General features: G+C 70.1%; 52 protein-coding genes (1 of these 52 running past the window's edge). 11 read left to right on the top strand and 41 right to left on the bottom strand.

Annotation, left to right across the window (positions count from 1 at the left end; genetic code table 11):
- Positions 1-113: 113 nt before the first annotated feature.
- Genes AB0C03_RS26445 through AB0C03_RS26500 form a run of 12 tightly spaced genes read right to left on the bottom strand, consistent with a single transcriptional unit; the run spans position 114 to position 11,126 of the window.
- Positions 114-1,355: a sulfate adenylyltransferase subunit 1 gene (locus AB0C03_RS26445; protein WP_030329308.1), complete on the bottom strand. Its 1,242-nt coding sequence runs from the start codon at positions 1,353-1,355 to the stop codon at positions 114-116.
- 2 nt (positions 1,356-1,357) lie between these two features.
- Complete coding sequence (gene cysD, locus AB0C03_RS26450; protein ID WP_030329310.1) at positions 1,358-2,248, bottom strand: sulfate adenylyltransferase subunit CysD; 891 nt, start codon at positions 2,246-2,248, stop codon at positions 1,358-1,360.
- On the bottom strand, positions 2,245-3,027 hold the full coding sequence (locus AB0C03_RS26455) for an SDR family oxidoreductase (protein ID WP_030329313.1): 783 nt from the start codon (positions 3,025-3,027) through the stop codon (positions 2,245-2,247). The genes cysD and AB0C03_RS26455 overlap by 4 nt, the downstream gene beginning before the upstream one ends.
- Entirely contained in the window at positions 3,027-3,929 is a 903-nt protein-coding gene (locus AB0C03_RS26460) for a sulfotransferase (RefSeq protein ID WP_036410870.1), read from the bottom strand. The genes AB0C03_RS26455 and AB0C03_RS26460 overlap by 1 nt, the downstream gene beginning before the upstream one ends.
- On the bottom strand, positions 3,926-4,807 hold the full coding sequence (locus tag AB0C03_RS26465; protein ID WP_030329317.1) for a family 3 encapsulin nanocompartment shell protein: 882 nt from the start codon (positions 4,805-4,807) through the stop codon (positions 3,926-3,928). The genes AB0C03_RS26460 and AB0C03_RS26465 overlap by 4 nt, the downstream gene beginning before the upstream one ends.
- Positions 4,807-5,712, bottom strand: coding sequence for a transketolase family protein (locus tag AB0C03_RS26470; protein WP_030329319.1), 906 nt, complete (start codon positions 5,710-5,712; stop codon positions 4,807-4,809). The genes AB0C03_RS26465 and AB0C03_RS26470 overlap by 1 nt, the downstream gene beginning before the upstream one ends.
- Positions 5,712-6,485, bottom strand: coding sequence for a thiamine pyrophosphate-binding protein (locus tag AB0C03_RS26475; protein WP_030329321.1), 774 nt, complete (start codon positions 6,483-6,485; stop codon positions 5,712-5,714). Before AB0C03_RS26475 ends, AB0C03_RS26470 begins: the two co-directional genes overlap by 1 nt.
- The gene (locus AB0C03_RS26480) at positions 6,485-8,332 is read right to left on the bottom strand and encodes a M20/M25/M40 family metallo-hydrolase (protein ID WP_357639553.1); all 1,848 of its coding nucleotides are present in this window, start codon (positions 8,330-8,332) and stop codon (positions 6,485-6,487) included. Before AB0C03_RS26480 ends, AB0C03_RS26475 begins: the two co-directional genes overlap by 1 nt.
- Positions 8,323-9,351 (bottom strand): N-acetyl-gamma-glutamyl-phosphate reductase, encoded by a 1,029-nt coding sequence (gene argC, locus AB0C03_RS26485; protein ID WP_210866518.1) that lies wholly within the window; start codon positions 9,349-9,351, stop codon positions 8,323-8,325. The genes AB0C03_RS26480 and argC overlap by 10 nt, the downstream gene beginning before the upstream one ends.
- Positions 9,348-10,226 (bottom strand): ATP-grasp domain-containing protein, encoded by an 879-nt coding sequence (locus tag AB0C03_RS26490; RefSeq protein WP_307857895.1) that lies wholly within the window; start codon positions 10,224-10,226, stop codon positions 9,348-9,350. Before AB0C03_RS26490 ends, argC begins: the two co-directional genes overlap by 4 nt.
- Positions 10,219-10,404, bottom strand: coding sequence for a hypothetical protein (locus AB0C03_RS26495; RefSeq protein WP_030329330.1), 186 nt, complete (start codon positions 10,402-10,404; stop codon positions 10,219-10,221). The genes AB0C03_RS26490 and AB0C03_RS26495 overlap by 8 nt, the downstream gene beginning before the upstream one ends.
- A gap of 17 nt (positions 10,405-10,421) precedes the next feature.
- Complete coding sequence (locus AB0C03_RS26500; protein ID WP_030329333.1) at positions 10,422-11,126, bottom strand: 2OG-Fe dioxygenase family protein; 705 nt, start codon at positions 11,124-11,126, stop codon at positions 10,422-10,424.
- A gap of 545 nt (positions 11,127-11,671) precedes the next feature.
- Here AB0C03_RS26500 and AB0C03_RS26505 point away from each other — a divergent pair.
- The 5 genes from AB0C03_RS26505 (at position 11,672) to AB0C03_RS26525 (ending at position 17,439) form a co-directional block, all read left to right on the top strand.
- Positions 11,672-12,892 (top strand): MFS transporter, encoded by a 1,221-nt coding sequence (locus tag AB0C03_RS26505; RefSeq protein ID WP_051708204.1) that lies wholly within the window; start codon positions 11,672-11,674, stop codon positions 12,890-12,892.
- On the top strand, positions 12,831-13,694 hold the full coding sequence (locus AB0C03_RS26510) for a glycosyltransferase (RefSeq protein ID WP_036410872.1): 864 nt from the start codon (positions 12,831-12,833) through the stop codon (positions 13,692-13,694). Before AB0C03_RS26505 ends, AB0C03_RS26510 begins: the two co-directional genes overlap by 62 nt.
- A gap of 678 nt (positions 13,695-14,372) precedes the next feature.
- The gene (locus AB0C03_RS26515) at positions 14,373-15,632 is read left to right on the top strand and encodes a nucleotide sugar dehydrogenase (RefSeq protein WP_036410874.1); all 1,260 of its coding nucleotides are present in this window, start codon (positions 14,373-14,375) and stop codon (positions 15,630-15,632) included.
- Between the two features lie 49 nt (positions 15,633-15,681).
- Positions 15,682-16,395, top strand: coding sequence for a PIG-L deacetylase family protein (locus AB0C03_RS26520; RefSeq protein ID WP_357639559.1), 714 nt, complete (start codon positions 15,682-15,684; stop codon positions 16,393-16,395).
- Positions 16,396-16,446: 51 nt separating this feature from the next.
- A complete protein-coding gene (locus tag AB0C03_RS26525; protein ID WP_030329343.1) occupies positions 16,447-17,439 on the top strand; it encodes an NAD-dependent epimerase/dehydratase family protein in 993 nt (330 codons plus the stop codon).
- Between the two features lie 86 nt (positions 17,440-17,525).
- Here AB0C03_RS26525 and AB0C03_RS26530 read toward each other — a convergent pair whose 3' ends face one another.
- A complete protein-coding gene (locus AB0C03_RS26530; protein WP_030329344.1) occupies positions 17,526-18,911 on the bottom strand; it encodes a glycoside hydrolase family 6 protein in 1,386 nt (461 codons plus the stop codon).
- Positions 18,912-19,118: 207 nt separating this feature from the next.
- On the bottom strand, positions 19,119-20,513 hold the full coding sequence (locus AB0C03_RS26535) for an aminotransferase-like domain-containing protein (RefSeq protein WP_357639562.1): 1,395 nt from the start codon (positions 20,511-20,513) through the stop codon (positions 19,119-19,121).
- Here AB0C03_RS26535 and AB0C03_RS26540 point away from each other — a divergent pair.
- On the top strand, positions 20,512-21,465 hold the full coding sequence (locus AB0C03_RS26540) for a DMT family transporter (protein ID WP_357639565.1): 954 nt from the start codon (positions 20,512-20,514) through the stop codon (positions 21,463-21,465). The genes AB0C03_RS26535 and AB0C03_RS26540 overlap by 2 nt on opposite strands.
- 58 nt (positions 21,466-21,523) lie before the next feature.
- Here the strand turns inward: AB0C03_RS26540 and AB0C03_RS26545 are convergent, their stop codons facing one another.
- The 17 genes from AB0C03_RS26545 to AB0C03_RS26625 all read right to left on the bottom strand — a co-directional run bounded on the left by AB0C03_RS26545 (position 21,524) and on the right by AB0C03_RS26625 (position 38,059).
- Positions 21,524-22,501, bottom strand: coding sequence for a carbohydrate kinase family protein (locus tag AB0C03_RS26545; RefSeq protein ID WP_030329347.1), 978 nt, complete (start codon positions 22,499-22,501; stop codon positions 21,524-21,526).
- A 14-nt stretch (positions 22,502-22,515) separates the two neighbouring features.
- Positions 22,516-23,961, bottom strand: coding sequence for an adenosylhomocysteinase (gene ahcY, locus AB0C03_RS26550; protein ID WP_210866521.1), 1,446 nt, complete (start codon positions 23,959-23,961; stop codon positions 22,516-22,518).
- A gap of 105 nt (positions 23,962-24,066) precedes the next feature.
- The gene (locus AB0C03_RS26555) at positions 24,067-25,602 is read right to left on the bottom strand and encodes a peroxidase family protein (protein ID WP_357639569.1); all 1,536 of its coding nucleotides are present in this window, start codon (positions 25,600-25,602) and stop codon (positions 24,067-24,069) included.
- Between the two features lie 82 nt (positions 25,603-25,684).
- On the bottom strand, positions 25,685-27,070 hold the full coding sequence (locus AB0C03_RS26560; RefSeq protein WP_357639572.1) for an acetyl-CoA carboxylase biotin carboxylase subunit: 1,386 nt from the start codon (positions 27,068-27,070) through the stop codon (positions 25,685-25,687).
- A gap of 2 nt (positions 27,071-27,072) precedes the next feature.
- Positions 27,073-27,510 (bottom strand): acetyl-CoA carboxylase biotin carboxyl carrier protein, encoded by a 438-nt coding sequence (locus AB0C03_RS26565; protein ID WP_030329351.1) that lies wholly within the window; start codon positions 27,508-27,510, stop codon positions 27,073-27,075.
- Positions 27,497-29,158 (bottom strand): acetyl-CoA carboxylase carboxyltransferase subunit alpha, encoded by a 1,662-nt coding sequence (locus tag AB0C03_RS26570; protein ID WP_210857531.1) that lies wholly within the window; start codon positions 29,156-29,158, stop codon positions 27,497-27,499. The genes AB0C03_RS26565 and AB0C03_RS26570 overlap by 14 nt, the downstream gene beginning before the upstream one ends.
- A complete protein-coding gene (locus AB0C03_RS26575; protein ID WP_357639576.1) occupies positions 29,155-29,625 on the bottom strand; it encodes an SRPBCC family protein in 471 nt (156 codons plus the stop codon). Before AB0C03_RS26575 ends, AB0C03_RS26570 begins: the two co-directional genes overlap by 4 nt.
- A gap of 4 nt (positions 29,626-29,629) precedes the next feature.
- Positions 29,630-29,887, bottom strand: coding sequence for an acyl carrier protein (locus tag AB0C03_RS26580; protein ID WP_030329356.1), 258 nt, complete (start codon positions 29,885-29,887; stop codon positions 29,630-29,632).
- Positions 29,884-30,345 (bottom strand): cupin domain-containing protein, encoded by a 462-nt coding sequence (locus AB0C03_RS26585; RefSeq protein ID WP_081883721.1) that lies wholly within the window; start codon positions 30,343-30,345, stop codon positions 29,884-29,886. The genes AB0C03_RS26580 and AB0C03_RS26585 overlap by 4 nt, the downstream gene beginning before the upstream one ends.
- A 2-nt stretch (positions 30,346-30,347) precedes the next feature.
- Positions 30,348-31,355, bottom strand: coding sequence for a class I SAM-dependent methyltransferase (locus AB0C03_RS26590; protein ID WP_357639579.1), 1,008 nt, complete (start codon positions 31,353-31,355; stop codon positions 30,348-30,350).
- The gene (locus AB0C03_RS26595; RefSeq protein ID WP_124861433.1) at positions 31,352-31,693 is read right to left on the bottom strand and encodes a TcmI family type II polyketide cyclase; all 342 of its coding nucleotides are present in this window, start codon (positions 31,691-31,693) and stop codon (positions 31,352-31,354) included. The genes AB0C03_RS26590 and AB0C03_RS26595 overlap by 4 nt, the downstream gene beginning before the upstream one ends.
- Before the next feature lie 4 nt (positions 31,694-31,697).
- Entirely contained in the window at positions 31,698-33,320 is a 1,623-nt protein-coding gene (locus tag AB0C03_RS26600) for an FAD-dependent oxidoreductase (protein ID WP_210857529.1), read from the bottom strand.
- On the bottom strand, positions 33,313-33,639 hold the full coding sequence (locus tag AB0C03_RS26605; RefSeq protein WP_357639583.1) for an antibiotic biosynthesis monooxygenase family protein: 327 nt from the start codon (positions 33,637-33,639) through the stop codon (positions 33,313-33,315). Before AB0C03_RS26605 ends, AB0C03_RS26600 begins: the two co-directional genes overlap by 8 nt.
- 15 nt (positions 33,640-33,654) lie before the next feature.
- Positions 33,655-34,713, bottom strand: a complete 1,059-nt coding sequence (locus tag AB0C03_RS26610; protein ID WP_357639586.1) for a methyltransferase — start codon at positions 34,711-34,713, stop codon at positions 33,655-33,657.
- Positions 34,710-35,930 carry a ketosynthase chain-length factor gene (locus tag AB0C03_RS26615; protein WP_357639589.1) on the bottom strand — a complete coding sequence of 407 codons (1,221 nt, stop codon included), beginning with the start codon at positions 35,928-35,930 and terminating at the stop codon, positions 34,710-34,712. The genes AB0C03_RS26610 and AB0C03_RS26615 overlap by 4 nt, the downstream gene beginning before the upstream one ends.
- Positions 35,927-37,189, bottom strand: a complete 1,263-nt coding sequence (locus tag AB0C03_RS26620; protein ID WP_210866528.1) for a beta-ketoacyl-[acyl-carrier-protein] synthase family protein — start codon at positions 37,187-37,189, stop codon at positions 35,927-35,929. The genes AB0C03_RS26615 and AB0C03_RS26620 overlap by 4 nt, the downstream gene beginning before the upstream one ends.
- Before the next feature lie 81 nt (positions 37,190-37,270).
- Complete coding sequence (locus AB0C03_RS26625) at positions 37,271-38,059, bottom strand: AfsR/SARP family transcriptional regulator (RefSeq protein WP_051708209.1); 789 nt, start codon at positions 38,057-38,059, stop codon at positions 37,271-37,273.
- A 233-nt stretch (positions 38,060-38,292) separates the two neighbouring features.
- Here AB0C03_RS26625 and metK point away from each other — a divergent pair, with 233 nt between their 5' ends.
- On the top strand, positions 38,293-39,480 hold the full coding sequence (gene metK / locus AB0C03_RS26630) for a methionine adenosyltransferase (protein ID WP_210862480.1): 1,188 nt from the start codon (positions 38,293-38,295) through the stop codon (positions 39,478-39,480).
- A gap of 16 nt (positions 39,481-39,496) precedes the next feature.
- Here metK and AB0C03_RS26635 read toward each other — a convergent pair whose 3' ends face one another.
- The 6 genes from AB0C03_RS26635 to AB0C03_RS26660 form a co-directional block, all read right to left on the bottom strand.
- Positions 39,497-40,195, bottom strand: a complete 699-nt coding sequence (locus AB0C03_RS26635) for a response regulator (protein ID WP_051708210.1) — start codon at positions 40,193-40,195, stop codon at positions 39,497-39,499.
- 130 nt (positions 40,196-40,325) lie between these two features.
- A complete protein-coding gene (locus AB0C03_RS26640; RefSeq protein ID WP_357639594.1) occupies positions 40,326-41,447 on the bottom strand; it encodes a ScyD/ScyE family protein in 1,122 nt (373 codons plus the stop codon).
- An 88-nt stretch (positions 41,448-41,535) separates the two neighbouring features.
- Positions 41,536-43,611: a multicopper oxidase family protein gene (locus AB0C03_RS26645; protein WP_357639597.1), complete on the bottom strand. Its 2,076-nt coding sequence runs from the start codon at positions 43,609-43,611 to the stop codon at positions 41,536-41,538.
- Between the two features lie 109 nt (positions 43,612-43,720).
- On the bottom strand, positions 43,721-44,380 hold the full coding sequence (locus AB0C03_RS26650; RefSeq protein WP_030329380.1) for a response regulator: 660 nt from the start codon (positions 44,378-44,380) through the stop codon (positions 43,721-43,723).
- Complete coding sequence (locus AB0C03_RS26655; protein ID WP_030329382.1) at positions 44,377-45,495, bottom strand: sensor histidine kinase; 1,119 nt, start codon at positions 45,493-45,495, stop codon at positions 44,377-44,379. The genes AB0C03_RS26650 and AB0C03_RS26655 overlap by 4 nt, the downstream gene beginning before the upstream one ends.
- Before the next feature lie 84 nt (positions 45,496-45,579).
- Positions 45,580-46,605 (bottom strand): methyltransferase, encoded by a 1,026-nt coding sequence (locus tag AB0C03_RS26660; RefSeq protein ID WP_030329384.1) that lies wholly within the window; start codon positions 46,603-46,605, stop codon positions 45,580-45,582.
- A gap of 127 nt (positions 46,606-46,732) precedes the next feature.
- Here AB0C03_RS26660 and AB0C03_RS26665 point away from each other — a divergent pair, with 127 nt between their 5' ends.
- Together AB0C03_RS26665 and AB0C03_RS26670 are read left to right on the top strand one after the other, a co-directional pair.
- Positions 46,733-48,271, top strand: coding sequence for an aminotransferase class III-fold pyridoxal phosphate-dependent enzyme (locus AB0C03_RS26665; protein ID WP_051708213.1), 1,539 nt, complete (start codon positions 46,733-46,735; stop codon positions 48,269-48,271).
- A gap of 163 nt (positions 48,272-48,434) precedes the next feature.
- Positions 48,435-50,132 carry an MFS transporter gene (locus tag AB0C03_RS26670; protein WP_051708214.1) on the top strand — a complete coding sequence of 566 codons (1,698 nt, stop codon included), beginning with the start codon at positions 48,435-48,437 and terminating at the stop codon, positions 50,130-50,132.
- A 52-nt stretch (positions 50,133-50,184) separates the two neighbouring features.
- Here the strand turns inward: AB0C03_RS26670 and AB0C03_RS26675 are convergent, their stop codons facing one another.
- The 3 genes from AB0C03_RS26675 to AB0C03_RS26685 form a co-directional block, all read right to left on the bottom strand.
- Entirely contained in the window at positions 50,185-50,751 is a 567-nt protein-coding gene (locus tag AB0C03_RS26675; RefSeq protein ID WP_210859445.1) for a PadR family transcriptional regulator, read from the bottom strand.
- A gap of 65 nt (positions 50,752-50,816) precedes the next feature.
- Positions 50,817-51,497 carry a response regulator gene (locus AB0C03_RS26680; protein ID WP_245233539.1) on the bottom strand — a complete coding sequence of 227 codons (681 nt, stop codon included), beginning with the start codon at positions 51,495-51,497 and terminating at the stop codon, positions 50,817-50,819.
- Positions 51,494-52,570 (bottom strand): sensor histidine kinase, encoded by a 1,077-nt coding sequence (locus AB0C03_RS26685; RefSeq protein WP_030329395.1) that lies wholly within the window; start codon positions 52,568-52,570, stop codon positions 51,494-51,496. Before AB0C03_RS26685 ends, AB0C03_RS26680 begins: the two co-directional genes overlap by 4 nt.
- Positions 52,571-52,906: 336 nt before the next feature.
- Between AB0C03_RS26685 and AB0C03_RS26690 the strand changes: the two genes are divergently transcribed.
- On the top strand, positions 52,907-54,370 hold the full coding sequence (locus AB0C03_RS26690; RefSeq protein WP_210859442.1) for a multicopper oxidase family protein: 1,464 nt from the start codon (positions 52,907-52,909) through the stop codon (positions 54,368-54,370).
- An 18-nt stretch (positions 54,371-54,388) separates the two neighbouring features.
- Positions 54,389-54,823: an SRPBCC family protein gene (locus AB0C03_RS26695; protein ID WP_030329399.1), complete on the top strand. Its 435-nt coding sequence runs from the start codon at positions 54,389-54,391 to the stop codon at positions 54,821-54,823.
- A 78-nt stretch (positions 54,824-54,901) separates the two neighbouring features.
- Here the strand turns inward: AB0C03_RS26695 and AB0C03_RS26700 are convergent, their stop codons facing one another.
- On the bottom strand, positions 54,902-56,051 hold the 3' portion of the coding sequence (locus AB0C03_RS26700; protein WP_030329401.1) for a CE1 family esterase. The gene runs 140 nt beyond the window's last position; the window shows 1,150 of its 1,290 coding nt (coding positions 141-1,290); its start codon lies off the right edge, out of view; its stop codon occupies positions 54,902-54,904.

Consider the following 56,051-nt stretch of genomic DNA (forward strand, 5'->3'; position numbering starts at 1 on the left):
ACCCGGGGGGCGCTCGGCGCGCGGAGCGTGCGGCTCCCCGGGCCCCTCACCCGAGCCAGAGCCGCCGCTCAGGTGACCGGAGCCGGCCGCGGGCTCGGACGATGTGTCGGGCGTCAGTTGATGACGCCGGCGCCCACGGTGTGATTCGTTTCCTCGTCGATGAGGATGAAGGAGCCGGTGAGCCGGTTGCGGGAGTACGGGTCACACAACAGCGGCTGGGTCACCCGCAGCTGGAGCCGGCTGATCTCGTTGCACCGCAACTCGGTGGGATCGGGATCGCGCCGCAGTGTGTTGACGTCGAGCCGGTACTGCAGATCCCGGATGACCGCGCGCACGGTCCGGGTGGTGTGCTTGAGCAGCAGCCGAGCCGGCGGCCGGAGCGCCCGTTCGTTCATCCAGACCACCATGGCGTCGATGTCCTGGACCACGGCCGGCGCGTTGTGCGGCCGGCAGATCATGTCCCCACGGGACACGTCCAGGTCGTCGGCGAGCCGCAGCACCACCGACATCGGCGGCGTGGCCTCATCGACCGGCCCGTCCGGACCGTCGATGGCGGCGACCCGGGTGGTCAGCCCGGAGGGCAGGTGCATGACCTCGTCACCGGGGCGCAGCACCCCGCCGGCGACCTGACCGGCGTAACCGCGGTAGTCGGGGCAGGCACTGGACTGCGGGCGGATCACGTACTGCACCGGGAAGCGGACGTCGACCAGGTTGCGGTCCGAGGCGATGTGCACGTTCTCCAGGTGATGCAGCAGCGAGGTGCCTTCGTACCAGGGCATCTCGGTCGAGCGACTCACCACGTTGTCCCCGTGCAGCGCGCTGATCGGCACGAAGGTGACGTCCCGCGTGGCCATCCTCGTGGTGAACGCCGAGAACTCCGCCCGAATACTGTCGAACACGCCCTGGTCGTACCCGACCAGATCCATCTTGTTGACGCAGACCACCAGGTGCGGCACGCCCAGCAGGCCGAGCAGGAACGTGTGCCGCCGGCTCTGCTCGACCATGCCCTTCGTGGCGTCCACCAGGACGATGGCCAGGTCCGCCGTGGAGGCGCCGGTCACCATGTTCCGGGTGTACTGGGCGTGGCCGGGGGTGTCGGCGAGGATGAACTTGCGCTTGGGCGTGGCGAAGTAGCCGTACGCCACGTCGATGGTGATGCCCTGCTCACGTTCCGCCCGCAGGCCGTCCATCAGCAGTGCGAGGTTGGTGTACTCGTCGCCACGCCGACGGCTGACGTCCTCGACCGCGGCGAGCCGGTCGGTGAAGGTGGACTTGGAGTCGTAGAGCAGCCGTCCGATGAGTGTGCTCTTGCCGTCGTCCACCGAGCCGGCGGTGGCGAACCGGAGGATGTCCATGATCAGAAGTACCCTTCCCGCTTGCGGTCCTCCATGGCGGCCTCGCTGGTCCGGTCGTCCGCCCGGGTCGCGCCGCGTTCGGTGATCCTGGTGGTCGCCACCTCCTGGATGATGTCGGCGACCGTCCGCGCGCCGGAGAGGACCGCCCCCGTGCAGGTCATGTCACCGACCGTCCGGTACCGCACGGTCTCCTCGGACACCACCTCAGTGGGGTCCGGCGCTTGGTACGGGTTCTCCGCCAGCAGCATGCCGTCCCGCTCGAACACCCGCCGCCGGTGCGCGAAATAGATCGGCGGCACGTCGAGCTCGTCGCGGGCGATGTAGCGCCAGACGTCGAGTTCCGTCCAGTTGGACAGCGGGAAGACCCGGATGTGCTCGCCCGGCCGGATGCGGGTGTTGAACAGGTTCCACAGCTCCGGGCGCTGGTTTCTCGGGTCCCACTGGCCGATCTCGTCGCGGAAGGAGAAGATGCGCTCCTTGGCCCGGGCCTTCTCCTCGTCGCGTCGGGCTCCGCCGAACGCCACGTCGAAGCGGTGCTCGGCGATGATGTCCAGCAGCGTGGTGGTCTGCAACCGGTTGCGGCTGGCCCGGCGTCCGGTCGGCTCGACCACCCGCCCGGAGTCGATCGAGTCCTGCACCGAGGCCACGATCAGCCGCACGCCCAGCTCGGCGACGCGCTTGTCGCGGTAGTCGAGGACCTCCGGGAAGTTGTGCCCGGTGTCGACGTGGACCAACGCGAACGGCATCGGCGCCGGCCGGAACGCCTTCTCCGCCAGGCGGAGCATGACGATCGAGTCCTTGCCGCCGGAGAAGAGCAGCGCGGGCCGCTCGAACTCGGAGGCCACCTCGCGGATGATGTGGATCGACTCTGCTTCCAGCATTTCCAGACTCATGTGACACCTCGCGTGTTTCCGCCGTCGACCAGCAGCACCGTGCCGGTCACGAAGCCCGCCTGCTCGCTGGCGAGGAAGGCGGCGAGCGCACCGAAGTCCGCCGGCTGCCCGACCCGGCCGAGCGGCACCTCGGCGATGATCTCCTTGAGCGCGGCCTCGCCGTCGATGGCGGACCGCGCCGCCACGAACCCGTCGAAGGCCGGCGTCTGGTGTACGCCGGGGGCCAGCACGTTCACCGTGATGCCGCTGGCGCCGACCGCGTGGACCACACCCTTGGCGAAGCCGAGCACGCCCAACCGGGCGGTCGCGGACATCGCGGTGCCGGGCAGCGGTTGACGTACGGCCTCCGAGGTGATCAGCAGGATCCGTCCCCAACCGGCCCGGCGCAGGTGCGGCAGGGCCGCCAACGTGATCGAGATGTGGGGCAGCAACGACCCCTCGACGCCCTGCCGATAGTCGTCCACTGTGAACGTGTCGGCCTGGCCGTGCGGCACGCCGGGCGAGTTGGTGACCACGACGTGCAGCGCGCCGAACTCCTCGGCCGTCTGGTTCACCCAGCGCGTCACGTCCGCGTCGTCACGGACGTCCACCTCGACGGAGAGCACCCGCCCAGGACCGGCCTCGTCGACCAGCTTGTGCGCCGCGGCCAGTCGCTGCGGGTCGCGGGCCGCGATGGACACGTTCGCGCCCTCGGCCGCCAACGCGCGAGCGACCGCCAGCCCGAGGCCGCTGCTGGCGGCGGCCACCAACGCCGTCCGCCCGGACAGTCCGAGATCCATCACGCCACCTTTCGCGCCAGCGTCGGATACCCGTAGCGGCGTAGCAGGGGCAGGGCGAGCGCCGTGGTCGTGGCGGTGGGCAGCGCCGGCAGCTCCGTACGCCAACGGTCGTCCGGCCGGATCAACACGGTGCCCTGACCGAGCCGATCCGGGTTGCCGGTGACCGTGTGGTTGGTGCCGAGGGTCACCTTGCCCTCCTCGGTCACCGGTGGCTCGTCGTCGAGCCCCGCGAAACGCAGCACATCGGCCAGCACCTCACGGGGCTGCCGGGTCAGGTCCTCGTGTCGGATTCGGAGATAGCGGCCCGCCGCGGCCCGGCCGACGTACTCGGAGGCCACGTTGAAGCCCACCCAGTTCGCCGTGCTCTGGGCCGGGCTCATCGGCTCGATGTACCGCTTGCCGCGCTGGTACGAGTAGGTGGTGGCCCGCGGGTCACGGACGATGTGCAGCACCCGTACGTCCACATCGGAGCGTCGCAGCAGGGCGGCCGCCTCGGCCGGGTACTTGGAGCTGTCCACCACCGCCCGCTCCGCGCCCCGCCGCGCCAGCTCCCGGTAGACGGCGACGGTGCGGTCCAGGACCTGGGTGACGTGCGGGGGCGTGCTGGCCAGGCGGGCGCGGGTGTGCCGGGTCCGCAGGCCGGCCTGCTGCGACGACATCATCTGGCGGGCGAGCTTGGTGGGCTCGGCGTCGCCGAACGTGGCGATCACCGACGACCACAGCGTGCACTGCCGGATCTGCTCGCCGCACCCGCACAGCGAGTTCGTGCCGCTGTCCAGCAGGCCGTTCTTCCACAGGTAGTGCAGTTCGCCGGCGTGCAGCACGCCGGGCAGCTCGTTGAGGACGTTGCCGAGGATGGTGCTGCCGCTGCGCAGCCAGCCGGTGATGTAGATGACCTTCATCGCTGACCGTCCGTCAACAGGAGGAAGTGCTGGGGCAGGTGCACGGCCAGGCCCACGGAGGTGCGGGCCTCCACGACGTCGCCGTGCAGCGTCAGCGACGACCGGCTGGGGTCGAGCAGCGTCACGGCGGCCCGGAAATCCCCGAGCAGCGCCTGACCGCGCGGCATCATCCGGGTACGCGAGACCTTGATTCCGGCCTCGGCGAGTCGGCCGAGCAGCCCGTCGCGGACCAGGTCCCAGTAGTGGGCGGGGTGCACGACGATGCCGTCGCAGGAACCACCGGTCTCCTCGACCGCCCCCGCCGCGGCGGTCAACGCCGCACCGAGGTCGCCGCCAATGGTCGACCTGCGCATCTCGGGCAGCTTGAGCAGCCCCGCGATCCGACCGTCGGCGGTGCCGTGCAGCAGGGCCTGGTTCTCCACCACGCCCATCCGGACCAGCACCCGGTAGTCGATGAACGCGGCGAGCAACGCGGGCTCGTGCCGCAGGTCGGCGGGCAGGGGCACGGACACGCTCAGCTCGGTCAGCTCGGCGTACTCGACGGTGGGCTCGAAGGTGGCCTCCGGGGTGCTGGCGTACGCCGTGCCCGCGTTCGCGTACTCGCTCTTCGGAGCCTCGCGTACGTAGGCGAGCGTCTGATCGGAGACCGAGGCCACCTTCAACAGGTGCCGCACGGTGTAGCGCGGGCGGCTCTTGAACAGCGGGAACGAGGCGGTCAGGTGTGCCCGGATCGGCACCACCACGTCGTCGCCGTTCTGCACCCGGGCAACCGACATGGCGAATTCCTCACCCGGGCTGCGTCGGGCGAGCGTGGGGTCCGCAAGCGTCTGTCGGGTCACTTCCAGCGCGCTGGCGCTGGGTTGCATCGTGGTGGTCATCATTTCCCCTTCAGAACAGCGCTGAGAACCGCGGATGTCGTGAGCCCCAACGCGGCGAGTGTCTCGTCGTGGTTGCCGCCCTCGGCCGGCCAGTCGGCGCCGGCGTTCACACTCAGCACCTCGCGGTCGGGCAGCAGCAGCGCGAGGGTGGAGGCCACGCTGCCGGCGGCGCGGTGCTCCTCGACGACGACCAGCCGTCGCGCGTCGGCCAGCTGCGGCAGGGCGAGCGTCAGGCTCTCCTCGTCCACCCAGCACAGGTGCGCGTGGCCGAGGTCCGGCTGCTGCTCGGTGGCGGCCTGGCACAGTGCCGTCGGCTTCTCCCCGATGGATACGACGCAGGTGTCACCACCCATCGGGTTCAACCAGGTGACAGCGCCCCGACCGGCCGGGGCGAACGACGCGTCGAACACCTCGTTGCGGCCCAGCCGCACGTAGCACGGCCAGTCGCCGTCGGCGGCGGCCCGGATCGCCTCGCGGGTCTCGGCCTCACCGGCGGGTACGGCGATCCGCACACCCGGCAGGCTCTGCATCACCGCGAGGTCCTCCAGGCAGTGGTGGGTCGGCCCGAACCACGCGCCGGACACCCCGCCGTACGGGCTGACCAGGACCACGGGGGCACCGAGGTACCCGAGGCCGAGCTTGACACTCTCCCCCGCGCGGAACGCCGCGAACGTGGCGAACGTGCTGACGAACGGCCGCAGCCCGGCGGAGGCGAGGCCCACCGCGATGTCCACCGCGGACGCTTCGGCGATACCGAGGTTCAGGAACCGGTCGGGAAACCGGTCCTGGAAACAGTGCTTGGGGCCGCCGAGATCCGCCTCCAGGCACACAATGCGCGGGTCGTCCGCGGCCAGCTCGGTCAGCTCGAGCCGGTACGCCTCCCGCGCGGACACCGTGGCCGTCATCACCGGATCGCCGCCTTCCACTGCCGCGCCCGCGCGGGACTGATCTTCACGTAGTGCGAGCCGGCCTTGCCCTCGGTGGCCGGCACGCCCTTGCCCTTCACCGTGGTGGCCAGCACCGCGAGCGGCCGGTCGGTCGGCGCCATCGTCCGCACCAACTTCTCGATGTCGTGCCCGTCGACCTCGGCCACCTCGAACCCGAACGCGGCCAGCCGGGCCGGCAGGTCGGTCAGCGGCGAGATGTCGGAGACGTACCCGTCGTTCTGGCCACCGTTGAGGTCCACCACCACGGTGAGCCCGCCGACCCGCTTGGCCTGGGCCACCTGTAGCGCCTCCCAGACCAGGCCCTCCTGCAACTCGCCGTCACCGACCACCGCGATGGCCCCGCCCGGCCGGTTCAGCAACCGTCGGGAGAGGGCCCAGCCGACCGCGTACGCGAGCCCGTGACCGAGACTGCCGGTGGGGAACCGGACGCCGGGCACCTTCGGGCCGGGATGTCCGGTGTAGGGCGACCCGGCGCGGCCGTACCGGGGCGCCGGGTTCTCCTCGATGACGCCGACCTCGTGCAGCACCGCGTAGAGGGCGGCCGCCGCGTGGCCCTTGCTGAGGACGACCTCCGTGCCCGGCTCGGACCGGGCGACGGCATACGCGGCGACCAGGATGTCCACCACTGAGAGGCTGCCGCCGAGGTGACACCCGACCCCGCTGGCCGCCATGTCGACCACCAGCCGGCGAGCCCGGCTGGCCTGTTCCCGAAGCAGATCGATCTCGTCCATCACCGCACACACCAATCCCGTACGGCGGCGGACAACACCGTCCGCGCCCGCCGGTACTCGTCGGCTGACAGCCGCTCGTCGGGCGTGTGGTCCAGGTGAGCATCTCCCGGCCCGTACGCCACCATCGGAACGCCGCGCCACCTGGTGGCGAGCGTGTTCATGTCGCTGCTCCCCTTCTTCGCGAGCAGCCGTGGAGCGTCACCGGTCGCCGCGCGCAGCGCTCGGGTGAACGCCCGTACCAGCGGATCGGTCCGGGGTGTGCTCACCGGCGGCGTGGCGAGCAGCAGCTCACCGTCCTCGAAGACGGACAGCATGCTGTCCAGTTCGGTTCCCGGCGGGACCCGGACATCCAGCACCGCCGAGGCGGTCTGTGTGCCACCGGAGCCGCCCGAGGCCAGGTTGAGCACCGCGAACAACGCTTCCGGACTGCACTTGCCGACCTCGGCCTCGACCTCGCCGATGAGGTCGACGAGGGAACTGGCGGCGGTCCGCCGTTCCTTGCCCGCCGTGTGACCGGTGGTCCGGGCGACATCCATCCGCACCTTGCAGACGCCGTGGTAGCCGATGGTCACCGCACCGGCGCCGCTGGGCTCGCCGATGATGACCGCGTCCGCCGGGTAGTGGTCACGCGCGTAGAGCGAACCGGACGCCGTCCGCTCCTCCTCCACGGTGCCGACCACCCGCACCGTGACACCCTCGGGTGGTTCGAACTCCACGAGCGTCTGCAGGAACACGGCCAGGCTGGCCTTGGCGTCCACGCAGCCCCGGCCGGTCAGCGCGGCACCGTCCCAGGCCACCGGCCAGCGGTAGGGGACGGTGTCCAGGTGGCCGAGCATCAGCAGCCGGCGTGGCCCGCTGCCGCGCGTGGCGACCAGGTTGCCGGCTGGGTCGATGACCGCGTGCACGCCCTTCTCGGTCAGCCACTTCAGCAGGTACAGCGCCAGTTCCCGTTCGCCGCCGGAGACCGAGGAGATCTCCACCATGCGGGTCAGCAGGTCCAGGTCCGGCTCCGGTGCGGCGGCCCGCCAGAACCGGGTACCGCCGTGGGTGTTTGCGGTGTGCGGGCCGGTGATGGCGACGTCAGCGGTCCCCTTCAGGGCCAGCTCCGCCGCCCGGACCTTCTGCCGCATCCGTCCGCTCGCGTACGTCATTCCCTCACCACTGCACAGGTGCGGCAGGGTGCTGGTGCGGTCGGACGGGTCGGCGAGCAGGCCCGGGGTGCCGGTCACCAGGCGCAGGTGATCGGCGTCGAGCGCGTTCGCCACCTCGGCGGCGAGCACGTCGGCATCGACGTTGATCGGCGCGCCGCCGTCGCTCGCGGTCACCGGCGGTGACACGCAGACCACGTCGAAGGTGTCCAGCAGGGACAGCAGCCGCGCCACGTCCACCGCGGAGACCGCGCCGGCGCGGTGGTCGCGGACCAGCCGCTGCCGGTCGCCCTCGACCACCCGCAGGGGCCGGTTCGGGGTGCCCGTGACCAGCCCCTCCGGCGTGGCCGTCGCGGCGAACACCGTCAACTCACGCTGGCCCAGGTTCTCCCGGATCCGGGGCAGGGTCAGCTGTTCGTACGCGGCGACGATGTGCGGCATCTCGTCGGGCGGGCAGTACCGCACCTCGTCGCCGGAGGCCAGTCGCAGCATCCGCATCGGGCGCTCGATACCGGCGTAGTAGTCAGCGATGTCGGCCGCGCCGCCAGCGACCAGCAACAGTCGGGCACCGCCCGCGCTCAGCGCGGCCAGGTCGTCGTAGACGGAGGCGTGCCGCAGGCTCGAACTGCCCACCTTGACCACGTACAGCGGCCGGTAGGGGAAGATCCCCGCCAACGCCTCGTTATTCATCACGGCCATCCGCCGGCCTCCGGGAGTCCTAGCCGTTCGTCCATTCCGTGGATTCGGTTCATCGCCTGCACCGCCTGGCCGGCGCCGCCCTTGATGAGGTTGTCCAGGGCGGACACCACCACCCAGCGGTCACCGGACACCACCGCCGCGACCTCGGCGACGTTGGCGCCCACGACCGTCTTGAGCATCGGCATCCCCATCGGGGACCGCCCGGCCGCCACCCGCACGAAGGGCGCGTCGGCGTACGCCCGGGCGAACGCCCGGCGCACGTCGCTCTCCCCCGCACCGGGCTTCAGCCGCCCGTACGCCGAGACCATGACGCCGCGCGCGACCGGCAGGCTGAAGGTGGAGAACTGCAGGTCCGGAGCCCGACCGGTCAGGTCGGTGAGGGCCTGGCGCACCTCGGGGGAGTGCCGGTGACCGTGCAGCTTGTGCACCCGGACGTTCCCGTCGCGTACGGCCGGATGCTCGACACTGCCGGTGCCGCTGCCGCTCGACCCCGACTTGGCGTCCACCACCACGTCCTCCGCCGCCAGGTCCGCCTTGAACAGCGGGTAGAGCGCGTAGATGGTGGCCGCCGCCATGCAGCCCGGCAGGTTGAGCACCGGCTCTGTCGGGGTGGGCGCGAACTCTGGGATGTAGTAGGGGATGGGCTGGCGCCAGCCGCCAGCCGACGCGGGATAGTGGCGCTCGACCTGGTCCGTCTGGCGCAGCCGGTAGTCGCCAGCCAGGTTGATCACGACCTTGGCGCGGTTGGCCACGTCGTCGAGCACTGACGGCAGTACGCCGTTGGGCAGGCAGGCGAACGCGACGTCCACGTCCGGCATCTCGTCGAGCTTGCGCATGTGGTGCCCGCCGATCGACGTGTTGCGCAACCCCGGCACGACCTGCCCGACGCGCTGACCGGCGTGCCGGGCCGAGGACACGAACGTCGGCACCACCCGGGGGTGGGCGGCCAGCAGCCGGATCAGCTCGGCTCCGATGAACCCGCTGCCGCCGAGGACGGCGGCGCTGATGTGCTCGCTCACGCCGCCACCCCCGCCCGTGCGAACACCGCGTCCCGCACGTACGCGGCGACGTGGCCGGCGATGTCGACGCCGTGGATCTTCGAGGACTGGGCGAAGTCCGGGTTGGTGTTGACCTCCAGCACGTACATCTCGCCGGTCTCCCTGGACTCGGCCAGGTCGACGCCGTAGAACCCGGGGCCGAAGCACGCCACGACCCGGGCGCACAGTTCGCGGGCGCGGTCCGAGATCGGGATGGGCTCCACGGCGCCGCCCTGGTGGGTGTTGGTGCGCAGACCGGCGCCCACCTGGCGGTACGCCACGATCGGACGGTCCCCCACCACGTGCACCCGCTCGTTGAAGCCGGGCTTGGGCACGTACTGCTGCACCACGACGGGGAACTCCTTGCCGGCCGGGTCCAACGCCTCCCGGCCGCCGGCCCAGGCGTCGAACTGCGCCTCGTCGGTGATGCGGACGATCCCGCGTCCCCACGAGCCGCTGATCGGCTTGACGACAGCGTCCCCGCCGAGCTCGTCGACGTAGCCACGAACCTGCTCGACGGTGAACGCGACGTGCGTCGTCGGGTGCGGGACGTCGTGGTTGGCGAAGGCGATCGCCTGGAGATCCTTGGCGAGACACAGCCGCACCGCGTGCGGCGTGTTCAGCGTCTCGATGTCGGCGTGCTCGAACCGGGCCGCCATCGAGGCCAGTTCCCGGTGGGACACGTTGCGCAGCAGCACCATCCGGGGCCGCGGCGCGGCGTTGTTGAGTATGGCGGCGGTATGGCGGGGCAGCGCCGACTGCGCGGTCAGCCCGGTCGCCCGGAGCGCCCCCAGGAGCAGCCGCTCCTCCGGGCGCACCATGGTCACGGAGACCAGCACATCGGCCGTCTCACTCACCCCAGTCCTCCTCGATCTCCGGTGCGCGGTCGAGCCGGATCGCGGGCGTGACCTCGACTACCTCGTGTTCCTGGCCGCAGCCGCGGCACGACAGGATGTCGCCCAGCTCCGCCTCGGTCGACACGACGACCTCGGTGTCGCACTCCAGGCAGACCGGTGCGGTGGTCAGATTGGACATGGGATCCCTCCGGAAGACTAGGCTCGCTCGAAATCGATGATCATCATGTCGCGGGTCGCGACTGTCGCACCCTCGGGTCCGATCGGGGTTACTTCGTGTTCCATTGCGCGATCGTCGAGCAGAATGGTTTCCATAGGATTCACCATCGCGTGCTCGAACAACGGCTCGCTCTCACCCTTGCGGAAGACACGGCTGATGCCACCGGCGCAATTCTGCCGGCCGACCAGATGGATGGCCACATAGTCGTGGCCGTCGCTGTGCCGCCCCTCCGGGGCGGGCGCCGAAGTGCCTTCACTGCCGGCCGTCACACGGATCATGTGGACGGTTATCAACCAGTCGCTGTCAATTCCGCTGGCACGGCTGACAAAGCCCAGGTCGTGTGTGATGACGGCTTGGAAGTTTGCGTTCTCGTACGCCTCCGGCGTGATCGGCGCGAACTGCCTGGCCTGCCCACCGTAGACCCGGTTCACGTCCGTCGCCTGGTAGAACGGCTGGGCGGGCAGCGTTTCCAGGGCACCTCCGGCGCGTCCCAGCAGCCGCCCCAACCGGCGGTATCGGCGTGTCCGGTGGCTCGGTTGGACGTACGGGTCGATTGGAAGGTCCTCCCATAATTTCGCGAATTCATACCACCCGTCACTGACGGAAACGGGTAGTTGCTCGTGGGCCCACCCGTTCTTCACGATGTCCTGCGCGCGGAGCAGGGCGAAATTGTTGATAGGCATTGCGTGCCTCCCTTCTTATCCAGGAATGAACGTACTCGCGGGGCGGTACTCTGCACCCGACTGAGCTCCACTCAAGACCTCGGTAAATGGCACCCAGAACCCGTTTGAGCCGCCACCCACGCCGTTGTGCGTCGAGCTGCCGCTGGCGGAGTCGCGAGCCGGCGGGCGGCACAACGACCGTTGTGCTGGCCGACCTCGCCCGCACTGTTCACTGACGCCCGCCCGCGAGGCCCCCGTCGCCGCACCCTGCGCTCGGACCCGGTCGGACCTGCAAAGCTTCCTGTCAATCGCCTAGCGGTAGTAGCTCGGCCGGCTTGCCCGCATCGCCCGCGCCACTCCGACACGCGGCTGACGTGCGCAAACATCTCTAGTGTGGACATGGCGAGGGATGGCGGTCCGGATATGCTACCTTCAAAACCCGGTTAGCCGGTATCACGCAAGCGGACCTGCGGTTGAGTAGCGCCGTCGAGACGAACGAGTGTCTGTTGTGTACCGCTTGCGTGGCGACTTCTTGCTACACCTTGTCCAGGAATTGGGAGGTAGCCATGGTGCACCAACGACGCGCGGTCTATGCCCTCACCGCGTTGTCCGCCGCCACTTTCTGTTACGTCACCACCGAAGTGCTTCCGATCGGTCTGCTCACGCTGATCGCGCCGGACCTGGGACGCTCCAGGTCGGAGACCGGTCTGCTGGTGACCGGGTACGCGGTGGTGGTCATGATCGTGGCGCTTCCGCTGACCCGGGTCACTCGACGAGTACCCCGACGGCCGCTGCTCGCCGGCGCCCTCGGCGTGTTCGCCGCGGCGACGGCGGTGTCAGCCCTCGCCACCTCGTACGAGGTGCTGCTCGCCGCCCGGCTGGTGTCCGCCATCACCAACGGTGTCTTCTGGGCGGTGGTGTTCCCCGTGGCGATCTCGATGTTCCCCGAGAACATCCGAGGCCGCATCGTGGCGCGGCTGTCGATAGGCAACGCTCTCGGCCCGGTCCTCGGCGTACCGCTGGGCACCTGGTTGGGCGGACAGGCCGGCTGGCGGGCCGCCTTCGTCGCGATGGCCGCCCTCGGCTTCGTCACCTGCATCGCGGTCGCCCTGCTCCTGCCGAGCGTCGCACCGCAACAGAGCGCGAGCGACGTGGGGCCGATGCCGGACCGGCAGCGTTTCGTGGTGCTCCTCGTCGCCACCATCCTCGCGGTCACCGGGGCCATGGGCGCGTTCACCTACATGACCGTGTTCCTCCTCGACGTGAGCGGGTTCGCCGCGGCATCTCTCGGCCTGCTGCTCTTCGTCCAGGGCTCGTTCGGCGTCGCCGGCACGTGGGCGGTCGGTCGGGTCCTGGACCGGTTCCCACTCGGTGTCGTGCTGGGGCTGCTCGGGCTCATCACCGCGGCGATGCTCGGCCTCTACGGGGTTGGTTCGAGCAAGATATTGACGATCCCTCTGCTCGCCGTGGCGGGCATGTCGTTCAGTTCGCTGATCGCGGGAATCCAGCACCGAATCATGCAGGTGGCCCCGTCGACCACCGACATGGCGTCCGCCAGCCTCAGCGTCGCGTTCAACTTCGGCCTCGCGGCCGGCTCGTTCATCGGCGCGGGCCTGCTGGCGACGGCCGGGGTCCGCGTCATCCCGTTGTTCGGTGGCCTGCTGACGGCCGCCGCGTTCGCGCTGCTCGCCTTCCACGAAATGTCCCGCAAGAAGAGGAGAGGCCATGAAACTGTCCGTCGTAATCCCGACCTACAACCGGTCGGACATTCTGCAGCTCACCCTTGAGTCCCTGGTCCGCCAGGACCTGGATCACGACGACTACGAGGTGCTGGTGGTCGACGACGGATCGTCGGACGACACCGCGGACGTCGTGAAGAAGTACATGGACCAGATGAACCTGCGCTACTTCTTCCAGGAGGACGAGGGTTACCGGGCCGCCGGGGCCCGCAACCTCGGCATCAGCCACGCCGAGGGCGAGATCACCGTCTTCATGGACGCGGGTGTGATGGCGCACTCCAGCCTCCTGCGCGTGCACCTCGCCACCCACGAGGCCTACAGCGAACCGATCGCCCTGTGCGGGTACGTCTTCGGCTACAGCCTGAACAACGAGAACGCCGACGAGGTCCTGGCCGACCTCGACGTCAACGATGTGGACGGCACGATCGAGCAGTGGCGTGAGAAGGGCCTGCACCCCGACATCAGGGAGGACTTCTTCATCCGGGAGGGCGACGACTTCTCCGACGCGCCGGCACCCTGGCTCATGTACTGGACGTTCAACTCCTCGGTGCGCACGGAACAGCTACGGCGGGTCGGCATGTTCGACGACGCGTTCCGCGCCTGGGGCGGCGAGGACGTCGACCTCGGCTACCGACTGCACCGCGACGGGGCCCGCATGTTCCTCAACCGCGACGCGGTGTCGCTGCACTGGCCGCACGCGCGGGACGGCGAAGGCGCCGACGCGGTCGCCAACTACCAGTACATGGCCCGCAAGTACGACACCCCCATCACGCGACTGCTGGACATCGTCCCGACCATCAACTTCTTCGTCATCAACGACGTCATCCGGGGCAGGAAGCTGACCCACTGACCTGATCGCAGCTGGTATGCGGCCCGCACGGGCCACCTACCTTCGCGGCGCCCTCTGCGCGCCGGCCACCGTCAATGCGACACCGGCCGGCGCGCTGCGCTGTTCGGCGACTTCCGCGGCCCGGATCCCATGGCACTTCTGCCGACTCTCGGGGAAATCTCCTCAGTAGTAAATCCCCGTTCTGATGAGCAGTTCCACAGAATCTATTGAGTAATCGGGAGAACGCTAGTGCGGTACCGCCGCCGGAGTACGTTGCTGCTACGAATATAAAGGAACTGCGGAAGGGCGGGATCGCGTTCAGCCTATCGGGAGAGCGGACACGAATTGTGCGCTCTCCCGTCACTGGTTCCAACGAGTCGAGCAGCAAGCGCGTACGAGATGGTCCGAGGTCCACCAGGGGCTGGCACCCGGCAATCGACCAGGAAGGTCGACCCTTTGGCCGCCGGACTCTCAATAGGCAGGTCCGGCGCACCGAAAGGAGCTCGGGCGCAGCCGGAACGCGGCCCGGTCGCGGGCACGCGGACCGGCGGACGGTAGAAGTCTGGTCGAAATGAGGCGGTCATGGGACAAGAGTCGGTTACCTCCATGATATTGGACGATGCCCGGTCGCATCGGTCGTTCGAGCAGGACTATTCACCAACCTCAATAGCCGAGGAACCAACAGGTGAGAGTTCTCGCGTGTCGTACGATCTGGCAGTTGTTGGTCTTGGCTATGTGGGTCTGCCCCTGCTGAAAGAGGCGGCCGCTGCCGGACTGCGCGTCATCGGAGTGGATATCGACGCCAATCGCGTCGATATGCTGAACAGCGGGAAATCCTACATCGACGACATCTCCAAGGACGATCTCGGCGAGATGCTCGACGCCGGCTTCCGGGCGACGACGGACCCGGCGTCGTTCGCCGAGAGCGCGGTCATCATCGTCTGCGTGCCGACGCCACTCAGCGACGATCACGGGCCGGACCTGTCGGCGGTGCGCAGCGCGGCACACATGGTCGCCGCCTGCCTGACGCCGGGCACCCTGGTCGTGCTCGAGTCCACCACGTATCCCGGCACGACCGAGGAGGTCGTCCGGCCGATCCTGGAGAAGTCAGGCCTCACGGCGGGACGCGACTTCAGCCTGGCGTACTCACCCGAGCGCATCGATCCGGGCAACGGCCAGTTCGGACTGCGGAACACGCCGAAGGTCGTCGGCGGCCTCACCGAGAGCTGCCGTGACCAGGCGGCCACCTTCTACGGCAAGCTCGTGTCCCGGGTGGTGCCCACCTCCGGCCTGCGCGAAGCCGAGATGGCGAAGCTGCTGGAGAACACCTATCGCAACGTGAACATCGCCCTGGTCAACGAGATGGCGATCTTCTGCGAGGAACTGGGCATCGACCTGTGGGAGACCATCGAGGCCGCTGCCACCAAGCCTTTCGGCTTCCACAAGTTCCTTCCCGGGCCGGGAGTCGGCGGCCACTGCATCCCGGTCGACCCCTCCTACCTGTCGCACACCGTCCGCAAGCTCGGCTACACCTTCCGGCTGGCCGAGACGGCTGACGAGATCAACGGGCGGATGCCCAAGTACGTCGCCAGCCGCCTGCAGCGGGCGCTCAACCGGGAGCGGAAGTCGGTCAACGGCGCGCGCGTGATGCTGCTGGGTGTGACGTACAAGCCGGACATCGCCGACGATCGCGAGACTCCGGCCCTGCCACTGGCCCGTGAGCTGCTCAGCCTCGGCGCCGAGTTGTGTTTCGCCGATCCCTACGTACGGAACTGGACCGTCGACGGCGTGAGCATCACTCCGGTCGAGGCACCCCTGTACGCGGTCCACGACTGCGACGCCGTCGTGCTGCTGCAGCCGCACTCGGCGTTCGACCTCGCGGCCATTGCCCGGCGCTCCCGGCTGGTGCTCGACACGAGCGGCCGCATGGGGCGCTACGACAACGTCGAACGACTCTGAGCCGCGCTCCAGAAGACCTTCGGATGACTCACGGAAACGGACACCCACGATGACGTTCAGCTGGTCGCAGCAGCGCATTCTCATCCTTTCGCCGCACCCCGACGACGAGGTTCTCGGCTGTGGCGGATTGATCCACAAGGCGAAGTCCGCAGGCGCCGAGGTCTTCGTCCAGTTCCTCACGGTCGGCAACACCACCGACCAGTCCTCGTCGGTCTCTACCAGCCCGGAGGACCGCAACGACGAGATCAAGCGGGTCGCCGACCACCAACAGTGGGACGGCTGGCACATGGCCTTTCCGGGCGACGAGTACCACCTCCGGCTCGACCAGCTTCCCCGACTCGAACTCGCCAACATGGTGGAGCGGGAGAGCCCGCTCGCCATCGCCAGGCTGCGGCCCACGATGTTGATCGCTCCGCACCGTTCGAGCTACAACCAGGACCACCAGGCCGTGGCTGAGGCGGCCCACACCGCGACGCGGCCGTCCAACAACCGGCTACGCCATCACCCCGACTTCGTGCTGGCCTACGAGGAGGCGGCGGATCAGTGGCGAACCGATTCGGTTCCCATGCCCAACCTCCTGGTCGAGCTCACCGAGGAAGACCTCGGCAGCAAGCTCGAAGCGATGCGGCAGTACGCCACCCAGATTCACGAGCATCCACATACACGGTCCGAAGAAACCCTCCGCAGCCTCGCGGTCCTGCGCGGCATGCAGGCCGGCGTACCGCTGGCCGAGGCGTACCACATCATGCGGTGCCTGGCCTGACCGTCCGCGCCCGACACCCGCACCCCACCTGCTGCCGAAAGGAAGCGAGCAATGCGAATTCTTGTCACCGGGGGCGCCGGATTCATCGGCTCCCACCTCTGTGAATTCCTGGTTGAGCAAGAACACGACGTCACAGTGCTCGACGAGCTGTCCACTGGTTCGGTGGCAAACCTCGCCAGTTGCCTGGACGCCGGCACCGTACGCCTGGTCGAGGGGTCGATCCTCGACCGGGACCTGGTGAACGAGTGCGTCCGCGGCAAGGATCTGGTCTTCCATCTCGCCGCCGCCGTCGGCGTGCGAACCATCGTCGACAGTCCCCTGCACTCACTGCGGGTCAACCTGTACGGCACGGAGAACGTCGTCGAGGCGGCGGTCACGCACGGCGTGCCGTTCGGCGTCACGTCGACCAGCGAGGTGTACGGCAAGAACGACGCCGACGGGCTCCGCGAGGACGCCGACCGGATCCTGGGGTCCCCGCTGCTCAGCCGGTGGTCGTACGCGGCGGCCAAGGGTCTCGACGAGTTGGTGGCGCACATCCGCGCGTCCGAGACGGGCACCCCCTGCGTGAGTTACCGACTGTTCAACGTCGTCGGACCGCGGCAGACCGGCCGGTACGGCATGGTCCTGCCGCGGTTCGTCACGCAGGCGCTCAACCACGAACCGATCACCGTGTACGGCGACGGCACGCAGCGCCGGTGCTTCGGGTCGGTCTACGACGTGGTGCCCGCGATCGTCAAGCTGCTGCAGACCCCGGCGGCGCACGGTAGGGCGGTGAACCTCGGCGGGCGTGAGGAGGTCTCCATCCGCGGACTGGCCGAGAAGATCAAGGACTTCACCGGCTCGACCAGCGACATCCAGACGGTGCCGTACGAGGTCGCCTACGGTAGCGGCTTCGAGGACATGGCCCGCCGCATGCCGGATCTGTCACTGGCCCACGAACTCATCGGCTACACCGCCCGCTACGACCTCGACGACATCGTGCGGTCAGTCGTCACCGACATGCAGCGCGCAGGCGAACGCGAGTCGCTGCTGGCCGCCCCGTAACTCCGGACTCCCGGTCGCGTCGCCACGGCAGGGACCGGCCCGGCGCGGAGAGTGTCCTCCGCGCCGGGCCGTGACATCGGATCGGGTCAGGCGGTCACACACTCCGCCAGCACACCCGGGCCGGTGCCGGTGCCCTGGAAGCCGAAGTTGGTCGACTGCCGGCCGGCGACCCGGCCGTTGTAGCTCACGTTGGTGAACTCGACAGTGCCGCTGGAGCCGCTGGCCTGGGCGTTCCAGGTGCCGGTGACTCCGGCGCCGCCGGGCAGCACGATGGTCACGGTCCAGCCGTTGATGTCCGACTTGCCGGCGGTGACCGTCACGCTCGCGGTGAAGCCCTCGGCCCACTGGTTGATCGCCACCGACGCGTAGCAGCCGTCACCGGCCGGCGGCGTCGTGTTCGGCGGGGTGACCGGCGGCGTGGTCGGCGGGGTCGTGGTCGGCGGCGTGGTGGTCGGCGGCGTCGTGGTGGGCGGGGTGGTGGTCGGCGGGTTCGGCGCGCCGTTGGCCAGGCTGAAGGCCAGATCGGGCTGGAACGAACCGGCAGTGAAGCGGCAGCCGTCCGCCTCACCCGGCGGCTTCACCCAGAGGTACGCGTCGATGTTGTTGTCGCCGGTGTTGGTCGTCGGGTACTGACCGATGCGCCGGTCGGTGTTGTCGTCGCCGCACCAGTCCCCGCTGGCGCCCCCGTTACGGCTGGTGTCGATGACCTGGCGCTTGCCCGAGATCCCCATGCCGTTGAGGGAGGAGATGACCGCCCGGCCGAAGTTCGCCTCGTTGGAGGTGGAGTTGTAGTTCGACACGTTGGTGAAGAAGCCGTCGGCGTACTGCACGCCGGCCGCCCGGAGCCGGTTGGCCGTCTCACCGGCGCTGTTCCAGGTGGAGTGGCCGCCGTCGAGGTACACCTTGGCGTTGGGGTTGCCCGACTTGATGGTGCGGGTGGCCGTCGAGATCGCCTGGTTGCGCGCGTTGATCTCACTGGTGTTCAGGCAGGTCAGCAGGGCGAGCGAGTCGGTTTCCAGGATGATGATGACGGTCTGGTTGCCGAGTCCCCTGGCGAAGTTGGACACCCACGTCTGGTACTGGTTGAGGTCCGGCGCCCCACCGGCGCTGGCCCCGCCGCAGTCCCGGTTGGTGATCTCGTAGACCGCCAGCACCGGGATCTGCTGCGCCGCGTTGGCGGCGCCGATGAAACCGGAGACCTCGGACTGCACCGTCGAGGGGTTGAAGTTGGCGAACCAGCGCGCCTGCGGCTGACTCGCGATCTTGTCGCGGATGACGGCGGCACGCGAGTCACCGGGGTTGGCGGCGACCCAGCGGACGACGGCCGAGCTCGGGTCGCGGTAGAGCGACCCGGACAGTGTGCCGGCGGATGCGCTGCTGACGGCGAGGCAGACGCCGACAGCGGTGGCGCCCGCGACGGCCGCCACACCGATGGCCGCCGATCTGCGGCGGAGCGAGGAGAGGATGGCCACGTCGTGTTGCCTCCAGATCACATAGATGTGTCCAAGTTCATGGGAGCGTTCCCAGGACGGTAGCGGAGGCGCGCGCCGCTGCCAAGACGTGGACGCCCGTCGATGGGGCAATTGCCCGCGTTTGTAGGTCAAAGGCTCATGCGGCTCAACGCGACGCGGCTGTCGCCGGACATCCAGGCAGTGGTCAGTGCGAGGTCGGGGCGAGCGCTATGACCGGCCGAGTGCGACAGCGAGTCGGCGGACCGCTTCGTCCATCAACTCCGCCGGGGCAGCCGCGTACGTGAGGCGCAGGTGGGGCGCTGGAGCCTCGGCTGCGTACCAGGGCCGGCCGGGGAAGACGATGACGCCCGCGGCGGCAGCGGCGGCGGCCAACGCCACGTCGTCAGTGCCGTCGGGCAGCCGGGCCCACAGGTGCAGCCCACCGCGCGGAACGCCCTGCGGGGTCAGCGACGGCACGTGCCGCGCCAGCGCGGACAGCAGCGCCTCGCGCCGGGAGCGCAGCTCGTTTCGCAGGTTGCGACGATGCCGGGCCCAGGCGGGTGCGGTGACGAACTCCAGCGTGGCCTGTTGCAGCGGCCCGGCGACGAAGAAGTCGTCGAGCAGCCGGGCAGCCCGCAGTCGGGTGCCAGCCGGACCGCGCGCACCGATCGCGGCGACCCGGAGGCCGGGTGCGGCGGATTTGGTCAGCGAGCGCAGGTAGATGACGTGCCCGTCCGGGTCGTCGGCGGCCAGTGGCGGCGGCGGGTCGCCGTCGATGGCCAGGTCGCGGGCGTAGTCGTCCTCGATCAGGAACGCCCCGGCGGCGCGAACCTCGGCGGCGACCGCCGCTCGGCGCTGGACGGCGAGCGTCGCGCCGTGCGGGTTGGCGTAGAGCGGCTGGCAGTAGAACAGCCGGGCGCCGGTACGGGCGAACGCGACGGCGAGCTGGTCGGGCCGTACGCCATCGACGTCGGCGGGCACGGGCACCAGTCGCAGGCCCGCCGCGCGGGCGGCGGCCAGCGCGCCCAGGTAGGTCGGGGACTCCACGAGCAGGGTGTCGCCGGGCGTGGTCAGCGCGCGCAGCGTCGACGACAGTGCGGCCTGCCCGCCGGGGCAGATCACCATGTCGTCGGGGCGCAGCCCCGTGCCGGCCTCGCGGGCGAACCAGGCGCGCAGATCCTCGCGCCCCTCGGCCGGCCCGCGCTCCCAGGAGGACGGCTGCCGGGCCGCGCGGGCCAACGCCGCGCCGAGCGGGCCGGCGGGCTGAAGATTCGGCTCCAGATAACCACCGGACAGCGGAATCGCACCTGCGGGCGGTAACGCGAGTAACGCCTGCATCTCCTCCTCGCCCGGCCGGCGGGGGCCGAGCGCCACCGTCTGCCACGACAGGTCGGGCGCGCTCCGCTGGGCTGGCCGACCGGCCACAAAGGTGCCCCGGCCCGATCGGGTCTCGATCAGGCCCTCCGCAACGAGCTGCCGGATCGCCGCTGCCACCGTCACCGGGGAGGCGTGGTGGCGGGCGGTCAGCTCGCGTACCGAGGGCAGGCGCGTGCCTGCTGCCGCCGCGTCCACCAGGCTCCGCAGATCTTGAACAACAGAATCAACAGCGTTACCGTTGCCCATGACGGTACAGAGTAGCGCTACTGCCTCGGCGACGATAACAGCGGGACGCGGCGCCGGCCTCGCCCTCGGCGCACTGGGGGTGCTCGCCTTCAGCATGTCGCTGCCGGCCACCCGCGTCGCGGTGCAGGATCTCGACCCGTGGTTCGTCGCCTTCGGCCGGGCGGTCGGCGCGGCGCTGCTGGCGTACGCGTACCTGCGGTTCACCAGAGCGCCGCGACCCACCCGGGGCCAGTGGCAGCGGCTCTCGATCGTCGCGCTCGGTGTCGTCGTCGGCTTTCCACTGTTCACGTCGCTCGCGCTCACCACGCAGACCTCCGCGCACGGCGCGGTGGTCATCACGGTGCTGCCCGCCATGACGGCCGTCTTCGCGGTGCTGCGGTCGAACGAGCGCCCGCCCCCGTTGTTCTGGATCGCCACTGTCGCTGGACTGCTGTCGGTGCTCACGTTCCTCGCCGCCAGCGGCGCGGTGCACGGCGCCCTCTCCCTCGCCGACCTGTTCCTGCTGGCAGCGGTCGTGCTCTGCGGCCTCGGGTACGCCGAGGGCGGCGCGCTCGCCCGCGAGCTCGGCGGGGCCCGGACGATCTGCTGGGCGTTGCTGATCTCCCTGCCTGCCACGGTGCCCATCACGGCCGTGGCGGCCGTCGCCCGTCCCCCACAGGCGGACGCCGTCGTCTGGTCGGCGTTCGGTTACCTCACCGTCGTCTCGATGTTCCTCGGCTTCTTCGCCTGGTACGCGGGTCTCGCCCGGGGTGGCATCGCCAAGGTCGGCCAGATTCAGCTGGCCCAGCCCGTACTAACCCTGATCTGGTCGGCGCTGCTGCTCGGCGAGACCGTCACACCCGCCTCGATCGGGGCGGCGGTGGTGGTGCTGGCCTGCGTCGTGCTGATCCAGCGAACCCGGGCCAGTGCCCAGGTGACCATGCCCGCGTCGGCGACACAACCCGGTCGCTGACCGTCACGACGGCGGATCCGTGCTCCTCGCCGCAGGTCAGCGCCGCCGGCCGGCCCGGTCAGACCGGCGCCAGGCCCAACGCGCGCACGTCGACCGCGACCTCACTGCCGTACGACTCGACGATGCGGCGCTCGAAAACGTCGGCGTCGACGGTGTATTCCTGCGGGCCCTCGACCTCCAGCACGTGCGCCGCCAGCACGCAGCCCACCTGTGCCGCCCGTTCGATGGGCAGGTCCGCGGCGAGCGCGGCGAAGAAGCCGGCCCGGAAGCCGTCGCCGACGCCGGTCGGGTCGACGATGGCGCCCACCCGCGCCGCCGGGACCAGGAACTCGCCGTCGCGCCCGGTGATCCGTACCCCGTTGGCGCCCAGGGTCACGACCCGCACGCCCACCCGGCGCAGGATGTCGTCCTCGCTCAGGCCGGTCTTCGACTCCAGCAGCGCCGCCTCGTACTCGTTCGTCAACAGATAGCGCGCACCGGTGATCATCGCCTCGATGTCGGCCGACGGCATCCGGGCCAGCTGCTGCGACGGGTCGGCGGCGAAGGGCAGGCCCAGTCGGCGGCAGGCGGCGGCACGGGCGAGCATGGTGTCCGGATTCTCCGCGGCGACGATGACGAGCCGGAGGCCGCCGGCCCGGGTGGCGACACCGTCGAGGCTGATCCGGTCGGGCTCGCCCATCGCACCCGGATAGAACGACGCGATCTGGCAGAGGTCGGTGTCGGTGGTGCAGATGAACCGCGCGGTGTGTGCGATGGAGCTGACCTGCACCTCCGAGCAGTCGACCCCGTTGCGCTCCAGCCAGCTGCGGTAGTCGCCGAAGTCGCCACCGACCGCGCCGAGCAGCACCGGCCGGTGCCCGAGTTGAGCCAGCCCGAAGGCGATGTTGGCAGCGACACCGCCGCGACGGACGACGAGGTCGTCGACGAGGAACGAGAGCGAGACGGTGTCGAGGCTGCCGGCGACGAGTTGCTCGGCGAACCGCCCCGGGAAGCGCATCAGATGGTCGGTCGCGATCGAACCGGATACGGCGATCATGCGGACGGGCCCTCTCAGTAGCGGTAGTGGTCGGGCTTGTAGGGCCCCTCGACCGGGACACCGAGGTAGTTGGCTTGTTCCTTGGTCAGCTCGGTGAGGCGCACACCCAACGCGGCGAGGTGGAGTCGGGCGACCTTCTCGTCCAGGTGCTTGGGGAGGGTGTGGACACCGACCGGGTACTGGTCGGTGCGGGTGAACAGCTCGATCTGCGCGATGGTCTGGTTGGCGAAGCTGTTCGACATCACGAAGCTCGGATGTCCGGTGGCGTTGCCGAGGTTCAACAGCCGCCCCTCGGACAACACGATGATCGAGTGGCCGTCCGCGAACCGCCACTCGTCCACCTGCGGCTTCACCGTGATCCGCTCGACGTCCCCGCGTTTCGCGAGACCGGCCATGTCGATCTCGTTGTCGAAGTGACCGATGTTCCCCACTATCGCCTGGTGCTTCATGCGGGCCATGTGCTCGTTGGTGATCACACTGAAGCAGCCCGTCGCGGTCACGAAGATGTCAGCGGTCTCGACAACGTCATCGATGGTCGCGACCTGGTAGCCGTCCATCGCCGCCTGCAGGGCGCAGATCGGGTCCACCTCGGTCACGATGACCCGCGCGCCCTGACCGCGCAGACTCTCGGCGCAGCCCTTACCAACGTCGCCGTAACCGAACACGACGGCGACCTTCCCGCCGATCAGCACATCGGTGGCCCGGTTGATCCCGTCGATCAGCGAGTGCCGGCAGCCGTACTTGTTGTCGAACTTGCTCTTGGTCACCGAGTCGTTGACGTTGATCGCCGGGAACAGCAGGTTCCCCGCCTGCTGCATCTCGTACAGCCGGTGCACACCGGTGGTGGTCTCCTCGGTCACGCCCCTGATCCCGGCGGCGACCCGCGTCCAGCGACGGTTGTCCTCCCGCAGCGACCGGGTCAACACACCGAGGATGACCTCGTACTCCTCGGAGTCCGCGCTCTCCGGCGACGGCACCGCCCCGATCGCCTCGAACTCGGCACCCTTGTGCACCAGCAACGTGGCGTCACCACCGTCGTCGAGGATCATGTTCGGGCCCTGCCCGTCCGGCCAGAGCAGCACCTGCTGGGTGCACCACCAGTACTCGTCGAGGGTCTCGCCCTTCCAGGCGTAGACCGGGACGCCCGCCGGGGCGTCCGGGGTGCCGGCCGGACCGACCACGATCGCTGCCGCCGCGTGGTCCTGGGTCGAGAAGATGTTGCAGGAAGCCCACCTGACCTGCGCGCCGAGCGCCACCAGCGTCTCGATCAGCACCGCCGTCTGAATCGTCATGTGCAGCGAGCCGGTGATCCGCGCACCCTTCAGCGGCTGCCGCGAGGCGAACTCCCTCCGGATCGACATCAACCCCGGCATCTCGTGCTCGGCCAGCTCGATCTCCTTACGCCCGAAGGCCGCCAACGACAGGTCCGCCACCTTGAAATCGCTGAAGTTGCCAGTCATGCCCGCACCCTCCCCCAGCGGCGTCGAGGACCGTTGGAGTCCGGTTCAACGGTGCTCATGCGCCGCACCCGGGCCGCCTGGAGCCCGGGTGCGGCGCAGGAGCTGTCAGGAGTTGCGGCTGGCCGGGTCGACCCGGGCGTACGTGAGCAGGTCCGCCATCGTGAACTGGCCGGAGAAGCGGGCGGGCAGGGTCGGGCGCCAGCTGGGCTGCACGGTCAGGTAGCTCGCCGGGTCGAGTTGGGCGACGCCGATGAGCACCTCCGCCACGATCCGCCCACCCACCGCGCCCAACGAGCCGCCGCCGGCCTGGAGCTGCGCCTCCTTGAGGATGTAGTAGAAGAGCGGGGTGTTGGCGTCCAGGCCGAGGCCGTACCCACTGAGCTCGGGGAAGTTGAAGCTGCCGAGCGCGGGCGCCCCGATGTGCGCGGCGATCCGCTGGCCCGACGGGATGCCGAAGGTCAACTGCCGGAGCAGGTCGCGGCCGAGCAGGTTGGCAGACGGCGAGCCGGACGGCGGCGGTGGCAGCGGGAAACCGAACAGCGGCGTCGAGTTGCGCACGTCGATCCACTTGCTCCAGCGCACCTGGCCGTCGAAGAACTGGAACCAGAACTGGTAGTCGAGGTAGCGGCGGGCGGCCCGCTTCCCGCCGCGCAGGTCGGCCGGGTCGGCGCCGCCCAGCGCCGAGTCGAAGAGCATGGCGTAGAACTCGTCGCCGCCGTTGCCGGTGCGGTTGACCAGGTAGGCCGGTCGCGGCTGGCTGTGGCCGAAGCGGAACGCCGCGGCGGTGAACTCGACCGGGATGAATGTCGCGTTCGGCTCCGGACGGTAGAAGCGCCGGCCTCCGCTGAGCACTGTGGAGACCGCGCCCGGGCCGGCGATCAGCGGGAGGAACTCGTTGAGCACGATCCACTGGTAGTGCCAGGTGACGAGCCTGCGGGCGGCGGCGAAGACCTGCGACTCCGCTGTGCCCTGGGCGCGCACCAGGTCGACCACCCGGTTGTGGAAGAGGATGAACGCGGCAGTGATCTGCGCGATCGGCAGGTTCTCGTCGTTGCGGGGGTCGAAGACGATCGCCTTACCGCTGGAGTTGCGCGGCAGGTCCTCGAAGCGCCCGCCCGACTCGATCCTGAGTTTGGCGGGGTCGGATGAGGTGTACAGCTCCGGGTTCCCGGTCGGTCCGGCACCGTAGAGCGAGTCGAGGTCGAGGGCCGGCGTCCGGGGATTGGGCACCGTGGTCGGGTCGACCGGCGTGCCCAGCGGCGCCGTCGTCTCGAAGGCCAGGTCGTGGTCGACGAACTGCCCGAAGTACGTCATGCCCTGCGGGACCGAGAAGTTGTCGGGGTTGTTGATGCTGTGTTGCTGCAGGTCGGAGAGGGCCTCGGCGCCGACACCGAGCGGGTCGCGGGCGTCCATCGGGCCACCGACGCGGGACAGGTCGATCAGCGCGTTCCGCATCTGGGTCGTCGCCGACCCGAACGCCGGTAACGACGGGAACATCCGACCGAACCGGTTGGAGAACGCGGCCGCCGCCGGCGCCGCGTCGAGCAGGACTCCCCCGGTGCCGGCGAGGAGCGCGCCCGCGCCGACTCCGGCCAACAGTCGCCGTCGGCTGACACCTGGAGAAGCGTTGCCAATTGCCATGTCGGCCACCTTCCGTCCGCGGGCGCCCGCGTGGACGCACGGGCGGTAAACCCGCGAACCGGCAGCAGTGTGAACCCTTCCCTTAGTGGCGCTCTGGAGCTTCGGTGGTGTCCGGCTGGAGACCGGTGAGCATGGTGTCGACAAGCGAGGTGTCGTGTTTGGCGGCGCGGAACAGCGGATGGTCGAGCGTCGATCGGAGGAAGTCGCGGGTGGTGGCCACACCCGGCCCTTCGACGGCGCACTCGTCGAGGGCGCGGGCCATCCGGGCCAGCGCCTGGGTCCGGTCAGGCGCCCAGACGACCACCTTCGCGAGCAGCGAGTCGTAGTCGGCCGGCACCCGGTAGCCGGCGTACCCGTGCGTGTCGACGCGGACGAACGGCCCGCCGGGCAGGTCGAAGCGGGTCAGCTCACCCGGTGTCGGAACGAAGCCGCGCGCCGGGTCCTCGACGTTGAGGCGGCACTCGATCGCCGTACCACGTGGCACCACCTCGGCCTGGGTCAGTGCGAGCCGTTCGCCGGCCGCGACGAGGATCTGTTGCCGCACCAGGTCGACGCCGGTCACCAACTCGGAGACCGGGTGTTCGACCTGCAGGCGGCAGTTGACCTCCATGAGGTGGAAGTCGTCCCCGCCGCCGACCAGGAACTCGAACGTGCCCGCGCCCACGTAGCCGACGCCGAGCGCGCCGGTGACCGCGGCGGCGGTCATCCGGTCGACAAGGTGTTGCGGCAACCCGGGCGCGGGTGACTCCTCGATCAGTTTCTGGTGACGCCGCTGCACCGAGCAGTCGCGCTCGCCGAGGTGGACGCCGTTGCCGTAACGGTCGGTGAGCACCTGCACCTCGACGTGGCGCGCCGATTCGAGGTAACGCTCGATGTAGACCCGGTTGTCGCCGAAGAGCAGCTGCGCCTCGGCCCGCGCGGTGGCGAACTCGCCCAGGAACGAGGCCGGGTCGCGGACCACCCGAACGCCCCGGCCGCCACCGCCGGCGACCGCCTTGATGATCAGCGGAAAGCCGATCTCCTCCGCCACCGCGCGGGCGTGGGCGGCCGACTCGACGGCGTCGGTGGTGCCGGGAAGCACCGGCAGGCCGAGGCCCGCCATGATGCCCCGCGTCCGGGCCTTGTCGCCCAGCGCGGCCATCACGGCGGGCGGCGGCCCGATGAACGTGATCCCGTCGGCCGCACAGATCTCGGCGAAGTCCGGGTCCTCGGAGAGGAAGCCGTAACCCGGGTGGATCGCGTCGGCCCCCGTGCGGCGGGCCGCCTCGATGATGGCCGGGGCGCTCAGGTAGCTGCGCCGGCTCGGGCCCGGCCCGATCTGGACGGCCTCGTCCGCCAACCGCACCACCGCAGAGTCGCGATCGACTGTCGAGTAGACAGCAACTGTCCGCAGCCCCATCTCCCGGCAGGTCCGCGCGATGCGGACCGCGATCTCGCCCCGGTTGGCGATCAGCACCGACTCGAACACCGTCAGTCCTCCGACACAGCTAAGGCGATCAGCCGCTCGCCGTACTCGACCGGAGTCGCGTTGGGCACCAGTACCTTCACGACCTCGCCCGCACGGTCGGCCTCAACCGGGATCATCATCTTCATCGCTTCCAGGATCGCGACCTGCTGGCCGGCCACGACCTGGTCGCCCTCCCGAACGAACGGGTCGGCGCCGGGCGACGGCGCGAGGTAGAGCGTCGCGACCATCGGCGCGCACACGTAGTGCAGCCCGGCGTCGGCCTCCACCGGCGGGGCCGCCGGGGCTGCCGCCACCACAGCCGCGCCGTCCGGCCACTCCACCTCGACCACCAGGTCGCCGTGCTGGAGTCGGGCGCGACGGACCGGGCCTGGCGTCGATCCGATCAGCCGCGCGAGGCTGCGGACCGCGGCGTCCAGCGGGTCGGCGTTACCCTCCGGCATTCGTCACACCTCCGATCTGTCGGAAGCGGGCCCGGCGATGGACCCGCACCTCCTCGCGGTGCAGACCGGCCAGCTCCGCCAACGCGTCGACGACCGCCCGGTGTACGGCCGACGCGGTCGCACCGGGATCGGCCGGCGCCCCGCCGGGCGGTTCGGGAACCACCCCGTCGACGATGCCGAGCGCGAGCAGGTCGCCGGCCTGGAGTTTGAGCTGTGCGGCGGCCTCGTCGGCCCGGCCGGAGTCGTTCCAGAGGATCGCGGCGCAACCCTCCGGGCTGATCACCGAGTACGTCGCGTTCTCGAGCATCAGCACCCGGTTGCCGACGCCGAGGGCGAGCGCACCCCCGCTGCCGCCCTCGCCGGTCACCACCGCGACGACCGGCACCGTCAGCCCGGCCATCAGTCGGATGTTGTCGGCGATGGCGAGGGCCTGCCCGTTCTCCTCCGCCGAGATGCCGTGGTAGGCGCCGGGTGTGTCGATCAGCGTCACGATCGGCGCGCCGAGCTTCTCGGCCAGGCGCATCAGCCGGGCCGCCTTGCGGTAGCCGGCCGGTGTCGCCATGCCGAAGTTGCGGCTGGCCACCTCGGCGACCGTGTGGCCCTTCTGGTGGCCGATCACCACGACCGGCCGCCCGTCGATCAGGCCGACGCCGCCGACGATCGCCGGGCAGTCACTCGCGAGCCGGTCGCCGTGCAGCTCCACGAAGCCGTCCACGAAGTGGCCGATGTAGTCGAGCGTGGAGGGGCGACCGAGAGCACGGGACCGTGCCACGACCGTCCACGGGTCCGCCGGGTCGGCGGGCGCGGTCGCCCGTACCCGGGAGTGCTCCGGGGTGAACGGCCCGGCCGCCGCGAAGGCCAGCAGCCGGGCGATGGTCGGCCGCAGGTTCGACCGGGGTACCAGGTCGTCGAGCATGCCGCGGGCAAAGAGGTACTCGGCGGTCTGGAAGCCGGCCGGCAGTGGCTGGCGCAGCGTCTGCTGGATCACCCTCGGCCCGGCGAAGCCGAGGCGTGCCCCCGGCTCGGCGAGGATGACGTCGCAGAGGGTCGCGAACGATGCCGCGACGCCACCGTAGGTCGGGTCGCTGACCAGCGAGATCGTCAGGACCCCCGCCTCGTCGAGGGCACCGAGCGCCGCGCTGGTCTTGGCCATCTGCATGAGCGACAGGGCGCCCTCCTGCATCCGGGCACCGCCGGAGGCGCTGACGATCAACAGCGGCGTACGGGTCTCCAGTGCCAACTCGGCGGCCCGGGTGATCCGCTCACCGACACCCGCGCCGAGGCTGCCGCCGAGGAACCGGAAGTCCATCACCGCGGCGATCAGCGGCTGCCCCTCGACAGTGCCCCGGACACAGACGACTGCCTCGTCCAGCCCGGTACGCCGACGGGCGGCTTCGAGCCGCTGCGGGTAGGGCTTGGTGTCGACGAACCCGAGCGGATCACCGAACGCGCCGACCGGGGGCAGCTCCTCGACCGAGTCGAGGTCGAAGAGCTGCTCGATCCGCTGGTGCGCGGTGACCTGGTCGTGGTGGTCGCACTCCGGGCAGACGCCCAGGTTGCGCTCGACACGGCGCTGGTAGAGCAGCGCCCGGCAACCCGGGCAGACCAGCCAGCTCTTACCGACGGGCGTGTTGACGGTGGCGGTCATGACTGCCCGCGTTCGGCCGTGGCCTTCTCCACGATCTCCCGGATGCGTGCCTGCTGCTCACGTGTGGTCCGGTTGAGGTGGGCGGTCATGCCCTCGTCGTCGGCGTGCCCGCCCGGGCGCATCTCGAAGTCCTGCACCCACCGCATCCGCACGCCGCCGTCCGGGATCTCGGTGTACTCCCAGAACAGGTTCATGTACTTGAACGCGCCGGTCTCCAGCCGTCGGGCCCGCACCACCCGGTCGGCGCGGTCGGGCACCCGCTCGGAGACCCAGCTCCAGACCCGGCCGGCCGGGTCGGGGTGCATCGTCAGGCGGAAGACGACGGCCCCGTCGGCGGACGTCGAGAGCACTTCCGTGCTGGCGTACTCGCTGAACAGGGAGGGCCAGTTGGGGATGTCGTTGGTCAGGTCCCAGACGAGGTCGAACGGTGCGTTGATGACGACCGCGTTGTCAGTGTGTCCGGCCATGGGTTCACCGATCCGCGAGTCGTTGGTTGACGTAGTCGACGGCGAGCCGGGGCGTCTGCATGATCGACACGGCGTCGTCGGGGATGCGCACCTCGTACTCCTGCTGCACCCGCGCCGCCAGTTCCAGCAGCGCGAGCGAGTCGTAGCCGAGGTCTTCGAACGGCGCGTCGAGCGTCGCCGGGTCGGCCCAGTCGGTCTGCTCGACCACGCCGGAGCTGCTCTCCAGGATCCGGCGCAGGTCGTCGAGGGTCAGCTGGCTCATGAGTTTCCTCCCGTCGGTCGCTGCCACCCGTCGCGGACGCCGCCGACCTGCGGCACCGGCGACTCGGGGTGCGGGACCTCCTCGGTGTCGACGTGGCCCAGTTCGGGGCGGGGTGCGAGCGGACTGATCTGGAACACGATCAGCGCGGTCTCACCACCGGCATTGACGATGCGGTGCCGCTGGCCGCGACGGACCATGAGAGCTTCGTCGGCCGCGAGCTTGACCTCCGTGCCGTCGACCCGGATCACCACCTCGCCGCGCACCAGATAACAGAACTTGTCCGAGTACGGGTTGTACTGCTCCGCCAGGAACTCGCCCGGCTCCAGCCGGACCGTGCCCATGAAGCCCTCCGTCGCGTCGACGGTCTTCGGGCTGAGCAGGATCCGCACCTCGCCGCCGATCCGGTTGATGCCGGGCACGTCGGTGGCGGCGACCTTCACTACCGGTTGCCGATGCATGGTCATCCCTTCTCTGCGACGAGCACGCGGAACGGCAGGTCCGTCGGGTGGACGGTGGCCGGGCCGAAGCCCGCCGCGGCGAGGGCCCGGTTGTAGGCGGCGACGGAGTGCGACTCCCCCTCGAAGGTCCAGACCAACATCAGCACCGAGAAGAGGTACGGCGCCGGGTCCAGCGCCGGCGACTCGTCGCCGGTGGTGAAGCCGACGATGACCAGCCGGCCACCCGGCTTGACCACGGAACCGAGCCGGTTCACCAGCTCGTGCACCCGCTCCTCGGAGAAGTGGTGGGTGACGTTGGTGAGCAGCGCGACGTCGTAGGGGCCACCGAGATCGGTGGTGAACATGTCACCGGGCAGGAACGACGCCCGGTCGCGTACGCCGAGCCGCTCGGCGTGCTTCTCGGTCACGGCGAGCACGTTGGGCCAGTCCAACGAGGTCACCGTCGCCTGCGGGTTGTGCTGCGCGAGCGTGTAACCGTAGACGCCGTGGCCGCAGGCGACGTCGAGGATGTCGAGCTCGGCGCGCTCCTTCGCCCACGGCGCGAGCGCCTCGGCCATCACCTCGGCGGTCGGCTGGGCGACCTTCGTCGCGTACGCGGCGAAGTCCTCCCAGTAGCTGTACTCCGGGGTTTCGGCGTGCACGTCCAGGACGGTGCCGCCCTCCCGTACGGCGGCGCTGAGGTCGCGCAGCGCGTCCCACTCCCAGTCGCTCGACATCACCTTGACCATCCCGCCCAGGTAGTCGGGACGGGTGCTCACCAGGTGGTCGGCGGCCGCCGGGGTGAGCGAGAAGTGCTCGCCGGTCCGGTCGGTGAGGCGGATCGCGGTGAGCGCGTCGAGCAGGATGCGCGCGCCGCGCGGGTGGATGCCGAGCTTCGGGGCGAGCCCACCGGCCGTCGCCGGGCCCGCGGCCAGGGCGTCGAAGACGCCCAGCTCGACGCCGGTACGCAGCAGGCTCGTCTTCTTGTATGCCTGCATCATGTCGTTGATGTCGCGGCGGGTCAGCGTCACGTGATGCTCCCTGTCTCGGGGCTCCAGGTGTAGAAGGGCGTGGCCAACGAGTCCTGCAGCTCGGTCATGCTGTCCGGCGCGTAGCGCTGCAGGTAGGCCGAGAGGCGGCGGTTGACCTCCTGGAAGTCCGCGCGGGCACGGGCCGCGAGGAGCTTGTCGAAGACGTCGGTGTCCGCCTCGAGCAGGTGCATGTAGAGGTCCTGGTAGCGGAAGAGGGTGCGCCGCGAGATGCCGACGACGTGGGGCATGTCGCCCTTGTCGTGTTCGGCGAAGAGCTCGGCGACGGCGTCGGCGTGACCGGGGGCCATCCGCATGACCATGAGGGCGCGGTAGGACATCTGCTCACGCCCCCCGCAGGATCGTGGCCAGGGCGGCGGCCAGGGTCTGCGCCTTGTCGTCCACCGGGCCGGCACTGCGCCAGGCGACGATGCCGTCGGGGCGTACCAGCAGCGCGCCGCCGGTGCCGACGCCACAGCTGGCGAGCCACGAGCCGTCGTCGGCGAGGTCGCCGTCGGGGCCGGCGGTCAGTGCCCGGATCGGGACGCCGGTCTGCGAGGCGACGGTCTCGGCCGCCGCGAGCCACGTGTCGTCGCCGGGTGCGGTGGCCAGCGTCCAGCCCTCGGTCAGCACGTCGATCGTGGAGACCCGGCTGCCGTGGTGGTCGACCCAGCCGTGCGGCGCGCGCGATCCGGGTTGGCCGGTGAAGCTCAGCTCGCGGGGCAGCAGCTCGGTGTCGGCGGGCGCGCCGACGATCGCGTTCGAGGTGTAGCGGTAGCCCATCGTCACGATGACGAAGTCCCGATAGGCGGCCTTGTCCTCGTCGGCGAGCTGCCCCCGGGTGCGGAACAGCATCCACGCCTGGTCGGCGGTGGCCGCGCCGACCGGACGACGCTCGGCCTCGTAGGAGTCGAGCAGGCTCTCGTCGGCGTGCCCCTGGAGCACCTCGGCGAGCTTCCACGCCAGGTTGTGCGCGTCCTGGATGCCGGCGTTGACGCCGAAGCCACCGGCCGGGGGATGCGCGTGACAGGCGTCGCCGGCGAGGAAGACCCGCCCCGACCGGTACGCGTCGGCGACCATGTGCCGCGCGTCCCAGGGCTGGGCCGACTCGACCTCCACCTCCAGCTCGGGGTCGCCGGCGGCGATCCGGGCCAGCTCGACGCAGCGCTCCGGCGTGAAGTCGGCCGGCGACTGCCCCCGCTCGGGGTAGTAGTTGACGCCGAACATCCACCGCCCCGGCTCGATGAAGAGCAGCAGGCCCTGGGCCAGCTGGTTCATCAGGTAGATCAGGGTGAACCGTGGTGCGGTGTCGGGCAGGTCGACCTTGGCGCGGAAGATGATGCTGACGAAGTTCCCGGCGACACCGTTGCTGCGGTTTCCGATCTGGAGCATGTCGCGGACGGGGCTCTTCACGCCGTCGGCCGCGACGACGTAACGCGCCCGGATCGTGCGGGTGGTGCCGTTGTCGTTGACTGTCGCTGTCACGCCGTCGGAGTCCTGGACCAGCCCGACCAGCTCGTTCTGGAAGCGGATCTCCGCGCCCGCTTCGACGGCGGCGTCGAAGAGCAGCGGCTCGTAGTGGTCCTGGCCGCACCAGATCGGCCAGCTCGGGGTGAACGCGTCGTAGTCGACGTCGTGGGCCTCCATGACGAACGACTTGTGGAGGTCGGCCAGCGACTGGGCGCCGAGCATGACCAGTGGCGTGGCGCGGCCGGCGCGGACGAGGTCGAGTTCGGCGCCCGGCCCGACGATCTTCATGCCGGCCTCCTGCACGGCCGGCTCCAGGCCGACGGTGCGGAAGATCTCCACCGTGCGGGCGTGCAGACCGGTCGCGCGGGGGATCGTCGACAGCCGGGGCCGACGTTCGACCAGGATCGGCCGGATCCCCTTACGGGCCAGGAAGAGCGCGGTCGACAGGCCGACCGGGCCACCGCCGACGATCAGGACGTCGGTGCTTCCGTCAGACATGAGCGTCCTCCGTGTAGACGACTTTGTAGAGGTGGCGTTCCGGCGTGGCGATCGCGCGTACCTCGCCGAAGTGCGGATGAACCTCGGGGTTCTGCAGCATCGCGGTGAAGTGCTCCTCGCTCTTCCACTGCGCGTAGTTGACGACCCGGGTGCCGTCGAGGCTGGCGTGGATGTTCGCCGACACGAACCCGTCCACCTTGGACATCACCATGTCGGTCGCCTCGATCAGGATGTCGACGAGCTTCTGCTGGTTGGCTGGCTCGACGGTGAAGACGTTGACCATCGTCACGACCGGCTGGTCGATGCCGATGTGTGCCATTGCGGGCTTCCTTTCCTAGATCGGACGCGCTTCGAGCAGGGCCCAGCCGCGGGACGCGGGGGTGTTGACCAGCTCGAAACCGGACGCGGTGAACAGCGCCTGCCACTCGCGGAGGTCGCGCTCCTTGCCGCCGAAGAGCACCAGCATGTCGATGTCGATGATCTTGGCGTGGTCCCACTGGTTGCGGGGTGGCACGATCTGGTCGATCGCGATCAGGCGGGAGTCGGCGTCGCCGATCGCCGCCCGGATCCGACGCAGCAGCGTGACGCAGGTGTCGTCCGGCCAGTTGTGGACGATCGACTTCAGGATGTACGCGTCGGCGCCGGCCGGCAGCTCGTCGGTGAAGAAGTCGCCGCCGCGCACCTCGACCCGCTCGGTGACACCGTGCTCCTTGAGCAGCGGTTCGGCGTCGGCCACCACCTCGGGCAGGTCGAAGAGGACGCCGGTGCCCTCGGGGTGGCGCTGGAGCATCTTGGCCAGGAAGTAACCGTTGCTGCCGCCGATGTCGGCGATCCGGCCGAACCGCTCGGGCGCCAACTCCGCCGCGAACCGGTCGGCGAGCCGCCGGCTCCAGTGCGCCATGAAGCCCTCGAAGAACCGGTTGGCCTCCGGGTGGGCCTGCAGGTAGTCGTAGAAGCCCATGCCGAAGACCTTGTTGAAGGCCGGCTCGCCGGTCCGGACACTGTGCAGGATCTCCGCGTACGGGAGGCGGTTGAAGTCGGCGCCGCTGAACTGCACCATCGGCCGCAGCCCGCCGATCCGGGCCGACGTCAGCCCCTCGCCGAGCGGCGTCAGCGCGAACGACCCGTCCTCCTGCTCGTTGAAGATGCCGACCGCCGCGGCGGCGCGGAGGATGCGGCGCAGCGCGTCCTCGTGTGACTCGGTCGCCGCCGCCAGTTGGGCGACCGGCACCGGCCCGTTGACGAGCAGGTCGGCGACGCCCAGCTCGGTGACCACGTAGATCACGTTGGCGATCTGTTTGGCGCTTCCCAGCACCGCGATCTGCCGTTCACGCAGGTCAAGTGCCTGCTGCTCGTCGAAGTTGGCGACGGCGGCGAGGCTGGCGTCGGTCATCGTCCATTCCTTTCGTCGGTCACGACCATGGCCGCGTTGAACCCGCCGTAGCCCCTGGCGAGCACGAGCGCCGCGCGTACGGGTGTCTCCCGCGCGACGTCGCGTACCAGGTCGAGTCGCAGGCCCTCGGCCGGCTGGCGGATGTTGGTGGTGGGCGGGATGACGCCGTGTCGGATCGACAACAGCGCGGAGACCAGGTCGAGCGCCGCCCCGCCCGAGTAGAGCCGGCCGGTCATCGTCTTGGGCGCGGTCACCGGCACCCCCCGGGGGCCGAAGACGGCGCTGATCGCCTCGGCCTCGACACGGTCGAGCTCCGCGACCCCGGCGCCGTCGGCGAAGACGACGTCGATGTCGGCTGGCGTGAGACCGGCGTCGGACACTGCCATCTCGGCCGCCCGACGCAGACCCGGCGGGCGGCCGGAGCCGGGCCGGGGGTCGAACGTCGCGCCGTACCCGGCGATCACCCCGTAGACGGCGGCCCCGCGCCGGGCCGCCGCGTCCGCGTCCTCCAGCACGAGGATCGCCCCGCCCTCGCCGGGCACGTAACCCGACGCGTTGGCATCGAACGGCAGGAACGCCGTGGCCGGATCCCGCCCGGTGCTGAGCAGGCCGTTGGCGAGCTGGGCCGTCCAACCCCACGGGCAGAGCGACGCGTCGACCCCACCGGTCATCACGAGCTGCACGCCCTTGCGCACCTGTCGCCTGGCCTGCGCCACCGCGTCGAGCCCACCCGCCTGCTCGGTGACGAGCACCCCGGTCGGCCCCCGCATCCCGTGACGGATCGAGATCTGACCGGTGTTGACGGCGTAGAACCAGGCGAACGACTGGTAGGCGCTGACGTGCTCGGAGCCCTTGCTCCAGAGCTTCTCCAGCTCACGGTGGCCGAACTCGAAACCACCCGACGCGCTGGCCGTGACCACACCCATGCCGAACTCGGGCAGCGCCGAAGGGTCGACGGACGCGTCGGCCAGGGCCCACTGCGCCGCCGTCAGCGACAACCGCGTCATGTGATCGGTCTGCGCCATCAACCGGCTCGGGATGTGCTCGGCCGCCTCGTATCCGGGAACCTCGCCGGCCAGCTGCGCCGGGTAACCCGAGGGGTCGAATCGGCTGATCGGCCCGATGCCACCCACCCCGGCGACGGTGGCCGCCCAGAAGGCGTCGCGTCCCAACCCGTTGGGCGCGGCCACCCCGACTCCGGTGACGACAGTGGTCATGCCACACGCGCCAGGAGCATCGCGCTCTGGAAGCCGCCGAACCCGCTGCCCACGCTCAACACCACGTCGGTCTGCTGCTCGCGCGCGGTCAGCGGCACGTAGTCGAGGTCGCACTCCGGGTCGCGTTCGTGCAGGTTGGCTGTCGGCGGCACCACGCCGTGCTTGATCGCCAGGGCCGACGCCGCGATCTCGATGGAGCCGATCGCACCGAGCGAGTGGCCGATCATCGACTTGATCGAGCTGACCGGCGTGCGGTACGCGTGGTCGCCGAGGCTCCGTTTGAACGCCGCCGTCTCGTGCCGGTCGTTCTGCTTCGTACCCGAGCCGTGCGCGTTGATGTAGTCGACGGCGTCGCCGGACAGCCGGGCGTCGGCGAGCGCGACCCGGATCGCCTCGGCCATCTCCCGTCCGTCGGGTCGCAGGCCGGTCATGTGGAACGCGTTGGAGCGCGAGGCGAACCCGACCAGCTCGGCGTAGACCTGCGCACCCCGTCGGCGGGCGTGCTCCAGCTCTTCGAGGACGAACATCGCCGAACCCTCACCGAGCACGAAGCCGTCGCGGCTGTTGTCGAAGGGCCGCGACGCGTGCGTCGGGTCGTCGTTGCGGGCCGTGGTCGCCTTGATGGCGTCGAAACAGGCCACAGTGATCGGCGAGATCGGGGCGTCGGTCGCGCCGGCGATCATCACGTCGGCCGAGCCCTCGCGGATCAACTCCCGGGCGTGACCGACGGAGTCGAGACCGGACGTGCAGCCGGTGGAGATCACCGTCGCCGGACCTTCCGCGCCGACCGACCACGCCACCTCCCGGGCGAACGAGCTCGGCACCAGGTAGTCGTAGAGGTGCGGAGTGGCGTACCGGTGGTCGGTCAGCCATTTCCGGCCGCCGTCGCTGACCACGACGTACTCCTCTTCGAGGCTCATCGTGGCCCCGACCGCCGTGCCGACGCTGACCCCGACCCGGGTCGGGTCGGCGGCCTCGAAGCCGCTGTCGGCGAGCGCCTCGCGGGTGCAGACCACTGCCATCTGGGCGGCCCGGTCCATCCGGCGGACCTCCTGCGGCGACAGGCCCTCGGCGACCGGGTCGAAGTCGGCCTCCGCGGCCACCCGCGACCGGAACGGGGTCGCATCGAAGAACGACAGGGTACGGGTGGCCGTACGGCCAGCGGTCAACAGTTCCCAGAACGCCTTGGTGCCCAGTCCGCCGGGGGCGATGACGCCTGTCCCGGTGATGACCACCCGACGGTCGGATGTGCTCGTCATGGAAGACCTCCTGGCCGCGATGTCCGTGTGAAAGCTAGGGACGGCCGGTCGAACGGCGCTGGAGCGTCGGTCGAGGGCCTGTCACGAGGCCCTGGCGAGCCCCGGGCGCAGTGGCCCGCCGGCGGCCAACACCTCCCGCTGGAGCCGCTGGAGGTCAGGCGAAGGGTCCAGGCCCAACTCCTCACTGAGCACCCGGCGCAGGTGGTGGTACGCCTGCAACGCCTCGCCACGGCGTCCGGACCGGCTGAGCGCCACGATGAGCTGGCGGTGGAACCACTCGTTGAGCGGGTACGTGCCCACCAGATAGCGCAGCTCGCCGATCAGCTCGCGGTGCCGGCCGAGCGTGATGTCGGCCTGGATGCGCAGCTCCAACGCCCGGATCCACTGCTCCTGCAGGTGGATCGCGTGCGCCTCAAGCGCCGGCCCGAACGTCACGTTGGCGCCCACCGGCCCCGTCCACATGGCCAGCGCCCGCCGCAGCACCTCGGCGCCCTCCTCGGGGCGGTCCGACTCGATGTGCGTACGGCCCTGGTCGAGCAACGTCTCGAACACCTCGGCGTCGAGTTGACCCGGCTCCACCCGCAACAGGTAGCCGCGGGCGCGGCTCTCCAGCACGGTCCGGTCCGGGGTCTCTATGCCCTCTTTCGCGAAGAGCTTGCGCAGGTGGTAGATGTAGGTCTGCACAGTGGTGACAGCGCTCCGCGCCGGATCGTCACCCCACAGCTCCCGGATGATCGAGTCGACCAGCACGACCCGGTTGGCCCGCATCACCAGTAGCGCCAACACGGTCCGCACCTTCGGCGGCGTCGGCGTGCAGATCCGGCCCTCGTGGATCACTTCCAGCGACCCGAGGATCTCGTACCTGACCACAGTGGTTCCCCCATTTCGCAGAGCACTCGTCGAGACGCTCTCAAGCTATGGAGGTGGCGGAGTGGGTCGGAACGACCGCGCGTAGCGACATCGCGGGTTCTTCCGAGGATCGATGCGTGTCGAAAGTTGTACGGCGGATACCCCTTTGATCGCTCGATGCTTCCTCCAGGCAACCTCCACCGCAGGAGGGAAGACTCGCCGGGCCCGCACGCTCCCTGGGTTAGGAGTCACACATGTCGCGCCGCCTCTTCACCTCCGAGTCGGTCACCGAAGGTCACCCCGACAAGATCGCCGATCAGATCAGCGACGGCATCCTCGACGCGCTACTGGCGCAGGACCCGCACAGCCGGGTCGCCGTCGAGAGCCTGATCACCACCGGTCAGGTCCACGTCGCGGGCGAGGTCACCACGCAGGCCTACGCCGACATCCCGCGCATCGTGCGGGAAACCGTCCTGGGTATCGGCTACGACTCGTCGAAGAAGGGCTTCGACGGCGGCTCCTGCGGCGTCAGCATCTCGATCGGCGCCCAGTCCCCCGACATCGCGCAGGGCGTCGACACGGCGATCGAGCTGCGCGACGGCTCGTCCGGCGGCGGGCTCGACGCCCAGGGCGCCGGCGACCAGGGCATGATGTTCGGCTTCGCCTGCTCGGAGACGCCGGAGCTGATGCCGCTGCCGATCGCGCTGGCCCACCGGCTGGCCCGTCGCCTGGCCGCCGTCCGCAAGGACGGGACGGTGCCCTACCTGCGGCCCGACGGCAAGACCCAGGTCACCGTCGAGTACGACGGCCTACGCCCGGTACGGCTCGACACCATCGTCGTCTCCACGCAGCACGCGGCCCACATCTCCCTCGACGAACTGCTCACCCCCGACATCCGCGACCACGTGATCACGCCGGAGTTGGAGGCGCTCGACCTCGACACCGAGGGCTACCGGCTGCTCGTCAACCCCACCGGCCGGTTCGAGATCGGTGGCCCGATGGGCGACGCGGGCCTGACCGGACGAAAGATCATCGTCGACACCTACGGCGGGTACGCCCGCCACGGTGGCGGCGCGTTCTCGGGGAAGGACCCGTCGAAGGTCGACCGGTCGGCGGCGTACGCGATGCGGTGGGTGGCGAAGAACGTGGTCGCCGCGGGCCTGGCGGAACGGTGTGAGGCGCAGGTCGCCTACGCGATCGGCAAGGCCCACCCGGTGAGCCTGTTCGTGGAGACGTTCGGTACGGAGACGGTGCCGCTCGACCGGATCGAGAAGGCGATCGCTGAGGTCTTCGACCTGCGCCCCGCGGCGATCATCCGGGACCTGGACCTGCTCCGCCCGATCTACAAGCAGACGGCGGCCTACGGTCACTTCGGCCGGGAACTCCCGGACCTGACCTGGGAACGCACGGACCGCGCCGCGGACCTCAAGGCCGCCTGTTGAGGGATTTCCCCGGTCACTAGCGCGACGGCCGACGAGGGCGTGGCACCAACCGGTCGTGTGGCAGCGTCACCAGTGACGCTGCCACCGCCTTGTTGACCGCGTCGATGCGGGAGACCGCGCCCAGCTTGGCGAAGATGCGACGCAGGTGGCTCTTCACAGTGGCCTCGGTCAGGTCGAGCCGGCGCGCGATCTGGGCGTTGGTCATCGCCTCGGCCGCGAGTTGGAGGATCTCCAACTCGACGGCGGACAGCATGGCGGACTCCGCGCTCTGCACCTGCACCAGGCTCTGGCCGGAGACCGAGAGCAGCACCGAGCCGCTGCGGTCCCGCGCCTTGTGGATCGCGGCCACCAGCTCCTCACGACCCACGCTCTTGAGCAGGTAGGCGCGCACCCCGGCGGCGATCAGACGGCGCAGCAGGTCGGGGCTGTCGTACATGCTGAGGATGACGACGGCGCTGTCGGGCGACACCTCCCGAATGCGGCGCACCGTGACCACCGGGTCGTCACCGGGGATCTCCACGTCGAGCAACACCACGTCGGGGCGCTCGGACGCCGCCTTGGCGACCGCGGTGGCGGAGTCGCCCGCCTCGTCGACCACGTCGAGGTCGGCGTGGACCTCGAGCACCCAGCGCAACCCCTCGCGGACGAGAGCATGGTCGTCGACTATCAGGATGGTGGTGGCGCCGGTGGGAGACCCGTCGTCGGACCGCGTCAACCTAACCCCCAGACCCCGTCCCCCGCCGCCAACGTGCCCATGATGTCGCACCGTATCGCGGGCGTGTGACGCCGCAGCTATCGTGGCGCCCTCCCGACACGAAGAACGCCACGATCGCCGCGCGACTCTGTCAGTCTCGGATGGACAGACGGACCAACTCACCGATGCCGAGGCCCTTGTTGGCGATGTAGAAGCTGCCGTCGCCGGCGATGGCGAACGACATCGGGGAGTCGAGACCGGCGCTCGCCAACTCCCGGTGGCTACCGTCGCGCTCCACCCGGATCAACGCACCGGTGGAGTCTCCCGAGCTGAGCCCGTTCTTCGCGATCTCCAGCACGACCAGCCGGCCCCGCTTGTCGAACGCGAGATCGATGATGTTGGTGAAGCCGGTCGCGTAGATCGTCGGCTCCTGCCCCGGCACCAGACGCCACACCCGCGCGCCGCCGTTCGGGAACGGGTGCCCGGTCAACTGTCCGATGTAGAGCGCGCCGTCCGGCCCCTTGGCGATGGTCACCGGCACGAACTGGATCGGCGTCGTCGAGCCGGGCGGCAGACCCCACTCCGGCGGCGCCGGAACCTGCTCCTGCGGCCAGACGTGTTCGGTGGTGACCACGCCGCGCCTGTCGATCCGGAGCACGTCGTTGGCGGCCGCGTCGAGCGCGTAGATGTCACGCCCGTCGGCGACGACGGCGTAGGGCTGGCTCTCCGGGATGACGCCGTCGGGGTTGTGCTGCCCCTCGTAGGCGGAGAGGTCGCCGAGGACCGACCAGCGGTGCTTCCCCTCCACCCGCAGGATCGTTCCCATCGCGGCTCCGGCCGCACCGAGCAGGTCGCGCGAGACCGGGTCGGTGCTGTAGCCCATCGCCACCAGCAGTTTGCCCTGCCGATCGAAGGCCAGGTCGTGCGCCCCGTAGACGGAGAAGCCGGCGCCGGTGCTGCGCAGCGACGGCAGGCCCGTCACGACCCGCTTCTGCCAGCCGTGACGGACCGCCGTGATCGCACCGGTCGAGCCGTAGCAGAGGTTGGTGCCGAACGTGCCGGGGATGCAGACGTCGTCGCCGCCGAGGCCGGCCTCGGCGACGAGGACGGTGCCGGCGCGGTCGATGGCGACACCGCGGGGGTTGTCGAGGTTGCGGGCGACAACTGTCAGTCGCCCGGTGGTCGAGGTGGCCGCTGTGGCGGGCGCGGCAATGCCGGCCACCAGTACCAGCGGCACGGCCAGCGACAGCGTTCGTCGCATCGCGTCGAGCATGGGTTCTCCTCAGCAAGAGGGGTTCGGATGCGTTCGACGCTGCCGGCGTTGCCTCGAGGCCCGGTGGAGGGAGGCTCGACAGGCCCGCCTACTCCGGCTGATTCGGGGTGCCACGCCCCAGCTCGTAGGGGGAGTTCACGCCCTCGTAGGCGAGGTGCATGACCATGCCGTTGGCCGCGTGGTCGAGGTTGTGGCAGTGGTCCATCCAGAGCCCCGGATTGTCCGCCTTGAAGCCGATCTCGTAGATCTCACCGGGGATGATGTCGAGACTGTCGATCCACCACGGCGACCCGGTCGCGGCGACCCCGTTGCGGGACAACACCAACGCGTGATGGCCGTGCAGGTGCATCGGATGGTTCTGGTGGCTGCGGTTGACGATCCGCACCTTGACCACGTCGCCCATCCGGACCATCAGCGTCGGCGTGTGCGGGAAGCTGTGCCCGTTGATGATCGGCACCAGGTGGAGGCCGCCGTTGTAGAAGGACAACCGGTCGTCGAGGAGCTGGGTGAACGAGCGGTCGTACGACGAGCCCGTGTCGAAGGGCCGCGAGCCGCCGGAGCCGTACGAGAGCGGGTCGAACGGGTCGCCGTCGTCGACGATCTTCGGCGTCGAGGTGTCACCGGGAGGCGCCAGGACCAGCCCGGCGTCGCGGTTGGCGAGGTCGGTCAGCCGCACCGCGCCCGCCGGCATCGTGAAGGTCACGTCGTAGCGTCCACCGGTCGCCAACCCGAATCTCGGGTTGGTCAGCGGGGTCGGACCGTTGACGTCGACACCGTCGATCGCGGCGACCCGCACCGGCGTGCCGTTGACCGTCAACGACCGTGGGCGGCTGTCGGTCGACGGGTTGTTGTCGGTGTTGATCAGGCGCAGTCGCACCGGTGTGCCCGGCGCGATCTCCTGCCGTTGCACTGTGTCGCTGGTGCCGAACGAGACGATGTTGTCGTCCGGCGTACGCCACTCGTGTGCCATCACCACGACGTCGCGCTCGCCCGGCGGTGGGCCGTCGCGCGGCTCGACGATCAGCGCGCCGAACAGTCCCCTCCGGATCGCCTCAAGGGGGTTCTGGTGGGTGTGGTACCAGAACGTGCCGACCTGCTCGGCGAGGAACCGGTAGGTGAAGGTGCCGCCCGGCTCCACCGCGTTCTGCGTCGCGCCAGCGACGCCGTCCTCACCGTTGGGCACGTCGAGCCCGTGCCAGTGGATGGTCACGTTCTCGTCGGGAATCTCGTTGTGCAGCGTCACCTCGACCAGGTCGCCCTCACGGACCCGCAGCTCCGGCCCGGGCGACTGCCCGTTGTACGTCAGGGCGTCGATCTCGGTGCCCGACGACAGCCGTACCGTGGCGTTCTTCGCGGTCAGGGTGAAGGCCTTGTTGGGCTTGCCGGTCCGCGGCCCCCGCAGGTCGTCGACGGAGACCCCGCCGTGACCGCCGTGACCGAACGACGGGCCACCGCCGTAGTCGACGTTGTCGTGGGACATCATGCTCATGCGGTCGGGCAGCCTGCTGCTCTGCGCCACGTAGGTGATGCCGGCGGCCACGACGAGCACCACGACGGCGGCCTGCGCGGTGGCACGCAGGGCGCCGGCCCGCCGGCAACGGCGCGCGAAGTCGGTGGCGGTGACGACCCGCAGACGGTGCCCCTGCCAGAGCCACAGCACCACCACCGACAACAGGATCGGCGCCGCGTGGGTCGCGATGTCGTCGAGGTAGGAGGGGACCGGACGGGACACGTACGCGAAGTAGACGCCAACGACAGTCGCCACGGCCGTCACCTGGACCGGCACCACGAATCTGGGGTTGGCGACGGCGGCGCGCGTCTCGGCGTCGATCGGTGCGTCATCGCGGTTGGCCAGGGCGCGCAGGCCCGGCACGGTCCACACGGCGACGGCAAGCATCGGCAGCAGCAGGAGCGGCATCTGCACGATCACCCGGTTGTCCGCGAAGATCCAGTCCACGGCGAGCATCAGCCCGATCGCGACGCACTTGAGGACCAGCACCACCAGGGCGGCGACGAGCAGGCGCAGCAGCCGACGGGCGCTGGTCCGCAGCGCCGCGGGCGTCGGCCGCCAGGCCAACCGCGTGGCGAGGATCGCCGCGGGCAGCCAGATCAGGAACAGGACCCCGGCCAGGATCCCGTCGGCGTTCTCTCCGACCTCAAACATGACGCCAACATACGGAGCGGGCGCACCACCTGACATCCGTTGACGAACGGCCGGGGGGTACGGCGATCACCGTAGCCGCAAGCCGCTGCGAAACAGCTGCCGTAGTCAGCTAGCTGCCCGGCGCGACGAGCCCGGTCTGGTAGGCGAGCACGACGAGTTGCGCCCGGTCGCGGACGCGGAGCTTCACCATGGCCCGGTGCACATGGGTACGGGCCGTGGCGGGGCTCATCGACAGCCGGCGCCCGATCTCCTCGTTCGTCAGCCCACTGGCCACCAGGCTCATCACCTCGCGCTCGCGGTCGGTCAACACCGCCAGCCGGCCACCGTCGACCGGCGCCGGGGCGACCTTGCTGACGAACGCGCTCACCAGCCGGCTCGTCACCCGCGGCGAGATCAGCATGTCGCCGCCAGCCACCACCCGGACCGCCTGACGCAGCTCGTCGGGCTCGATGTCCTTGAGCAGGAACCCGCTCGCGCCGGCCCGCAGCGCCTCGAAGACGTACTCGTCGAGCTCGAAGGTGGTCAGGACGATGACCCGCACGGCCGGAAACCGCTCGACGATCGCGGCCGTGGCCTTCACCCCGTCGAGCACGGGCATCCGCACGTCCATCAGCACGATGTCGGGCCGGGTCGCGGCGACCATCTCGACGGCCTGGGCGCCGTTGGACGCCTCACCGACCACCTCCAGGTCGTCGCTGTGGTCGAGCAGGCCCCGGAAGCCGGCCCGCACGAGCGTCTGGTCGTCCGCCAGCACCATCCGGATCGTCACGCTGTCTCCTCCACCTCGACCGGCAGCCGCGCTGCCACTCGGAACCCCCCGCCCTCCGGCCGGGGGCCGGCATCGAGGGATCCGCCCGCGGCCGTGGCCCGTTCCCGCATGCCGGCCACCCCGTGCCCCCGCCGGCTCGCCGCGGCCCCGACCCCGTCGTCGACGACCTCGACCGTGACGGCGTCACCGGCGTAGGTGATGGTGACGTCGACAGTGGTCGCCTCGGCGTGCTTGACCGTGTTGGTGATCGACTCCTGCACGATCCGGTAGACCGAGAGCGCCACCTCCGGCGGGATGGGGCGCGGGATGCCGGCGACCCCCGAGCGCACCTTCACGCCGGCCTGCTCGGCGACCGCGAAGACGCGGGCCAGATCGGGCACCTCCCCGGCGTCGCGGAGCATGCCGATCGCCGAGCGGACCTCGTGCATCGCGTCGCGCGCCGCGCCCCGGATGCTCCGCAGCGCGGCCCGCGCCTCGGCCGGCTTGCTGTCGAAGATGTCGTCGGCGAGGCTCGCCTGCACGCTGATCGCGGCGATCGTGTGGCCGAGCACGTCGTGGACCTCGCGGGCGATGCGGAGCCGCTCCTGGGCCACCTCGTGCTGACGCTCCTGGCGCATCACGGCGAGGCGCTGCTGTGCCTCGGCCAGCCGGATCCGGCGGGTGCGGATCGTCTCGGCGAGCAGCACCACGGCCGCGAGCAGTGAGCCCTCTTCGAGGGTCGCCGACAGGGCGGGGAAGAAGCCCTCGCCGAGCAGCGTGTAACGCATGATCAGCTCAAGGACGACGAAGAACCCGGCGACGACGAGCGCCCAGGTGAACCGGCCGGCGGCCGCGACGGAGAAGAGGGCGGCGGCCAGCGGGAGGGCGGGCGGGATGCCCGGGTACTCGAGCGCGTAGTAGATCATCAGTGCGGTGACCGAGCCGACGAGCACCAGCAGCGGCCAGCGGCGCCGGAAGACCAGCAGCAGCCCGATCACCGCGCCGATCGCGTAGGCGCGGGCGTCCGGCGGCCGGGCGCCGGGCTCGTCGGCGACGCGGATCGCCACCGCCACGACGGCCGCGACGACGACCGCGATGAGGGCATCGATCGCGATCCGTCGGATGGCCGGGGTCATGTCCGCAACGGTACGACGCGCGCACGGTCCGTTAACGCGGGCCCCTTCCCAACCGAAATCCGTCAGCAAGGGGCCCGTGCCCCTTCAGCCGCGACGGAGGGTCAACAGGGTCTGCCCGGTGGGGATCACCGTGCTGCCGTCCACCCGGAGCCCGGCCTTCTCGCCCAGTTCGGCGTACTCGCGCCAGGTCCTCGCCTTGCCGGCCATCAGCGAGAGCAGGCGCAGGTCCATCTGGGTGATGAACATCAGCCGGGCCGGGTCCTCGGGGAAGTTGTCGTTCTCGTCCTTCACCAGGATCTGCACGATCAGCACCTTCCCGGTCGTGCCGATCGCGTCCGCCGCCCGCTGGAGGATCTTCTCGGCGGCGCTGTCGTTCCAGTCGTGCAGCACGTTCGACAGGATGTAGATGTCGGCGCCGGCCGGGAGCGGGTCGAAGATGCTCCCGCTGACCACCTCCGCGCGGTCGGCGATGCCCGCCGCCTCGAACCGGGCCCGGCCCTGCTCGACGACGCCCGGCAGGTCGACCACGGTGCCGCGCAGGTGCGGTTGGGCCTTGAGGATCTCGGTGAGCAGGGCGCCGGTGCCGCCGCCGACGTCGACGACGTGGTTGACGGTGCTCCAGTCGTAGCCCTGGACGACCTGGTCGAAGTAGCTCGCGTGGGTGGCCATCAGCGCGCCGAACGACGTGGCCCGGTCGGGGTTGGTGGCCAGGTCGTCCCAGAACTCGATGCCGTAACGCACCGGGTACGCCGCGTCGCCGGTGCGGATCGAGTGGGTCAGCGAGCTGAACGTGCCCTCGATCCGGCCGGCCATCGAGTCGACGTCGAGCCAGGGGCGCTGGGCGGCGGGGTGGTCGGTCTTGAGGAACTCGGCCGCTTCCGTCAGGGCGTACACCCGGGGTTCGGTCTCCTTGAAGACGCCGCGCACGGAGAGGTAGCGCAGCAGCCGGTGCAGCGCGTCGGGGTTGGCCTTCGTCGCCGCGGCGAGCTCGTCGAGCGTGGTGGTGCCCGCGGCGATCAGGTCGGCGAGGCCGAGCGTCGCCGCGGCCCGCACTGCCCACGGCGTGATCGTGTCGGTCAGCGAGTAGAGATTGACCCGATTTTCCGTCATGGCGGCGAGCTTCGACGACGGCGCTCGAGACCGGCTCGAAACCACGTCGATCGACCCGTTCTCCAGTCAGGTTCGAGTGGGCGGGCGCAGGCTGCGCCTGTCACGGCCGCCATGCGAAGGGGACACGATGGGCGCCAGCCACCAGGAGCGCGGAGCGATCGAGGTCATTCAGGACCTCATGCAGCAGAAGTGGGTCTACGAGCTGTTCGGCGAGATCGGCGCGCGCCAGGGTGCCTCGGCCGCGCACGTCGAGCAACTGAGGGCGGTCGACGCCGCCGCGCACGTGTTCTGGCCGTTCCAGGCGCCGCCCTTTCCGATCATCGCGGCCACCGCGAGCGGTTCGACGTTGACCGACATCGACGGCAACGACTACCTCGACTGCCACATGGGGTACGGGGCTCAGGCGCTGCACGGTCACAACCCGGCCCCGGTCGTCGACTTCGTCCGCGAGCGCCTCGGCAAGGGCACCGGCAACGGCTACACCAACGCGCTGGAGCTGGAGCTCGCGACGCTGCTGCGGGAGATCCTCCCGCACAACGAGAAGTTCGCCTTCCAACACTCGGGTACGGGCGCCACCCAGTCGGCGATCCGGCTCTGCCGTGCGTTCACCGGGCGGCGGATGGTCGCCAAGTTCGAGGGCACCCTGCACGGGTCCCACGACCTGGCCGTCCACAACACCGCACCCTGGTATCACGGGCATCCGGCGGTGCCGTTCCCGGAGATCGGCAAGGACGGCATCCCGCTGGTCTCGGCGTTCGCCGGTGTCACCCCGGCGGAGCCGCGCGACCTGCTGATCCTGCCCAACGACACCGCGCTCGCCGTGGAATTGATCGAGCGCCACGCGGGCGAGTTGGCCTGCATCCTCGCCGAGCCGGCCGCTTCGTCGTTCCCGTTCGAGGAGACGACGATCCCGATGATCCGTGAGGTGGCGGTGGCCGCCCGGCGGCTCGGGGTGCCGTTCATCCTGGACGAGGTGCTGACGGGTTTCCGGTCAGGGATCGGCGGCGCCGCGCAGAAGTTCGACATTCCGACCGACCTCGTCACCTACGGCAAGGTGATCAGCGGGCTCGGGCTGCCGCTGTCGGCGATCGGCGGTCGGGCCGACATCCTCGACATCTCGCAGACCAGCGGGCAGTCGTGGACCGACTTCGGCCAGAAGACCGGTCTGCAGGGCAGCCACACCGGCAACTACCTGTCGGTGGCGGCGTCGCTGGCCACGCTCCAGTTGCTCCGGGACAAGGGGCCCGCCTACTACACGGACCTCAGCGCCAGGATCGACCGGGTCCAGGCGCGGCTGGCCGCGTTCCGGGCGGCCGAGGGGATCCCGCTGCGGATGGTGGGGTTCGGCGACTACATCGGGTGTTTCCAGTTCCTCCCGGAGGACTCCTACACCGACTACCGGGTCTACTCGCGGGCGCTCAACCCCGCGACGTTCATCCTCACGCTGCTGTTGCGCAAGCGCGGCATCTACACGCTCGGCATGCCGATGTTCTTCGCCGGCGGCGCGCACAGCGACGCCGACGTCGACCGGCTGACCGACGCCGTGCTGGAGAGCACGCTGGAGCTGCGCGCCAACGACTTCCCCTTCGACCTGGCGTGGCCGGCGACGTCCCAGTGGGGTTCGGGTTCCACCGAGTGGGGCTCGGGTTCCTCCGACTGGTCGTAACCGCACCCTGCGTCACCGGGCCCGGGTCAGTTTCTGACCCGGGCCCTCCTCATGTGCCGTACAGGTCATACGCAAATAGCCGTACTTGACTAATCGTACGCGACGGCGTGTAGTCGGAAGGTGGGTCCGCTGTCGACCCCCGTCCGACTTCAGGAGGAACGCGATGACGGAGAGCTGGACCGACGAACACAGCGCCGCGCCACCCAATCCGCGCCGATGGCTGATCCTGGCCGTCGTTCTGGCCGGGGCGTTCATGATCCTGCTGGCCACGACGATCGTCAATGTCGCGGTCGCCCCGATCCAGCGCGACCTCCGCTCGACCTACACGGCGATGGAGTGGGTCATCGCCGGCTACGCGCTCGGATACGGCCTGCTGCTCATCCCCGCCGGCCGGATCGGCGACCGCTTCGGCCACCGCAAGCTGTTCCTCATCGGCGTCGCGGGGTTCACGCTCGCGTCGGCGGCGTCAGCGCTCGCGGCCACACCCAACCAGCTGATCGCCTTCCAGGTGGTGCAGGGCATGATGGCCGGCATCCTCAACCCGCCGGTGCTGGCGCTCATCCAGACCACGTTTCCGGCGAAGGAGACGGGTAAGGCCTACGGGATCTACGGCGCGATCGGCGGCATCGCGACCGCCAGCGGCCCACTCCTCGGTGGCCTGCTGATCGCGTGGGACCTCGGCGGCTGGGACTGGCGGCCGGTGTTCCTGCTCAACGTGCCGATCGGCCTGGCCACGTTCGTCGCCGCGCTGATCCTGGTGCCCGAGTCGCGAGGCCGCCGCGGCGGGCTCGACGTGATCGGCATGCTGCTCGTCTCGGCCGCCGTCCTGCTGCTGGCCGTTCCGCTGGTCGAGGGCCAGCGCCTGGGTTGGCCGGCATGGACGTTCGTCTCGATGGCAGCAGCGCTGCCCGCGCTGGCCGCCTTCGCGGCATGGGAGTTGCGCCGCGCCCGGCGCGCCCAGGTTCCGCTGGTGAGCATGCGCCTGTTCGCCCACCGCTCGTTCTCCGCCGGCGTCGGCATCAGCCTCTGCTACTTCGCGGGATTCATCGGCCTGCTCTTCGCACTCTCGCTGCACCTGCAGATCGGCCTGGAGAAGTCCGCCCTGACGACCGGCCTGATCCTGCTGCCGTTCTCGTTCGGCACACTCGTCGGCGCGGCCATCTCCGACAACGTCGCCCGTGCCCTCGGCCGGGGCGTCCTGATGCTCGGTGCGGGCATCGTGATCGTGGGCATGGTGGGCATCATCGCCACGATCCACTGGTGGGGATCCGGCCTCGAGCTGCTGCCGGCCCTGCTCCTCGCCGGCTTCGGCTCGGGCCTGGTGATCGCGCCGAGCGTCGAGATCGTGCTGGCCGGCGTGCCCTGGCAGGACGCGGGAGCGGCCAGTGGCGTGCTCGGCACCGCCCAGCGTCTCGGCCAGGCCGTCGGCGTCGCGGTGGCGGGCGTGGTCCTCTTCGGAACGCTCGGCTCCTACTCGGCCACGGCCGCAGAGAAGGCCAGCCCGGAGCTTCAGGCATCGCTTGTCGCCGCAGGGCTGCCACCGGCGGAGGCGAGCGCGGCGACGACCGCCTTCGCCGACTGCTTCATCCGCCAGTCCCGCGCGTCGGATCCGACGGCCACGCCGCCCGGCTGTGCGGACTCGGCGCCGGGTCCGGTCGGCGCGGCCTTCGACAGCGCTGCCTCATCGGCGCTGGAGACCAACTTCAACCGGGCGGTCCAGTTCACGGTGGGCGCCGTCCTGGTCGGCGTGATCCTCACGTTCCTTCTCGTCTACCTGCTGCCGCGCCGGCCCGAAGAGCCCTGGGCCGAGGCGAGCAAGCCCGACTGGAACGTGACCACCACCCGGCAGCCCGCTCGGTGACGTGCCGCCAGCCCCGGCCCCGCAGATGCCCCCGGGGCCGGGGCTGGCACCGTCACGACGTGGTCATCGACGTCGGTTGGTTGGCCATCAGCTCGGGCAGTTGGTCGAGCAGCTCGTCGTGCCAGGCGAGTTCGGTACGGAGTCGGAGCTCGGTATGACGGAAGGTCGTCCACTCCAGACCACGGATGTGTGGCGCCGCGATCTCCCGGAGCGCCAGCCACGAGTCGAGCTGCGCGGCGAGGGCCTGCCGCCGCGCCACGATGATGGCCCGGAGCGCGTCTTCGCCGAGGTCGATCACATTTTGCAGGGCCAGGTCGACCGGGTCGTGGCGGAGCTTGGTGTCACGCAACGCCTCGTCGCGGTGGTCGATCAGCTCCGCCGCGCCGGCCGCGGTGAGCGCGTAGATCGTGCGGGCGGGCCGGTTGCCCTCCTGCTCGGTCCGGACCGCCTCGATGACGCCCTCGACCTGCATCCGGTGCAGCGCGCCGTAGAGCGACCCCGGTTTGACGTCGCTCCACAGCTCGGTACGGTCGACCTGGGCCGCCCGGCGGATCTGGTGCCCATGCATGGGGCCGCCACGCGCGAGCGCTCCGAGCACGAACAGGCGAGTGCTATTCACGGCATTAGTCCAACACGAGTGCCCGTTTGCGGGCAAGTTGCGCAGAGCAATCCTTGAGTAACCCGCTATCCGCCGTGAAACGTCGGGTCGACGCACAGCCTCGGCAGGACGATCAGCGAAGCCGCGATGGCCCGGTTGACCGCGTCGATGCGCGACACCGCACCGAGTTTGGCGAAGATGTTGCGCAGGTGGCGCTTGACCGTCGCCTCCGACAGGCAGAGCCGCCCGGCGATCTGGGCGTTGCTCATCGCCTGACCGACCAACTGCAGCACCTCGCGCTCACGGTCCGACAGTGTGCTGTGCACCGGCCCCTGCACCTGGGTCAGGCTCTCGCGCGACACCGCCAGCATCACCGGAGCGTCATCGGCGCGGGCGCGGCGGATCGCCGCCACCAACTCCTGGCGCGTCGAGTTCTTCAGCAGGTAGCCGCAGATGCCAAGGGTCAACAACTCACGCAGCAGCGTCGGGCCGTCGAACATGCTGAGGATGATGACCCGGCTCGCCGGGGCGACATCACGGATCCGGCGCACCGTCGTGGTCACCCCGTCGCCGGGGATCTGCACGTCGAGCAGCACGATGTCGGGCTGGCGGACGCGGATCTCGTTGACCGCCGCACAGCTGTCGCCGGCCTCGCCGACGACAACGAGATCGCGCTGGGCGTCGAGGATCTCCCGGAGGCCGTCGCGAACCACGACGTGATCGTCGACGAGCACGATGCGGGTCGGCTCGACCATCGTCGCGGTCACCGGCCGGCCCCCGCCCCGACGGCGAGCAGCGGCACGACGAGTTCGACGGACACGCCCTGGCGGCCCGCCGCTCGCACCGCGAGGCGACCGCCCACGGCGGCCGCGCGCTCAGCCATCGCGCGCAGGCCGGAACCGTCGCGCTCCGCGGCGAGGTCGAAGCCCACCCCGTCGTCGACGACAGTCGCCCGCAGCTCGTGCGGGGTGATGTCGACGACCGCATGGATCACTCGGGCACCGGCGTGGGCGACCGCGTTGCGCAACGCTTCGCGGACGACCAGGAACACCTCGTCGAGCACCTCGGGCGGCACCCACGACTCGTCGCCGTTGATCTCGGTGTGCAGACGCGTCTCGCCCGTCTCGACCGTCGACAGGAAGTTGGCGAGCGCCTCGTCGAGGGACCCGAGCGGCTGGGAGAGGCGAAGATCGGCGATGAGCACCCGCAGGTAGCCGACCGCGTCGTGGAGCGACTCCCGGGCGATGACCACCCGGCGGTCGACGTCGCCTCCGTGTCGTTCCTGGGCGAGCTCGTGCGCCTCCAGGTTGCGGTACGCCGCGCTGAGGCTGTGGCCCAGTCGGTCGTGCAACTCGCGCGCGATCAGCGAGCGTTCCGCGATCTGCGCCTGGTGGACCTCGTTCATCAGGCCGGCGGCGTAGCGCGAACTCGCGTCGAGCAGCCGGGTCAGTGTCGTGCGGGTGAGCGCGTCGGCGACCAGGGCCAGGATCGCGCCCTGGTCGGGCCGGCCACACAACTGCTCCAGCGCGTCGGCCAGCAGGATGTCGGCCAGCGCGACGACAGCGCGGAAGCACTCGCGTGGGTGAAGGTCGACGCCCTCGGCGGGCGCCGTCGGCGGCGGTGCCGACAGCGGGTCGGTCGTCTCGCGACCAATCTCGACGACCGTCTCCCGGACCAGGACGTCGGCCTGCGTCGTGTAACTGTCGACCAGGTCAGCGACCCCGCCGAGATCGTCAGTCGCAGCGGCGAGACGCTGACGGTAGGCGGCGAGAATCGGTTGACGCCTGCGTTCGAGAACCTCGGCAGCGGTCCTCCGCAGCGCATCGTTTCCATACACCATCGCGGATCCCCCGGTGTGTGCCCTTGTTGCTCCCCAGGTGCGGGCACGAACGGCTCTCCCCAGCGCCGGCTGCCCGCCGTGTCGCCCGGCTCCCCCGTGCGCGGACGACAAAGCACTCAGATCGGATCGGCCTTCTACGAGTTGTCACGGCCGACTACTCGCACGAGTCTACGGTCTCACCGCACACCGTTGGAAGGATCGAAGCTTAGCTTTTGGTAGTCACACCAAAACTTAAGGTGAAATCCACGCTTCGCCGCTATCAGCTTTCGACGCCGCGTTGAGGGACCTCCGCGACAGTTCCCCCGAGACCTCGACCCATCAGGAGCGGAGCGACCAATGGTGAGCAGACGCAACGTCATGAAGGCCGGCGCCACCGCGGGCGCAGCCGCGCTGGTCACGACCACCGCGGCGGCAGCGGCGCGCGGATCCACCCCGCCCGCGACGCCGGCCCACGGCGCCCACACCGGTCACGGGGGGACGGCGCACGTCGCGGCCGCCGCCGCCCCGTTCACTGTCCGGATGCCGATACCGCCCGTGCAGCAGCCGATCGCCTCGGTAGGCAACACCGACTTCTACGTCGTTTCCACCCGTAAGGCTCAGGCCGAGATCCTGCCCGGGACGCGTACCGAGGTGTTGACCTATGACGGGCTGTTCCCCGGCCCGACGTTCCGGGTCAAGACGGGCCGGCTCGCGGTCATCGCCCACAGCAACCACCTCGACATGCCGACCGCGGTACACGTGCACGGAGGCCAGACCCCGTCGAGCAGCGACGGGTTCCCGACCGACGTGCTCGACCCGGGCAGGAGCCGGATCTACAGCTATCCCAACAAGCAGCGGGCCGCCACGCTCTGGTACCACGACCACGCCCATCACATGGAGGCGGAGCACGTGTTCCGCGGGCTCGCCGGCTTCTTCCTGATCGACGACCCGGCCCAGGCCGACCTCCGGCTGCCGTCCGGCAACTACGACGTCCCGATCATGTTGCGCGACGCGCGGTTCGCCGACGACGCGAGCCTGGTCTTCGAGCACGACGACTTTCAGTTCCGCAACACGATCCTCGCCAACGGCAAGCCGCAGCCCTACTTCCAGGTGGCCGCCCGCAAGTACCGGCTGCGCTTCGTCAACGCGTCCAACCTCCGCACGTTCACCCTGCGGCTCGGCAACGACGCCGAGGTCACCCAGATCGCGAGCGACGGCGGGCTGCTCGCCGGGCCGACGCCGATCCGCTCGTGGAGCCTGACGCCCGGCGAGCGGATCGAGATCGTCGTCGACTTCGGCGCGTTCCCGGTCGGCAGCCGGGTCTTCCTCGACGACGCGGTGGCCGGGCCGGTGCTGCGCTTCGACGTCAACCGAACCGCCACCGACACCAGCCGGGTGCCCGACCGGCTGAGCACCATTCCCGCGCTGCCGGCGGCCACGAAGGAACGGGCGTTCACGCTCAACCTCAACCCGGCGACCGGCCAGTTCCTCATCAACGGGCAGCAGTTCGACGCAGACCGGGTCGACACCGAGATCAAACGCAACACCACCGAGGTGTGGACGGTGACCAACGGCGACACGCTCTTCGGCATCCCCCACAACTTCCACCCGCACCTGGTCCAGTTCCGGGTGCTCAGCCGCAACGGTCAGCCGCCCGCCCCGGGCGAGGCCGGGCTGAAGGACACCATCTCGGTGGGGCCGGGTGAGACTGTCCGGCTCCAGGCGACATTCGGGCCGTACCTTGGCCGGTATGTCTACCATTGCCACATGATCGACCATTCCGCGAGTGGGATGATGGCACAGATGAAGATCGTTCCCTGACCCTGAGAAAGGTTTCTTGTGCCCTCTGCAGAGAAGACTGTGCAGATCGGACGGACTCCCGAGGTCGTCTTCGCCTTCCTCGCCCGGGGCGAGAACGACGCACGCTGGCGTCCCAACGTGCTCGACGTCGCTCGAGTCTCGGGCGAAGGGGTCGGCGCTCGCTACCGACAGGGGCTCAAGGGCCCCGGCGGGAGTCGCATCCCGGCCGACTACGAGGTGACCGGGTTCGAGCCGGGACGGCGACTGGCCTTCCAGGCCACCGGCAGTGTGGTACGCACCCAGGGCGAGTACACGCTCACACCGGCCGACGGCGGCGGGACGAAACTCACGCTGAAGTTGGCGTGGCAGCCGAGCGGGCTGTCGCGCTTCCTCGGGCCGGTCGTCGGCAAGACCTTCGAGGAGGAGATCGCCGCCCTCGACGCCCTGCGCGACCTGCTGGAGAGCGAAGCGTGAGCCGGTAGTCCTGGCGGCAGCCGCCAACGGATGTCGGGCCCGGAGCCGGATGGCTCCGGGCCCTCATCCTGCCCTTGGTCAGGGGCTGGTGCAGGTGACGCTGCTGGGTGCGGTGGCCCCGTTACCGGTGGCGGTGAAGCCGAAGTTGGTCGAGGCGTTCGGACCCACAGTGCCGTTGTAGGGGGCGTTCCGGACGGTGACACTGCCGGTGGTGCCCGTGTTGACGCCGCTCCACAGGCTGCTGATGGCCTGACCACTGGCCAGGGTCAGGCCCACGGTCCACCCGGTCAGGGCAGCCGTGGAGTTGTTGGCCACTGTCACCTCGGCCTGGTAGCCGCCGGGCCAGGTGTTCAACGTCCGGTAGGTGGCAGTGCAGGTGCCCGGCTCGCCGGTGGGCGGCGGAGTCGTCGGCGGCGGGTCGGTGGGCGGCGGGTCGGTCGGCGGCGGGGTGGTCGGCGGCGTGGTCGACTCGAACTGGCTGAAGAACCTCCAGATCTCACCCGAGGTCCAGGTCCGCGAGTCGTTGGGGCTGCCCGACCCGTCGACCGGGCTGGGGGTGTGATCCCCGTCGAACGCCGCCCACTGCACCGGGTAGCCGGCCCGGCAACCCGAGTAGGCGGTGGTGATGTGGGTGAGGCTGCCCCGACTCGGCTCGCGCGGACTCTGCGCGGTGCACCCGTTGTTCCGGACGAACGTGTCGCGCAGTTGTCGCCCCTGCGAGATGTTCAGCACGCTGTCGTAGATGCCGTGGATGCCGAAGTAGGCGACGGGTTGGGTGCCGCCGTTGCAACCGCTGAGGTTGGCACCGGAGATCACGGTGACCGCGCGGATGACGGTGGGCCGGGCGCAGGCCACCGCGTAACTCATCGCCCCGCCGTAGCTCCAGCCCAGGGCGAAGCGCTGGGTGGTGTCCACGCAGAGGTCGTTCTCGATCTGCCGGGAGATGTCGTCGAAGAGGGTCAGGTCCCGACCGTTGGTGTTGGCCCAGCCGGCGTTGATGCCCTGCGGGGCGACGAAGATCGCGCTGTTGTTCGACAACGGCTGGAGGCCGTAGTAGCCGGCCGAGGTGACGTTGTTCGCCGAGCCGTTCAACCAGTGGAAGCCGAAGATCAGACGGTACGGGCGGTTCCGGTCGTACCCGTCCGGGATCCGCAGGTTGTACGTACGGCTCTGTCCGCTGCTCTGGATCGTCCGGGTCCCGCTGGCGAGTGTGGGGGCCTTGCCGCAG

Origin of the sequence: Micromonospora parva (assembly GCF_040649675.1) — a bacterium.
GTDB classification, from domain to species: domain Bacteria; phylum Actinomycetota; class Actinomycetes; order Mycobacteriales; family Micromonosporaceae; genus Micromonospora; species Micromonospora parva.

What these genes read in the sequence shown, in the direction of transcription:
- AB0C03_RS26520 (WP_357639559.1), top strand. Translation starts at nt 15,682, where the DNA reads ATGACGTTCAGCTGGTCGCAGCAGCGCATTCTCATCCTTTCGCCGCAC.
- AB0C03_RS26495 (WP_030329330.1), bottom strand. Translation starts at nt 10,404, where the DNA reads ATGTCCAATCTGACCACCGCACCGGTCTGCCTGGAGTGCGACACCGAG.
- AB0C03_RS26555 (WP_357639569.1), bottom strand. Translation starts at nt 25,602, where the DNA reads ATGGCAATTGGCAACGCTTCTCCAGGTGTCAGCCGACGGCGACTGTTG.
- AB0C03_RS26455 (WP_030329313.1), bottom strand. Translation starts at nt 3,027, where the DNA reads ATGGATCTCGGACTGTCCGGGCGGACGGCGTTGGTGGCCGCCGCCAGC.
- AB0C03_RS26655 (WP_030329382.1), bottom strand. Translation starts at nt 45,495, where the DNA reads ATGACCCCGGCCATCCGACGGATCGCGATCGATGCCCTCATCGCGGTC.
- AB0C03_RS26570 (WP_210857531.1), bottom strand. Translation starts at nt 29,158, where the DNA reads ATGACCGCCACCGTCAACACGCCCGTCGGTAAGAGCTGGCTGGTCTGC.
- AB0C03_RS26500 (WP_030329333.1), bottom strand. Translation starts at nt 11,126, where the DNA reads ATGCCTATCAACAATTTCGCCCTGCTCCGCGCGCAGGACATCGTGAAG.
- AB0C03_RS26470 (WP_030329319.1), bottom strand. Translation starts at nt 5,712, where the DNA reads ATGACGGCCACGGTGTCCGCGCGGGAGGCGTACCGGCTCGAGCTGACC.
- AB0C03_RS26665 (WP_051708213.1), top strand. Translation starts at nt 46,733, where the DNA reads ATGGGCGCCAGCCACCAGGAGCGCGGAGCGATCGAGGTCATTCAGGAC.
- AB0C03_RS26540 (WP_357639565.1), top strand. Translation starts at nt 20,512, where the DNA reads ATGACGGTACAGAGTAGCGCTACTGCCTCGGCGACGATAACAGCGGGA.
- AB0C03_RS26575 (WP_357639576.1), bottom strand. Translation starts at nt 29,625, where the DNA reads ATGGCCGGACACACTGACAACGCGGTCGTCATCAACGCACCGTTCGAC.
- AB0C03_RS26465 (WP_030329317.1), bottom strand. Translation starts at nt 4,807, where the DNA reads ATGACCACCACGATGCAACCCAGCGCCAGCGCGCTGGAAGTGACCCGA.
- AB0C03_RS26610 (WP_357639586.1), bottom strand. Translation starts at nt 34,713, where the DNA reads ATGACCGACGCCAGCCTCGCCGCCGTCGCCAACTTCGACGAGCAGCAG.
- AB0C03_RS26620 (WP_210866528.1), bottom strand. Translation starts at nt 37,189, where the DNA reads ATGACGAGCACATCCGACCGTCGGGTGGTCATCACCGGGACAGGCGTC.
- AB0C03_RS26605 (WP_357639583.1), bottom strand. Translation starts at nt 33,639, where the DNA reads ATGGCACACATCGGCATCGACCAGCCGGTCGTGACGATGGTCAACGTC.
- AB0C03_RS26660 (WP_030329384.1), bottom strand. Translation starts at nt 46,605, where the DNA reads ATGACGGAAAATCGGGTCAATCTCTACTCGCTGACCGACACGATCACG.
- cysD (WP_030329310.1), bottom strand. Translation starts at nt 2,248, where the DNA reads ATGAGTCTGGAAATGCTGGAAGCAGAGTCGATCCACATCATCCGCGAG.
- AB0C03_RS26510 (WP_036410872.1), top strand. Translation starts at nt 12,831, where the DNA reads ATGAAACTGTCCGTCGTAATCCCGACCTACAACCGGTCGGACATTCTG.
- AB0C03_RS26525 (WP_030329343.1), top strand. Translation starts at nt 16,447, where the DNA reads ATGCGAATTCTTGTCACCGGGGGCGCCGGATTCATCGGCTCCCACCTC.
- AB0C03_RS26545 (WP_030329347.1), bottom strand. Translation starts at nt 22,501, where the DNA reads ATGATCGCCGTATCCGGTTCGATCGCGACCGACCATCTGATGCGCTTC.
- AB0C03_RS26480 (WP_357639553.1), bottom strand. Translation starts at nt 8,332, where the DNA reads ATGGCCGTGATGAATAACGAGGCGTTGGCGGGGATCTTCCCCTACCGG.
- AB0C03_RS26595 (WP_124861433.1), bottom strand. Translation starts at nt 31,693, where the DNA reads ATGTCCTACCGCGCCCTCATGGTCATGCGGATGGCCCCCGGTCACGCC.
- AB0C03_RS26505 (WP_051708204.1), top strand. Translation starts at nt 11,672, where the DNA reads ATGGTGCACCAACGACGCGCGGTCTATGCCCTCACCGCGTTGTCCGCC.
- AB0C03_RS26615 (WP_357639589.1), bottom strand. Translation starts at nt 35,930, where the DNA reads ATGACCACTGTCGTCACCGGAGTCGGGGTGGCCGCGCCCAACGGGTTG.
- AB0C03_RS26475 (WP_030329321.1), bottom strand. Translation starts at nt 6,485, where the DNA reads ATGGACGAGATCGATCTGCTTCGGGAACAGGCCAGCCGGGCTCGCCGG.
- ahcY (WP_210866521.1), bottom strand. Translation starts at nt 23,961, where the DNA reads ATGACTGGCAACTTCAGCGATTTCAAGGTGGCGGACCTGTCGTTGGCG.
- AB0C03_RS26585 (WP_081883721.1), bottom strand. Translation starts at nt 30,345, where the DNA reads ATGCATCGGCAACCGGTAGTGAAGGTCGCCGCCACCGACGTGCCCGGC.
- AB0C03_RS26690 (WP_210859442.1), top strand. Translation starts at nt 52,907, where the DNA reads ATGGTGAGCAGACGCAACGTCATGAAGGCCGGCGCCACCGCGGGCGCA.
- AB0C03_RS26645 (WP_357639597.1), bottom strand. Translation starts at nt 43,611, where the DNA reads ATGTTTGAGGTCGGAGAGAACGCCGACGGGATCCTGGCCGGGGTCCTG.
- AB0C03_RS26445 (WP_030329308.1), bottom strand. Translation starts at nt 1,355, where the DNA reads ATGGACATCCTCCGGTTCGCCACCGCCGGCTCGGTGGACGACGGCAAG.
- AB0C03_RS26460 (WP_036410870.1), bottom strand. Translation starts at nt 3,929, where the DNA reads ATGAAGGTCATCTACATCACCGGCTGGCTGCGCAGCGGCAGCACCATC.
- AB0C03_RS26670 (WP_051708214.1), top strand. Translation starts at nt 48,435, where the DNA reads ATGACGGAGAGCTGGACCGACGAACACAGCGCCGCGCCACCCAATCCG.
- metK (WP_210862480.1), top strand. Translation starts at nt 38,293, where the DNA reads ATGTCGCGCCGCCTCTTCACCTCCGAGTCGGTCACCGAAGGTCACCCC.
- AB0C03_RS26640 (WP_357639594.1), bottom strand. Translation starts at nt 41,447, where the DNA reads ATGCTCGACGCGATGCGACGAACGCTGTCGCTGGCCGTGCCGCTGGTA.
- AB0C03_RS26565 (WP_030329351.1), bottom strand. Translation starts at nt 27,510, where the DNA reads ATGCCGGAGGGTAACGCCGACCCGCTGGACGCCGCGGTCCGCAGCCTC.
- AB0C03_RS26580 (WP_030329356.1), bottom strand. Translation starts at nt 29,887, where the DNA reads ATGAGCCAGCTGACCCTCGACGACCTGCGCCGGATCCTGGAGAGCAGC.
- AB0C03_RS26600 (WP_210857529.1), bottom strand. Translation starts at nt 33,320, where the DNA reads ATGTCTGACGGAAGCACCGACGTCCTGATCGTCGGCGGTGGCCCGGTC.
- AB0C03_RS26685 (WP_030329395.1), bottom strand. Translation starts at nt 52,570, where the DNA reads ATGGTGTATGGAAACGATGCGCTGCGGAGGACCGCTGCCGAGGTTCTC.
- AB0C03_RS26535 (WP_357639562.1), bottom strand. Translation starts at nt 20,513, where the DNA reads ATGGGCAACGGTAACGCTGTTGATTCTGTTGTTCAAGATCTGCGGAGC.